Source organism: Gemmata sp. SH-PL17, assembly GCF_001610855.1.
Taxonomy (GTDB): Bacteria; Planctomycetota; Planctomycetia; order Gemmatales; family Gemmataceae; genus Gemmata; species Gemmata massiliana.
In genome coordinates this window covers 7,138,273-7,194,314 of the sequence record NZ_CP011271.1, presented here as the reverse complement: position 1 = coordinate 7,194,314, position 56,042 = coordinate 7,138,273, and the positions used below count along the sequence as shown (strand labels likewise).

Genomic DNA, 56,042 nt, shown 5'->3' with positions numbered 1-56,042 from the left:
CTTCGTGTCGTCCGGCTCGCCAATCCGCCGTTCAACCGGCCGATCGAAGAAATCCAAGCGCTCACGATCGCGCAAATAGACGGGATTTTCTTGGCGTGGGAACGGGGCGAAGGCGCGGAACCGAAACTCGAAGGTGCCATTCCGCAACCCCAGAGCAGCGGCCGAACCGCTCAACAGTGGTTTGAACGTGCCCTGGATCTGAACGGCGTTACTGAACCACACCTGCGAGAACGCGCGCGGGCGGAACGAGCCGCGGAAAGGGGTACCCGATGAACTTCGACGGTCGCGTGCTCGTTACCGCGCTCGGGCTGGTCGCGAAGTCGCTCGTGGACCTGAACGGCAACGTCGTGCTGCTCGCGCGCACGTTCGGCGGCGCGCCAGCAGGTGCCGCGGGCGCACAGGGAACGACGCAACCTACGACCGCTCCACAGCAGCAGCAGCATACGAAGCCCAATTCGATGTCCCCCGGCGCGCCGTCCGGCGGTGGCCCGAACAGCAACAGCGCGGCCTACAACTTCGGCAGCGCGCTTCGGACACTGCTGCAACAGGTTATGAAGGCGCGGTCTCAAGCGGGCGGTAAACGCAGCGGTGGCGGGCGGCGCGAAAAGTCGTTGCTCGGTCGCATGTTTAGCCGCAAGACGTTCAACCATTTCCGAAAGGCGGCACGGACCGCGTTCCGCGGGGGGCGGGGAAAAGGCAAAGGGTTCCTCGGTGCGATCGGTATCGGCAAGCGGGGCGGCGGGATCGCGCAGGGTGCGCGAGGCGCGGGTGCGATCCTCGGGTACATCGCCCGGCTGATCTCGATGCCGTTCGAGAAAATCATTGGCTTACTGAACCCGATGGCAGTGATGGCACAGGCCATCAACAGTTCCGCGTCCGGGTTCCAGGTATTTGGTTCCGCGGTCAAAGTTTTAGCCGCCACGTTCGCGCCGCTCTTGCTCCCGCTGTTCGCCAACTTCGCAGCGGGCGTGATCGAGATGAGCGACGACCTGTGGAACGAGTTGCTCCCGGTGCTCGAAGATTTTTACGATATCTGCCAAACGGTACTAATTCCCGCCGTGCAACTGATGGTCGATGCGTTTCTGTTCGCAGTTCAGGCGATTAAATCTGCGACCGAAATCGTCGCGGACCTCACGAGCGGGGACAGCGATCGCATTCTGAACCGACTCAACCCGTTCAGCAGCGAAGAGGAGGACGAAGAGGCGATGATGAAGCGGTTGGGGCAAGGTGATTTCTCCGGGGACCGCGGGTCGGGTGGCGGAGCCAATCCGTGGCGCGATCGCGCTCGCAACGATGTGTTCCGGGAGCTTCGCCAGTCGATGGGAGCGAAAGCGAGTTTTTCGCAGATCGCGCAAGCCGGGAAGAACGTGCAACTCGCGGCCCTGAACACTTCGCCGTTTGAGGCGCGAATTCTTGAGCGGATGGACAAGGCGATTGGCGCGATGGAGCGCGTCGAACGTAACACGCAACCGAAGCCAGTGAGCCGGGCGCGCCCGGCCGACGACGGAGGAACGTTCTAATGCCCCCACGCAGCCGTCCCCCACGCCCGTTCGTTTCCCCTGATATCGGTGTCGCGACCGTTCGTGGCGCCGACACGCTCGGCAGTATCGATTTCGGTGCGGACTGGTTTCCCTGTCGCGTCACCGGCACCGTCACGGGCGGATACAGCTTCGTCGAGACGATGGTGAACGCCAGTGGCGCCGTTGTCGACAAGCCCTACGGCCGCAAGAACTCCGCGACAGATCCCGCGGTCCCGATCGACGGCGCCACGCTCGCTGTGGGCGACAAGGTGCAGTGCCGGCGCGCGCCCGGTAGCGCGAACCAGCGTTGGGAGTTGGGGCCGAAAGCGGGTACTCCCGTACCGATCTGGAAAGACCCCGCGTACTGCTGCACCACGGCGGCGCTCCCAGCGAATACCTATGCCAACGGATCGGGAGGAGTCGGTGCCACGCTCACCGCGAACAGCAACGGGGCACTCCCCAACCAAGACAGTCAGGCACCGTTCTTGGGCATGCGGATCATCGTCGGTTACGAAGTGAGCAACCGAAACGGCCTGTACGTCGTTACGTCGCTCGGAAGCGCCTCGACGCGGTGGGTACTGACGCGCGCCGCCGATTGTGATTCCCCCGCGGAGGTCGACGGCGCCGTTTGCCAAGCTCTGTTCGGGCTGACTCACATCGGCATCTGGGAGTTGAAGAATCTCAACGCGGCGTACCCGACTACGGTCGGTTTCCACTCGCTCGGCTGGTTACCTGTGACCGGCCGGAACGTCGGTGTGCAGTGGGGCACAAGTGGCGCGATCACGCCCGACAGCACGTGGATCGCGACGCCCTACTCCGTCACACTCCCGCACCGCGGTTGGTGGTTGGTGACGTGCCACATCCGCACGGAATGCACCATCGCCACCGGCGCGACGTACCCGGGTATCGTCCGCGTCCGACTCTACAACACGTCGATCAACGCCCAGGTCGGCGGCATGATGCAAGGGGCGATGAGTCAGGTTCCGAACATGACGGGATACGCTGGCACCACGATCTGCCAACTCGTAGCAACCACGATCCCATGCACGGTACGGATCGAAGTGATGAGGGAGTACAACGCGAACTGGCTGTCCGCGCAGTGGACTACGAACGGTGACAACGGATCAACCCCAATCAACCAACAGGTCATGAATTGCGTGTGCGTCGGGCCGTTCTAGTTTTTCGCACAACGCCGTCGGCTAGGTTGTTTCGACAAAATATCTCACATACAATTTTCTGATTTCAATTAATTTAATCAGAGGAATCGACATGAAGCGTATCTTGGCGTTTGCCGCGCTGATTCTATGCGCGGGCGCGGCCGTCGCCGCGTTCCAGCCGACGCGCGAACCCGTGTCCCCGGACGGAACCGCTGCCGTCGTGGACCTGCCCGCGGCCCGGCACATCCGCAACGTGGGCGGGAGCGACGGCGCGGGGCTGTGCGTGTTCACTTCGGTGCAGCACGCCGCGGACTGGCAAAACGTGCGCGTGCTCGACGGGTTCCGCGAGTGGATGCGGCGCCGACCCGGTGGCGGGTGGCCGGAGAAGCTCGACGACATGCTCGCGAAGTTCGCACGGGAAAAGGGCGTTACGCTCCCGCCGTACATCCAGCACACGGGCGGGGACGACAGCTTCCTCGAACTCGCGCTGAAAACGGACCGCATGCCGTCCGTGACTTACGCGGGCAACGACGACTTCTATCGCGGCACGATCGCGCACATGGTGAACCTCGCGCACATGGACGCGAACCGGGCCGCGATCATCGACAACAACCGGCCCGGCGTGTGGGTGTGGATGTCCCGGAGCGAGTTCCTGTCGCGGTGGCGCGCGAACTCTGGTGGCTGGGCGGTTGTGTTCCTCGCGGAACCGCCCCCGCCGCACCCGGACGCGCGGAACTTCGTCGCCATCGCCGTAACCGACGGCCCCTGCATCTGCGGCGACAGTTGCACGTGCGGAAAGGGCGAGTGCCCGCGAACGTGCCCGGTTGTGTTCGGGCAGAACTGCGCGAACGGACGCTGCGGGATTCCGGTTGCGACTCCGACCAACGGTTGTGCGGGCGGACGTTGCGGAGTTCCGCCCGAACCGGTCGACGACGGCGCGGGCCGGTGGATCGCAGACGCAAGTGGCCGGGAATGGGGCTATTGGACCGGCGGCAAGCGCATCGCGGCGGCATTCGCAGATGGGCGCGTGGAATCGACGGACGAAAACGGGATCGCGACCGGGAAGCCGATCGCACCGCCCGCGGCGCTGCCCGCCGGTGTCGCGGTGAAGTCCGAAACCGCTCAACCAACGTTTGAAAGTGACAAGGTTCCGCTCGATGGTGTTGTGCCCGACAAGATCCACAACGCACCGGCCTACGCGATATCCGGGTTCCCGGTGTCGAAAGAAGACGCACACCGGGCGATGAAGGGTGACGGGTTGCGGGACGACAGCGACCGGTGGCACCTGACGGCGGTCGGCGACGCATCGTTCCTGTCGCGGTTCAAGGCCGACGTCGCCGCGCTCCCGGCCGCGACCCGCGCGAAACTGCTCGTGCAGAGCTACGGGTCGGACGAGTGGCCGGTATCGCAGTACAAGCTGAACACGGGCGTGACACTCCGGAAACCGTCACCGGTCCGGAGCGCGGGGGACGTCGGGGTGGTCAGTGCTGACGGGTACAACGCTACCGCGCTCACCGCGTTACTGGCCGCGAAGGGTGGACCGAACTACGTCGAACCGCCCGCGCCCCCGGCACCGCCCACCCCAGACGCGCCGAAGACGCCGGACACGAAACCGGCGCCCGATGCGCCGAAACAAGACAACGGCAACCTGTACCTGATCCTCGCGGTTTTCGCCGCGATCCTCATGTTCCGAAAGAAGGGTTAAACGTGGACCAACTGTTACAACTGCTCGCGCCGCTCATCAGTGGCACCGGACCGTATGGGGCGGTCATCGCCGCGGGGATCGTGCTGTTCTTGAACTGGTACCGCACCGGGAAGCTGTTGCCGTCTTCGACACCGGCCGACCCGCAAACCCCGCTGCTGAACGCGCTGCTCGCGCTGCTGAAGCCGACCACGCCCGCACCGACCGCGCCCGTGACACCGACGCCCGCGCAGCCGCACCCGCTCGACACGCCGATTATCGACGCGATCCTCGCTCGCTTGCGCGGGGCTCCGGTAACACCGCTTCGCGGATAAACGCCCGGAAACGAGAAACGGCCGCGGGATTTCCCGCGGCCGTTTGCGTTGCTGCGGCGCCTCACTGCTGCGATTCGCGTCTCGTTTCGACCATGCCCCCGACGAATTCGAGCCCGTCCGCAGGTGTCTCCACGATTACGATCACGGGGGCGTCCTCGCGAATCTCAATCCGCACCCACTGCTTGTCGCCCCCGGACATAGCCGCCAGCGCAGATAGCACCTTCTGTAACCGGTCAGCCTCCAATGTGACACACGCGATCGGCTCCGCCTTCTGATTCCGCTGCCATATCGTGTCAAACGGCAGGGGTCGATCCAAGACGAGTTGCGTGGACGGTGCCAGTTCCTGTTCTAAATTTGTCGCGCAGGCCGTGATCGTAACGGGCAGCGTGCCCACCTCCGGGGCTTGTACCAGCGCGACGTTTTTCAAAACGGGCCGGTTCGTCCTTAGCTTCGCGAGCATCTTTTTCGCCGCCCGCAGCGAGTCCCGAAAGAACCCGGCCGGGATGACGCCCTTTACCGGCTCTCCGTTGCGGATCTCAACGCTTCGCAGGTCGGGGTAATCGTCGGTGGCCTGCGCCCGGACCGTTGCGCGCACCGCAATAATCGCGTCCGTGGCGTCGATCGTGGCGGACCCGTCCGGCCGCTGGTCCACGAGCACGCCGGGCACCGAGAACCGGCGCACGCCGTCGCCCGCAACCGCGGCAACCGCCTCGACACATGGGGGTAACAGCAACATGGGAAGAACCTCGGTTCGGTACGAGAAGCCCCGCGGCACGTTGCCGCGGGGCGGAGCAACCGTCACGCCACCAGCGACCACCCCGCGGCCGTGATCTTGCCCGCGTTACCCTTCACTACCGCGGCTACGACCCGTTGGCACACGCGGACCCGCGTCGCGTGTGCGGGGAACGCGGATTTCATCGTGAGCCGCACTTCACCGTTACGAAGCTCCCCCAGATAGGCTCGGCGGTTGCCGTCCACGAAGTAGACCGCGTACATCGTGCGGGCCGCGAACTGCACCGACTTCGGCATGTCGATACGGTCGATCTGGTACGTGTAGCTCTCTTGGAACTCGTCACCGAGTAACCGGCGAGCCGTCACGAAGGTTTCCGGCAGCTTCACGGTGAAGATCACTTTGCCCGCGGTCAGGGTTTCGGCGGTCATGACTCGCTCCGGTGGTGGGATGATTCAACACCGATATCATATCGCATCGCATTTTGTATCGCAATACAAAATGCGATGAAATTCGGAATCACGCTGCGGTGGCAACTTTCGCCGCGAGATCGAACATCCCGTCCGCGACTGCCAACAGTTCGTCGTGCCGGTCCAGTTTCGCCCGCCATTCCTGCGGGATACCTTCGTAACCCCACCACGCGCCCGCGAGTTGTCCCGCGACGGCCCCCGTGGTGTCCGCGTCCCCGCCCAGATTCACGGCCCGAAGGATCGCACTCCGGAAATCTCGCGCTTCGTGCATCGCCCACATCGCCGCTTCGAGCGTGTCGAGCACGTACCCGCCGGAGTCGATGCGGCCGTCGTCCCGATCGCCCCACGCTTCCCGTTCGAGCATCTCGCGTAGCTGCGGCGTCGCGCACCCGAAACCCCACGAGAACGGGGCGCCCGGCGTGAACAGGATCAGCCGCCGGATTGTTTCCGCGAGGTACACCGTCGCGTCGAGGCACCGCGGTTCCGCGTGCGTCATGCGGGCAGAGTCCACCGCGAGGTTGTACCGCGTTTCGCGATCCATGTTTAGCGCGTACAACGGCACCGGTGCGAGCCGCATGAGACAGCCGTTTGCGGCGGTGTGCGGCGCAGCCGATCCCGCGAACGGGTCACCCGTATTCGCGAACCTCGCGAGTGCCGCCGCGGTCGTGCCCCCAATATCGAAGCAACCGCGCCCGTCGGACGGCCCCCACTCGCGCCCCTGTCGCCAGTCGATCCACGCCGACATCACGTCGCGCGGATCGAACCCCCCGCGCCGCACGATCGACGCACCCATTGCGAATGCCATGCTGGTATCGTCGGTCCACTGCCCCGGCTTCAGTCGCCAGTACCCGCCGCCCACCATGTCGGTAACGGGATTCTCGCGGCAGTGTTCGCGACTCTTGAACTCGACCGTAGCTCCAACAGCATCCCCACACGCAAGGCCGATCAAGCAGCCGCGGAACCGGTCACGAATCGTTTCGTTCACGTTTAGTCACTCCAACAATGATTGAGGGAACCCCGGCTCGAAGTTGAGGCGGGGTGAGGCGTCAGGCCGCGATCATCCGGGCGAACGATTCCCACGTCATCCAATCCGGCTTCGGCTCGATCACATATTCCCAGCGACATGCCATGCGTTTCCAGGTGTCGATATCCTCCGGCGTCTGGCACTTGTCGAGTTCCGCCGCGAGGCGGTCGCGATCGTCGTCACTGCCGCTGAAGTAAAGGCCGCGGTCCAAGTTCGCCCGCACCAACCGCATCGTCGTTTCAAAGTGTTCGTCGCCCATTTCACACCTCCGTTGTTGTCATCGAGCAGGTTCGCGACTGAGATACTGTATCGCGTCGCGTTTCAAATGTCAATTCAAATTGCGATGTCACGTGCAATCGTGTAATCTAAGTGTCCGTTTGCCCGAGGATCATCGTGCGTGACTCCGGGCGATTTGGTGATGCGTCGCGACGCACATTACAATGCAACTGCTCGAACTACCACGTCAGTGGAGCGGAGTCATGCCCATGCACGACTGGACCCGGGTGGAAGCCGGAATCTTTCACGCATTCCACCACCGTTGGATCACAGCGATTAGTGACACACTGAACGCGGGCGTACTGCCAGCAGACTTGTACGCCTTGCCCGAACAGGTTGCGGCCGGGTTTGGCCCGGACGTGCTGACACTCCAAGAACAGAAGGGCGATACGAACAAATGGGGGGGGGCCGCGACGACATCGCGCGTGCTGCAACCACGTCCGGCGCAAAAGGTTACTGCCCAGACCGAAGGGGAATTTTATCGCCGAAAGAAAAGTGCGATTGTGGTTCGGCACGTGAGCGGGGACCGCGTAGTCGCGATGATCGAGATCGTTTCACCGGGCAATAAGGCGAGTAAGAACGCGGCGCGGGCGTTCGTGACAAAAACGTGTGAGCTGCTCGAACAGCGCGTTCACTTGCTGATTGTCGACCCGTTCCCACCCGGACCGCGTGACCCGGCGGGCATTCACGGCCTCGTCTGGGAAGAGATGACCGGCGACACGTATTCGCTCCCCGCGGACAAGCCCCTGACGCTCGTTGCTTATGAATCGGAACTCGTTACACGAGCCTACGTTGAAACGATCGCGGTCGGTGACGCGCTCCCAGATATGCCGCTTTTCCTGGAGCCGGATGGTTGCGTCATGGTGCCCCTCGAAGCGACTTACCGTGCCGCGTTTGAGGCGCAACCGCGTCGGTGGCGCGACGTACTTCAACCACCCGCGGGGTAGAGATTGCGGTTCTCAGTTGGGCGCCCGGTGCTGCGACCGAATTCGCTAAGACGAGAGCTTCTTCGGCACACATTCCCACCCAATCACGCGCCCGTTTTCATCGAGATACACGAGCAGATCGCAGTCTCCCGACCAAAGTAACACCTTGCGGAAACGCGGCGGAGAATCCTCGGTGATGGGGTCGGGTCCGGGTGCCCAAGCGTATGTTCGTATTCCGATCACATCCTCGACTTCCGTTTGAGTCATTCCGATCTGAATTCGCTCGGCCTTGTGCCGAATGCGGGGCTCGCGAGGAGGATCGGGGCGCCCAACCGATACGCAGAGAATCGCGAGCCCCGATAGGAGAAATCCCACGATCCTTCGGCGGATTCTCATGTTTTCAACTCCGCACGCGATGATGACGTGTGAACCGCGACAAACCTCTTTCACTCGCACGGTGTTTGTGGGTAGCATGGTACCACCCGCCGGTGACCATCTGGAACGATCATGCCCCGCACCACTCTCCCCGCGCTCCTGTTACTGGGCGCTTGCGCTTCTTCTGGCCGCGGAGCCGAGCCGCCTAAAGGGGCACCTCCGCCCGCGGTCGAGTTCGCGCGCGACGTGCAACCCATCCTCGCAAAACACTGCGTCTCGTGCCACGGGCCGGACAAACAGCGCGGCGGGTTGCGCCTCGATCGCAGCGCGGACGCCCTCAAGGGCGGCGATTCTGGCAAAGCGCTGGTGCCGGGCAAGCCCGCCGAGAGTTTGCTTCTGAAGAAATTGATGATCGAAGACGCCCAGGAGCGGATGCCGCCGAACCGCGACCCGCTCACCGCGGAACAGATTCGCGCCCTCACCGCCTGGGTCGAAGCCGGCGCGAAGTGGCCCGCGACCGAGAACGCGGCCGATACGCACTGGGCGTTCCAACCGGTGAAGCGCCCGGCCGTGCCCACCACGAAGGTTCAAGGGCGAAACGCGATCGACGCATTTGTTGCCGCAAAATTAAACGCGAGCGGGCTGGCGCGTTCGCCCGAAGCGGACCGGCGCACGCTCATTCGGCGGCTCAAGTTCGATTTGCTCGGTCTGCCCCCCACGCCTGAAGAGGTAGAGGCGTTCGTCGCGGACAAGGACGCGAACGCTTACGAAAAGCTCGTGGACAAGTACCTCGCGTCGCCGCACTACGGCGAGCGCTGGGCGCGGCACTGGCTCGACACGGTGCGCTTCGCAGAGAGCAACGGGTTCGAGACCAATCAGTTGCGCCCGAACGCCTGGCACTACCGCGACTACGTCATCAAAGCTCTCAACGACGACAAACCCTACGACCAGTTCGTGCGCGAGCAGTTGGCCGGCGACACGCTCGGCGCCGATGTCGCGACCGGGTTCATTGTAGGCGGCGCGTGGGACGAGGTGAAAAGCCCCGATCTCACGCTGACCCTGAACCAGCGCGCGGACGAACTGCACGACATGATCGGCACCACGGGCTCCGCGTTCCTGGGGCTCACGGTCGCGTGCGCCCGGTGCCATGCGCACAAGTTCGACCCGATCTCGCAACTCGACTACTACCGCATCAAGGCCGTGTTCGCGGGCGTGCAACACGGCGAGCGCCCGGTGCGGACCGGTGACACGGTCGCCCGCGCGAAGGAGGCCGATCGGCTCCGGGCGCAACTGACCGAACTCGAAGCGAAGGTCGCGGCGCTGGAACCGCTCGCGGACCCGGCCGCCACCGACGCGCGCCGCGTGTCAGTGAACGCACGCCTCAACACCGAGCGCTTCAAGCCCGTGCGGGCGAAGTTCGTCCGGTTCGTGACGTTCGAGACGAACAGCGTCGAGCCGTGTTTGGACGAACTGGAAGTGTTCTCGTTCGGCTCGAAGCCCGTGAACGTCGCACTCGCGTCGAACGGCGCGAAGGCCACCTCGTCGGGCGACTACCCCGGCTCTCCGAACATTCACAGCCTGCCGTTCATTAATGACGGGAAATACGGCAACGGGCGCAGTTGGATCTCAAATAAGTCCGGGCGCGGGTGGGTCGAACTGGAACTGGCGGAACCGACGGTCATCGACCGCGTCGCCTGGGCACGCGACCGCGAGGGCAAGTACACCGACCGGCTGCCAACGCGGTACCGCATCGATGTGTCTACGGACCATGAGGCGTGGGTCGTGGTGGCGTCGTCGGACGACCGGGTGCCATTCGCGGAGGGCGCGCCCGCGGTGCCGAACGGGTTGACGGGCGCCGAGCGCGCGGCGTGGATCAAACTCACCCAACAAATCGGGGGCCTCCGCAAGCAAATCGAAGAACTCGTGCGCGGGCAGATGGCCTACGCCGGTCGACTGGTGGCGCCCGAAGAAACGCACCGCTTGCACCGCGGGGACGCGACCCAGAAGAAGGAAGTCGTCGGCCCGGGGGCGCTCGGCGAACTCGGGCCGAAACTGACCATCCCCGAGAACGCGACCGACCCCGAGCGCCGGGCCGTGCTCGCGAAGTGGATCACCGACCCCGCGCACCCGCTCACGGCCCGCGTCATGGTGAACCGGTTGTGGCAGCACCACTTCGGCACGGGCATCGTGGACACCCCGAGCGACTTCGGTCGCAACGGCGGCAAGCCCACGCACCCGGAACTGCTCGACTGGCTCGCGAGCGAATTTGTTGCGCCTTCTGTGGGGGAAGAACCCCTCCCCAACCCCTCCCCCAAGGGGAGAGGGTCTGAAGGCAAAGAAGGTTCTGCTCCCCCTTCCTTCTTAGGGAAGGGGGTTGGGGGGTTAGGTCGAGACAACCCCTCCCCAACCCCTCCCCTAAGAGGAGAGGGGCTTAAGACGGAGCCCTGGGCGCTCAAACACATTCACCGGCTCATCGTGAGCAGTGCCACGTACCGTCAGGCGTCGCGCGCCAGCGATGCGGGCTTAGCAAAGGACGCCCAAACGCGACTGCTGTGGCGCTACCCGCCCCAGCGGATCGAGGCCGAGCCGTTGCGCGACGCGGTCCTGTTCGTGAGCGGGAAGCTCGATCTCAAGATGGGCGGACCCGGTTTCGACCTGTTCGAGCCGAACGGCAACTACGTGAAGGTGTACACGCCGAAGAAGCAATTCGGTCCGGCCGAGTTCCGGCGCATGGTCTACCAGCAGAAGCCGCGGATGCAGCTCGACGACACGTTCGGCGTGTTCGATTGCCCGGACGCGGGCCAGATCGCGCCGAAGCGGAACGTCTCCATCACGCCCCTTCAAGCCCTCAACTTGCTCAACAGCGAGTTCATGCTCCAACAGGCCGGCTACTTCGCAGAGCGCGTCACGAAGGACGCAAGGACCGATCCCAGCGCCCAGGTGAAGCGCGCGTTCCTGCTCGCGTTCCAGCGACCGCCGACCGAAAAAGAACTAGCCGCGGCAACGAAACTGGTGAAGGATCACGGCCTCACAGCGCTTTGCCGCGCGGTACTGAACGCGAACGAGTTCGTTTTCGTGGACTGAATTCAAGAGTAATCGCCACAAAAAGGCACAAAGGGCACAAAGGAAGAAGAGACAGAAGAATTGGATTTATCTCTGCTCTCTGGGTTTCTTTTTGTGCCCTTTGTGCTTTTTTGTGGCTAATTCGGATCTCTCCTATGCAGTCTCAGATTTCTTCTTGTGGCTCTTCGTTCCTCAACCGGCGCGGGTTCCTGCGCGACGCGAGCACGGGCCTTGGTGGGATCGCGCTGGCCGCGCTGTTGGCCGAGCAGGGGCTTCTTGCAGACGACAAGGCGCCGTTGCGACCGGACATCAAACCCGATTCGCCACTCAGCCCGCGGAGGCCGCACTTCGCGCCGAAGGCGAAGCGCGTACTCACGATCTTCTGCTCCGGCGCGGTCAGTCACGTTGACACCTTCGACTACAAGCCGGAACTGGTGAAGCGCGACGGTCAACCCCTACCGGGGGCCGAGAAGCTCGTGACGTTCCAGGGGGAACAGGGCAACCTGGTGCGTCCGCTGTGGGCGTTCAAGCCGCGCGGCCAGAGCGGGAAGATGGTGTCGGACCTGCTGCCGAACTTGGCAGGGCTGGCGGACGAAATGTGCTTCGTCCACTCGATGACCGCGAAGAGTAACACGCACGGACCGGCCGAGAACCAGATGAGTACCGGGTTCACGCTCGACGGGTTCCCGAGTGCCGGGGCGTGGGTCAGTTACGCGCTCGGTAGCGAGTGCAAGGATCTGCCCGCGTTCGTCGCGATCCCGGACCCGCGCGGCGTCCCACAAGTCGGGCCGAACAACTGGGGAAGCGCGTTCCTGCCGGGCGTGTTCCAGGGCACGCCGTTTACCGCGGACAAGCCGATCCCGAATCTCGCGCGCCCCGCGGCCGTGAACGCAAAGGCCGACGCGGACACGCGCGATTTCCTCCAGTTGCTCAACGCCGATCACGCGACCGCCCGCGCGGGCGACTCGCAACTGAGCGCGCGCATCGCGAGCTACGAGATGGCCGCGAAGATGCAGTTGCGCGCGGCGGAGGTCGCGGATCTCTCCAAGGAGCCGAAGTCGGTTCACGCCGAGTATGGCACCGGCGACAAGGACCGCTGGAAGAGCGGGTTCGCGCGCAACTGCCTGCTCGCCCGGCGCCTGCTCGAGCGCGACGTGCGGTTCGTGCAGCTCTTCAACGGCTCCTACGCGATGGGCGAGGGCGTCGGCAACTGGGACGGCCACAAGACGCTGAAGTCGCAGTACGAGGTCCACGCCGCGATCCTCGATCAACCGCTGGCCGCGCTCCTCGCGGATCTGAAGCGCACCGGGCTGCTCAAGGACACGCTCGTGGTGTGGGTGACGGAGTTCGGGCGCATGCCCACGTTCCAGAAGGGCGCGAGCGGGCGCGACCACAACCCGAAGGGGTTTACAGTGTGGCTCGCGGGCGCCGGGGTGAAGCGCGCGCACAGCTACGGCGCGACCGACGAGTTCGGGTACCAGGCGGCCGAGAAGACCGCCACGATCTACGACCTCCACGCGACGATCTTGCACGCCCTCGGGCTCAACCACGAGCGCCTCTCGTTCTACCACAACGGCATCGAGCGCCGGTTGACGGACGTTCACGGTGAAGTGCTCGACGGTATCCTTTCGTAAACACCGGCGCCCCGTTCACCCGGAATTCACAGCATTTCGCCCCCTGCGCACCTTGCGGGGCGGCCGGCGCGCGTCAATAATCCTGCACAATCCAATCTCCAATTTGATTTCCCACCCGCGAAGTGCGTCATGGCCAAACAAGCCGTTAAGAAGCCCGCCCCGAAGGTAGCGGCGAAAGCCAAAACGACTCCCAAATCAAAGGTCGCGGCGAAGACCAAAAGTGCCGCGCCCGCAAAACCCAAGGCCGCTGCGAAACCCAAAGCCAAACCGAAGGCCGACTGGATCGAGACACTGAAGACCGGGGCCGCGGGCGTGAAGAAGTGGAACGCACTCTCGCGCGACGCCAAAGGGAAGGTCAAACTGAGGGGCGCGGACCTCTCGAACGCGGATCTCACCAAGGTCGACTTTAACGGACTCAACCTTACGGGCGCGGATCTCTCGAACGCCAACCTGTCTAAAGCGTCCCTCTCGTACAGCAACCTCTCCGGCGCTACACTCACCGGCGCGACCCTTGAGGGCGCGCTGCTCAGTTGGGCGCGGGTGGACGACGGAACCAAGTGGCCCGCAGAGATCCGGATGGCGGACGCGCTGACATGGGCCGGGAAGGGACCGGACCCGCGCAAGGTCGCGACGGCCGAAGAGAAGGCGCTGCCGAAGCCGGCGGACTTCGGCGAGTTCCTGACGCGGCTCAAGAAGGTCACCGACCCGGCGAAGCTCGACAAGGCCACGGACATGCTCAAGGCCGAGAGGTTCCGGCTGTACGCGAAGGTCGCCCCGGACCACCTCGTTGGCGTGGTCAAGAGCCAGGGCAACGCGGACCTCGTCTACTCGTGCCGGCTCGCCTCGGACGGCAAGTACAGTTGCGGCACGCAGAACCTGAACATCTGCGGCGGGCTGCGCGGGTCGCCGTGCAAGCACCTGCTCGTGCTTATCGTCGGACTGTCGAAGGCCGGTGAACTCGACGCCGCGACCGCGCACGAGTGGACGCAGAACGCGCGCGGGCAGAAGCCCGAACTCGACAAGGAAGCGATGACCGCCACGTTCCTCCAGTACAAGGGGGCGGAAGCGGGCGAGATCGACTGGCGCCCGACCGAAACCGTGCCTGAAGACTTCTACGCGATGTGATCCCCGGTGCCCGGTGGCGGCGGTCCGGGCGAACGGCCGGTGTGAGCCGGCCGGTGAGAGCAACAGGGGCTGGTTATTTACGGTGAGGGTTGTGTTTGGTTCGGTGGCACAGGCCTCTGGCCTGTGGAGGCGCTCACACAGGCCAGAGGCCTGTGCCACCGAACTATAAACCAAACGCGCCGCATCGACACGGCCGGCGAGAAAAGAAGAGTTTTTGACAGGATTAACAGGATTCACAAGATCCAGAAAACGCACCTGGTTTTGATCCGGTTGATCCTGTTAATCCTGTCAAATATTGCTTCGCGAGATCTAATACTGCCTGAATCACCAACAGAATTCACACGACATGGCTACGAAGAAGAAACTCGCCCCGCCCCCGGAAATCGACTGGCCCGAAACGCTGCGGACCGGTCGGCCGGGCATCGTGCGGTGGAACGAGCGCTCCGAGACGGCGCGGCAAATGACGAAGCTCGGGCGCGGCGACTACACCGGGTGCGATCTCGCGGGCATCAATTTCGGTGGGCAATCGGTCCTGAAGTTTCAGGGCGCCGGGGTCGATTTCGCCGACGCGACACTCACACGCGGGTCGTTCATCGAGGCCGATCTGCGCGGGGCGAACTTCGCCGGCGCGGAGATGACCAAGTTCTGTGCCCGCAACGCGGACCTTACGGGTGCGAAGTTGCCCAACGTGTCGCTGAAGGGCGGGCGTTTGGTCGGGGCGAAGTTCGTGGGGGCCGACCTGAGCGGGGCCGATCTCACCGGGGCGGACATTACCGGGACGGATTTTACCGACGCGAATTTGACCGGGACCGTGTTCGCTGAGCTAGTCTTCGATCAGACGACCGTGTGGCCCGCGGGGTACGAACCGCCCGCCGGGGCGAAGTGGTCGCCCGACGCCCCGGACCCGCGGTTCAACGGTGTGGGCGACGAGGCAGTCGCGGTGAGCCTCGACGGGCTCCTCGCGCGCCTCAACAAGGTCATCGACGCGAACCGCATGACGCGGACCGTGGAGATGCTGAAGACCGGCACGAACCAACTGTTCTCCGAGATCGAACCGGCCGTTGTGCGCGGCGTGGTGCGCAGCCAGCGCGAGCCGGACTTGGTCTACTCGTGTTTGATCGAAGTGGACGGAACGTACTCGTGCGGCACGCCCGATCTGGCCGAGTGCATGGGGCTCCGCGGGGAACCGTGCAAGCACCTGCTCGTGCTGCTCATCGGGTTGACGAAGGCGGGGCAACTCGACGCGAGCGCGGCCGACCGGTTCATCGTCGCGGCCGGCGGAAAGAAGCACAAATGGGACGAACGCATTGCAGATCAGGTGAGCGACACACTTTTGAAATATAAAGGCGCTCAGGCGGGCGAAATTGACTGGCGCCCCACCGAAACCATCCCCGAAGACTTCTACGCGATGTGACTCATGGCCAAGAAGAAACCTGCCACGAAAACCGCGCCCGCGACAAAAAAGCCGACCGCGAAGAAATCGGTCGCGAAGAAACCCGCGCCCAAGGCCGACGTCAATTGGGTCGAGGTGCTTAAGAGCGGCGCGGCCGGTGTGAAAAAGTGGAACAAGCTCACCGTGGCCGAGCGGAAGGCCGTCAAACTCACGAGCGCCGATCTGTGTGGTGCGGACCTCGCGGAGATCAATTTCCGCGGGCTATCGGCTACGAAACTTAAGGCCGCGGGCGCGAAACTCGTTGGTGCGAACGGGGTCGGCGCATCGTTCTTGGCGGGTGATTTCCACGGAGCCGATTTAACAGACGCCAACCTGCGCGGGTTCAACGGGCGCGACGCCGATTTCAGCGCCGCCAAACTCGTTGGGACCGATTTGTGGGAGGGGCGGTTCCTCCGGGCGAAGTTCGTGAAGGCCGATCTGACGCGCGCCAATTTGCTCGAAACCGATCTCACCGGCGCGGACTTCACAGACGCGGTGCTGACCGACGCGAACCTGTCCGGCGCGTCCTTCGACCAGACGACCAAGTGGCCCGCCGGGTTCGTGATCCCGGGCGAGGCGCGGTGGCAGGGAAAGGGCACCGATCCGCGCCTGGTCGGGAAAGGGAAGAAGGCCGCGGCGCAGGACATCAACGGTCTCATGGCCCGCTTGCACACGAACATTGACGAGAAGCGCATGAAGCGCACGCTCGACATGCTCAAGAAGGAGCGGAACCAGATCTTCTCCGAGATCGAACCGACAATGGTGCGCGGGATCGTCCGGAGCCAGCGGGACATTGACACGGTTTATTCGTGCGTGCTCACGGACGACGGCACGTACTCGTGCGGCACGGTGGACATGGAACAGTGCATGGGGCTGTCCAACGAGCCGTGCAAGCACCTGCTCGTGCTGCTCATTGGCCTCGCACGGGCCGGGCAACTCGACCCCGCGACCGCGGACAAGTGGGTCGTCGCGGCGAACAAAAAGGGGCCGCGCTGGAACAAGACCGTCCAGAGTCACATCGCCGATTCGTTCCTGAAGTACAAGGGCGTGCAGGCCGGCGAGATCGATTGGCGCCCCACCGAAACCATCCCGGAAGACTTCTACGCAATGTGAGACGCACCAATGGCGAAGACCAAAGCGACCCAACCCAAGATCCCGGCCGCGCGCACCGAGTGGGACGACTTCCTCGACGGCGCGCGCGGCGTCTCGGACTCCGCCAAGCTCGCGAAAGCGCTGACGATGCTCCGCGGTGAAAAGTTCCAGCTCTACGCGGACGTGCAGCCCGAGTTCGTGTGCGGCGTGGTGCGCAGCCAGTCGTCGGGGAGCCGCGTGTACGCGTGCCGGCTCGCGAACGACGGCAAATACTCGTGCTGCACACAGAACCTGATCCAGTGCGTCGTGTCGCGCGGGTCGCCGTGCAAGCACTTGCTCGTGCTCGTCGTCGGGCTGGTGAAGGCGGGGCACTTGGCCCCGGCAACGGCGCTGGAATGGCTCCGCGGCGCGCGGAAGAAGGGGCTGACCGCGGACGGTTACAAGCCGGATAAGGACGTGGTGACCGCGACCTTCCTAAAGTACAAGGGCATGGAGGCGGGCGAGATCGACTGGCGCCCCACGGACACCATCCCCGAAGACTTCTACTCCGCGTAACCGAGAGTTCACATGGCGAAGCAGGGCACGAACACACGAACGGCGGGAGCACTCGCGGGGCAGACGGTCGCGTTCGTCGGGAAGTTCGCTCACGATATCAATCATTACAAGGACGTTTGGGTCAAGAACGCGGGCGGCACCGTCGGTCCGCCGACCGGCACGTTCGATTACCTCGTCTACGGCGAGGGGCGCGGCGGAAAGGTGCCCGGTGCCGTCGCGCGGATCGAGAAGCGGCGCCCGGGGCTCACGGTACTCGACCTGACCGAGTTCGCGAAGATCGTGCTGCCCACCGCGGCCGAGTTCGTGGCGCGCGTTAAGCGGCTCGAACCGACACCCGAATACTGGAACTCGTTCCAGGCGCTGTGCCGCACCGCGGGGCTGCCCGTCGACCTGAGCAAAATCGACCTCCGCGGTACGCACATGGAGGGGGCAAAGCTAGGCGGGGCACTTCTGAACGGCGTCGATTTCCGTTCCGTGAACTGCTCGCAAGCGGTCCTCTCCACGACGCACACAATTGAGGGCGCCAAGTTCGACGGCGCGAAACTCGTCCGGGCCACGCTCAACAAAGCGAAGAAATGCAGTTTCCGCGACGCGGACCTGAAACAAGCGTGGGCGGCGCAAGCGTCCTACGAGGCGTGCGACTTCCGCGACGCGATCATGTCGGAGATCCGGATCGGCCGTTCCCAATTTACCGACGGTGACTTCCGCGGCGCGGACCTGAGCGACGCCGAGAGCGAGGGCACTACGTTCGAGCGGTGCGACTTCTCGAAGGCGAACCTGACTCGGTTCCGGGGGCACGGAGCGCAACTCACGGACGCGAAGCTCGTGGGCGCCAACTTGAACCGGGCCGATTTGCGCGAAACATCACTCCGCGGCGCGGATTTGCGGAACGCCGACCTGCGCGACGCGGCGCTCGCGGGCGCGGACCTCACGGGCGTGAACGTGGCCGGTGCGGACTTCACGGGCGCCGGGTTGACCGGCGCGAACGTCCAGGGCGTGGATTTCTCGAAGGCCAAGAATTTCGCGCCGCCCGTCGCCCGCGCTGCCGGACCGAACCTGAAGGCACTCGTGAAGGCCGCGTCGAGTGCAAAGGACTTCGAGACGACCGTCGACGTCGATCTGGGCAAGAACGAGCACGCGAAGATGAGCCTGCGCGTGGGACAACTCGGAATTCGTGCGACCGCGAACCACTACCGCGGCGGTACGGAGATCCAAAGCACGATCGCCGCGCCGACGTTTCAGCAGGGGCTGTTGAACTTGGCGGACCGCTGGCCGAAGGCGACGCTCCGGCTCGACACGATACGCGCACACGGCAGCCGGAACGTGCGCGGGACCAAGCTCCGGACAATGGCAATCGCGGCGTGGGCCGAGGCGTTCGGCATGGACCTCTCGAACGGCATCCCCCTAACCGAGCAACAGAAGGCGCAAGAAGCGGAAGCCCGTCGGAAGCGCGACGAGCTGGTGGAGCAGATCCGCGACAAGGGGCCGAGCGTCTGGCACGCGATCGACTTCCGCGAGCGCCAGCGCTACAACCTGCGCGGGCTCGACCTGCGCGACGGGCGCCTGATGGGGCTCGACATGGCGCGCCGCGAAGACCTGCGCGACAGCCGGTTCGCGGGCGCGAACCTGTCCGGCTCGAAGTTGTGGGGCAGCGATCTGCACGGCGCGGACTTCACGAACGCGAACCTCGCGGGCGCAGAACTCCAGTTCAGCAAGTGCGAGAAGACGTCGTTCGTTAACGCGAACTTGCGGAACGCGAACCTGAACAACACGAGACTGTTCGGCACCGACTTCACGGGCGCGCACCTGGACGGCGCCCGGTTCGAGAACGCGCAATTCGACGAACGCACACTTTTCCCGGTCGGCTTCAAGACCCCCGAGAACCTGGTCTGGAAGGGCGAAGGCCCGCGCCCCGGCCCGCGCCGGCCACCGCAGGCTGTGTCCGGGAGCATGGACTTCGACACGTTCTTTAAAGGCTTGCCGAAGAAGGTCAAACCCGAGCGGGTCGAGAAGGCGACATCGATGCTCAAGTCGGAGAGCTACCAGCTCTACGCGGACCTGACGGATGCGAACCTCGTCGGGATCGTCAAAAGTCAGTCGAACAAGGATCTCGTGTACTCGTGCCGACTCGCGTCGGACGGGCAGTTCTATTGCGGCACACAGAACTTGAGGGCGTGCGGGGGGCTCCACGGCGCGCTGTGCAAGCACCTGCTCGTGCTGGTGATCGGACTGGCAAAATCCGATAAGCTCGATCCCGCGACCGCGGACAACTGGGTCAGCGCGAGCAAGGACCACCAGCCCGTCATTGATCGGGACGCGGTGAGCGAGACGTTCTTGAAGTTCAAGGGGGCGGAAGCAGGCGAGATCGACTGGCGCCCCACCGAGACCGTGCCCGAGGACTTCTACGCGATGTAACCTGGGACCACGGGCGTCCCGCCCGCACGAGACAAGGACAAACAGCCTACTTCCAGGACGTGTTTGCCCGTCCACTCGAAATCAGAAGCGGGTGGCACGCCCGCGGTCCCAGGATCGAACCGAGGCCAATTGTGGACGAGATCGCCGAACTCCGCGACGCGCTCGATCGGCTCCACGCCGCGATGGACGACCTCGTGGTGCGCGGGGTGCGCGCCGCCGGGCCGACCGACATCGCGAAGCTGACCGCGCTCCGCGACGAGTTCCGCACTGCCGGGGCCGAGCACCTCGCCGAGAAGTTGAGTACGCTGGTCGACGCCGTCCAAGCCGGCGAGCGCGCCGCAGCGCCCGCGCTCATGCGGGCGGTCACCACGTTCCGGCTGTTCGACCGGATGCTCACGCTCGAAGTCGCACGCGGGGCACTCAGCCCACCGGTTGCCGTGCCCCGGGACGACGAAGCCGAACCGGAAGGGGACGAGTGACCCATGTTGCCGCCCACCGCAGACCGCCCGAAGCTCCGCGCCACGCTCGACCAACTGTCGGCCGCGGTCGAAGACCTGCTCCTCGGCGGCCTCACCACCGCGTCCGACGCGACCCGCCAAACGCTCTCCGGCGCGATGCAAGAGGCCGCGCGCCTGCGCCTCCTGCGGCTCGGGGGCACGCTCCGCGTGGCGACGGAGGAACTCGGCCGGTTCACGCGCCAGGAAAAGAGCTTCTCGCGCCGCCGGCTCACGTTCTTCCTCAACCGCGCGTGGTTGCTCAGCCGCGGAATGGGGCACGCACTCGACACCAGCGACGAGAAAGAGTACGACCGCCTCACGTGGTCGCCCCCCGCGCAACCGCTGCCCGCGGTAAAGGTCGTGTGTTTGGGTGCGGTCAAGAAGGTCGCGGAGCACGCTTTCGTCGCGTTCGAGTTCCGGCTGCGTGCGATCGCGGACGCAGGGGCTGTGAAGGCCGGTCAGAAACTCAGTTGGTCCGCGGTGTTCCCGCTCAAAAAGGGGCAGGACATCCCGCCGGAAGGGTTTTTGCACCTGCCGCAGAAGCAGAAATTCGCGCCGTTCCTGTTCCTCGAACGCACGACGTTGAACATCGCGAACGCGACCGTTTCCGGCGACGAAACTAGCGGCTGGCGCCTGGCCCTGACCGACCAGAGCACGGTCACGGTGGGCAAGCCGTTCACCGGATGGGACCAGTTCCTCGCGTGGTCGCCGCAGAGCGCGCTCGATCGCTTGGCGAAGCACGTGCCCGGTCCGCTCGACCTCGATACCGAACTGCAAGAAGAGGTCGTGCTGCGCGACTACGAGGTCGGTAAGGCCGAGGACGGCGACGAGCCCGGGCAGACCGTTTACCCGATCACAATGGGCGCGCTCACGCTTCACGCACTCATTGGAGCGGGGGCCGAGGGCAAGGCGCTCAAGAAATCCATCGACGAGATTCGCAAGGTGCGCGGCGCGAACCCGCCGCTCTTCGGGCTGATGCACTACGAGCGCTGCCGACTCGTGTTCCAACCGCTCACGACCTTCCCCGGTAGCTCGGACTACATCACGATCTCGAAGGAGAACGTGAACAAGGCCGCGCTGCTCAAGGCAATGGACTTCCGATCGTAATCCGGCGAACCCCGCGAGGTGCGGGGTTCACTTACTTTCCGCACGCGAGTGCGGAGTTCACCAACTCAGCACGACACATGGCCAAGAAACCCGCTGCCCCCGCCGCGCCGTCCGCTGCCACCAGTAGTGGCTCGGTCAGCCCCGAAACCGTGCTCCGCGAACCCGCCGAGAAGCGGTACGCGGACCAGCTCGAAGCGCTGCGGCAGAACGACACCGAAGCGCCGCCGACCAATTGGAAGCTGTCGCCGCGCTCGGTGCTCACGTATGTCATTGGCGGGAAGACTCTCAAGGCGACGATCGGCGGAAAGAGCGTCGAAGTGCCGATCACGCGGAAGTTCTTCGGCGACGACGGCGTCGTGGAGCGCTCGATCGTCACGCTCGCGTCGGAACGGGCGCTGCTGCTCGTGGGCGAACCCGGGACCGGTAAGAGCTGGCTCTCGGAACACCTCGCGGCGGCCATTTGCGGCACGTCGCTGCTCACGATCCAAGGCACCGCGGGCACCACGGAAGAGCACATCAAGTATTCGTGGAACATCGCCCGCGTGATCGCGGAGGGGCCGACCGCGCAGAACATGATCGCCTCCCCAGCAATGATTGCGATGAAGGGCGGCGCCCTCCTGCGGTTCGAGGAACTGACGCGGTGCGTGCCCGACGTGCAGGACGCGCTCGTGTCCATTCTGTCGGACAAGGCGGTCGCGGTGCCCGAACTGCCCGGCGACGCGATGGTGTTCGCGAAACCCGGGTTCAACATCATCGCCACCGCGAACACGCGCGACCAGGGCGTGAACGAACTCTCGGCCGCGCTGAAGCGCCGGTTCAACTACGTCTACATCCCGATCGTGGGCGACCAGAAGACGGAAGTGAAGATCGTGCAACAGCGGTCGGCGGAACTGCTGGAGCGCTACAACCTGCCGGCCAAGCTCAGCCCGCCCGTTATCGAGCTGCTCGCGACGGTGTTCCGCGAGATCCGCAACGGCAAAACGAGCGACGGCGTGAGCATCAAGAAACCGAGCACCACGCTCTCCACCGCCGAGGCGATCGGCGTCGCGCTGGACGCGGCGCTGCACGCGCGGTTCTTCGGGGGCGGCGAGGTCGGCCCCGCGGACATCGCCCGCAATATGGTCGGTGCGGTGGTGAAGGAGGACCAGGAGGACAAGGTGGCGCTGAAGGAGTACGCGACCGTCGTCGCGAAGAAGCGCGGCGCGAAGGACAAGAGCTGGAAGGAGTTCCACGACGCCCTCGTGGAACAGTTGTGAGTATTAGGAAAGCAGATTTCACCGCAGAGGGCGCAGAGAGCGCGGAGAAAAGAACGGCTCTCAATCTGCGGTGAATCTGCTTTTCAAGGCTCTCTCTTGGTTTTCTCCGCGTTCTCTGCGCCCTCTGCGGTGAAATCTGCCTTCTCGAAGTTCTGGTGATTCATGTCTGCCCAACTGACCGACGCCGGTCTCGACGCCACCGAGATCGCGAAGCGCGTGGACGCCGTACTCACCGACCCGCTGTACTGGTTCCCGGTGCGGCACCACTCGCCGACCACCGCGCGCCACGTCCAGGCCGCGATCGCCGCGCGCAAGCCGAAGGTCGTGTTCATTGAGGGGCCGTTCGAGGCGAACGACCTCATCCCGCACGTCGTCGACGCGGCCACCGCGCCACCGGTCGCCATCTACTCGTCGTACCGCGACGACGACAACGTTCTCGGGCTGAACGGGTACGCGAGCGCGGCACCGGACATCCCGGCGCGGTTCGCGGTGTGGTACCCGCTCACACCGTACTCGCCCGAATACGTCGCGATGAAGACCGCCGCGACAATCAAGGCGGACGTCGTCTTCATTGACCTGCCGCACTACGCCCGCGTCGAGCGGCACGCGCCCACGCCCGAGGGCCGGCAGCCGCCGCGCGAGGCACCGGTTGTTGCGCCGAACGAGGACCGGCTCATCACGAGCAGCGGCTTCTACAAGCACCTCGCGGACGCGGCCGGCTTCAAGAGCTGGGACGAAGCCTGGGACACGCTGTTCGAGAACCCGGTCGCGGACGACTACGAAGCGTACCGCCGGGAGATGGCGACGTTCTGCTGCGCCGCCCGCGCGACCGCGGACCACGCGGCCGAGCACGCCGAGGACACCGTCGAGCGCGAGCGGCACTTCCTGAAGACGATCCGCGAAACGCTCGCGGCCCGGAAACTGAAGCCCGAAGACGCAATGGTGGTGTGCGGCGGGTTCCACCTGTTCCTCGACCGCGCGGACAAGGCCGCGCCGCCCGAGTGCCCGGCCGGAACGGTGTACACCACCGTCGTGCCGTACTCGTACTTCCGCATCTCCGAAATGTCGGGCTACGGCGCCGGCAACCGCGCGCCGCAGTTCTACCAGACGTGCTACGACCTGGTCGCGGCCGGGCGCGCGAGCGACATCGCAATGGAGCACGCGATCGCGGTGCTGCGCCACATGCGGAAGGGCGGCGACCCGCTCTCCACGGCTGATGCGATCTCGGTCACGCACCACGCCGGGATGCTCGCGCGCTTGCGGGGGCGCCCGCACCCGACGCTCGACGACATTTCCGACGCGCTCATCACGTGCTGCTGCAAGGGCAACCCGAACGAAGAAGGGACCAAACTCCGCGCCGCAATGGACGTGGCCGGGATCGGGACCAAAATCGGCAAGGTGACGTCGAAGCTCGGGCGCCTGCCGATCGTGAACGACTTCCACACGCAGATCTCCGACCTGGAACTCGGCGAGGTGCTGGGCAAAGAGAAGAAGATGTCGGTAAAGCTCGACAAGCGCGACGCGCTCGCCGCGCGCCGGTCCGCGTTCCTGCACCGCGTGTCGTACCTGAAGGTGCCGTTCGCCGGGATCGTGAATACGGGCGGCGACTTCTCCGGAACGCTGTTCCGCGAGGACTGGCACCTGAAGTGGGACCCGAAGACCGAGCCGGCGCTGATCGAGCAGAACCTGTACGGCGACACCGTCGAGGCCGCGGCCCTCAACCGCTTGCGTGAGGCGATGGCCCAGGCCGGCACGAACGCGGGCCAGACGTGCGCGCGGCTGCTCGAAGCGGTTGATATGGACATGCCCGATCTGGTGCAGGCGGCGGAAGACGCTTGCGGCGACGCCATTGATACGGACGCCTCGTTCCCTTCGCTCGCGACCGCACTCCGACATTTGGGCCGGCTCGAACAGTACGCGGTGTTCCGCGGGCTTCGGCGCAGCGTGCTCGAAGACCTGCTCACCCGGTGTTACGACCGCGCGTGTTTCGCGTTACCCGACGCCGCGAACGCCCCGGAAGAAGAACAGCAGGGCGTGGTGGACGGCCTCATCAGCGTCGCGGAGGTCGTGCTGCGCGACCCGGTCCGGTACGACCGCGTGCTATTCGCTCAGGCCGCACGAACGGCCGCGGCGAACTCGACCGTGCCGTTCCTCCGCGGCGCGTTCCTCGGGCTGCTCTGCGAAATTCGCGAACTCCCAGCTACCGCGCTCGCGGCCGAAGTCGCGAGCCTGGCACTCGCATCGGTGGAAGTCATGGTCACCGCGGGTGACCTGCTCGACGGGATGCTGGCTGTGTCGCAGACGTCGCTCATGCTCGGCGCGGAGCGCCTCGTCGCGGCGGTCGATGATCTCCTGAAGGCGGCGGAATGGGATCCGTTCCTGGTCATGCTCCCGCGACTCCGCGCCGCGATCGAGCGGCTCTCGAACCCGCAGAAGGATTCGCTCGCGGCCACCGTCGCCCGGCACTACGGGCTGGCAGGATCGGAAGATTTGCGGGCGATGAGTGGCAGCCTCGGTGCGACCGCGCTCGTGGCGCGCCTCGATGCCGCAGTCGCTGCCACATTGAAAGACTGGCCGCTGTAATTGAAAACGTGTTTCACCGCAGAGAGCGCAGAGAACGCGGAGAAAGACGGAACGGAAAGTAAATCCTTCCTGTCTTTGCTTTTCTCCGCGCTCTCACGTGCCCTCTGCGGTGAATCCTCTGAATTCGATCGCATCCGATTCATCCGAGGCTTCTCGTGTCCGATCCTCACACCCTGGCGCGCTGGCGGCTCGTGCTCGGCCGGACCGCCGAACAGCACGGCATCAACTGCGGCGGTAACGGCGAGGCCGAGCGCATCGAGGAACTCGTGGGGTTCCTCTTTGAACCCGGCGCGGGCGACGGGTCCGGCAGCCACGGGCGCGGGGGGCGCGGAGGTGGGCGCCGGTCGTCCGGTCGCGCGGGTGGCAGCGGTGGACCGCAACTCACCGTGCCCGATTGGGTGGACCAGGTCAACGAACTGTTCCCCAACCAGTCCAAAGAGGTGATGCAGAAGGAACTCGTCAAGCGCCGCGGGATCTCGGAACTGATGGAGAAGCCCGAGCTGCTCGAAAAGATCGAGCCGAACATGGAGCTGGTGAAAACGCTCCTCACGCACCGCGACCTGCTGAACGAGAAGACACGCATCCTGGCTCGCAAGATCATTGAGCAGGTGGTCGAAGAGTTAAGGCGCAAGATGCAGGTGCAGGTGGAGCAAGCCATTACGGGTGCGATTCGGAAGGACCGTCACTCGCCGCGGAAGGTGTACCGGAACCTGGATCTGAAGACCACGCTCCGGCGCAACCTGAAGAACTACGACCCGGACACGGGCAAGTTGCTCGTGGACCGCGTGTTCTTCTACGCGGCCGAGCGCAAGAAGAAGCCCTGGCACGTGATCGTCGTGGTGGACCAGTCCGGGTCCATGCTCGAAAGCGCGATCTTCTCCGCGGTGATGGCGTCCATCTTCGCTGAACTCCCGGCGGTGAAGACCTCGCTCGTGCTGTTCGATACCGAGGTGGTCGACCTCTCCGATCAGGTCGGGCAACCGGTGGACGTGCTGCTCTCGATTCAGCTCGGCGGCGGAACGGACATCACGAAGGGGCTGATGTACGCGAACGAACTCGTGCGCCAGCCGGGGCGCACGATCGTGGTGCTCATTACGGACTTCTACGAGGGGCGCGACGAAAAAGATCTCGTGGACCAAACGCGCCTCATGGCCGATAGCGGGGTCCGCATGATCGGCCTGGGCGCGCTGGGGTACGATGCGCGCCCCTCGTACAACAAGCCGACCGCACAGAAGCTCACGAAAGTGGGGATGGACGTGCTCGTTTGCACGCCGGAGAAGCTCGCCGAGTGTATGGCCCAAATCATTCGGGGCTGAGAGACGGGAACAAAGTGAACGGGCCGAGGGTGATGTCCCTCGGCCCGTTCTGTTCTCGCGGCGTCTACTTCTCGACCTGGGACGCGGAACGCTCACGGCATCGCCGCGGCCGCGAACAACTTCGCGACGGCGGAACCGCGACCGGCGAGGTTGATCCAGTCCGCCGTCGCGAAGTTGTTCGCGGCCGCGAAAGCGGTGCTGGAACAGCGTTCCCCGAGATGGGTGGGTAGGTGTGTGCTCGGACGACGCAACATCGTCCTGTCGCAGAGCGACGAGCTAAACCAACCACGAGAATGAACCGAAGATACCTCCTGCCGAGAGTGTTCGCAATCACCGTTCTCAAGGAGTCGAGGTGTGCCGCAGGCGAAGAAATCGCGCTGGGTGGTCTACATCCTGCGGTGCGCGGACGGTACGCTGTACACCGGCATCACCACCGATTTGGAGCGCCGGCTCGGTCAGCATAATGCGGGGACCGCGTCCAAATACACGCGAGCGCGCCGGCCGGTCGCGGTGGCGTACCGCACAACGGTGAAAACGCACGGCGACGCGCTCCGCCGGGAACTCGCGATCAAGAAGCTGACGCGAACGGCGAAAGACGCGCTCATCGCGAAACAGGTGAAGCGCCGAAAACGTGCGTGACAACAACTCGAAGGACACCGATGAACCGTTCCCTCTCCCGGATCGCGGTTGGTGCGTTGTGCTCGTTCCTGCTGTGTGGCGCTCTCCGCGCCGAAACCCCGGTTCCCGCGGAGTCGGCTGACGCGGCGCGGAAGCGGCACGAGCGCGTCGCGGAGCGCCGAAAGAGACCGGGCGCTTCAGTTCCTCCGGTATCTTCGCGCGACGCGCTTGCGATGCTGGCCTCTTGGTTTTGCGCTTCGCCCGGAGTGCGGCTCCGAGTTTCGGGGTAGTGCACCCCGAAACCGACCGCTCGATAGATCCGGGACGTGAGCGTAAAGTGTTGGAAATTGCAACATTTCGTCGAGTAGGTCGGGTGGGAATCGAACCCACGATTCTGCGCTTATCAGACGCAGGCCTTACCACTTGGCGACCGACCTATAATTCTCATCTCGTCTCGATCCGTTGAGCACCGCTCGGGTCCGATCCATGTCGGAGCGTACCGAATCGCGAACGTTCACCGCGCGCTGGGTGTTCCCCGTTAGTGGAACTCCCTTGCCCAACGGGACCGTCACCGTTCGCGGCGAGCGCATCGAAGCCGTGCTTCCCCACGGCGCACGTACACCGGATGAAGACCTCGGCAATGCGGCGATCATTCCCGGTCTGGTGAACCCGCACACGCACCTCGACTTGAGCGGCGCACGCGGACTAATTCCTCCCACCGACGCGGATCACTTCACGGACTGGCTCCGCGGGGTGATCGATTACCGCCGCACGCGGACCCCGGAGCAAACACAATCCGACATCCGCGCCGGCCTCACCGAATGCCTGCGCCACGGCACCACGCTCATCGGCGACATCGCCTCCGAAGGCGCGAGCTGGGACGCACTCGCGGGCGCGCCAACGCGGGCCGTAGTGTTTCGCGAGTTCATCGGGCTGGGCCTGGAACGCGCGGCCGCGGCGGTCACCGCTGCCGAAGCCGCTACCAAGTCGCTCGCTCAAACTCCGAACTGCCGCATGGGGTTCAGTCCTCACGCGCCGTACAGCGTTCGGCAAACGTTGTTGGAGCAGGTGACCGAACTGGCGCGCTTCCATCACCTTCCCGTTGCGGTACACCTCTCCGAATCGCCGGGTGAAATCGAATTACTTCAACGCCACTCCGGTCCCTTCCGGACGTTCCTCCAGGATCTCGGCATTTGGCACGCCGATGCATTGAGCGAATCACCGGACGCTTGGATCACGCGCCAATTTCGTTGCGCCCCCGATCTCTACATTCACGCGAACTACCTGGCTTCGACGCTCCGTATTCCGGAGAACGGGTCCGTCGTCTATTGCCCCCGCACGCACGCGGCGTTCGGGCACGCGCCGCACCCGTTCCGGGAGTTCCTCGCACGGGACGTTCGCGTGTGCCTGGGAACGGACAGCCTCGCATCGAACCCCGACCTCGACGTCCTGAGCGAAGCGCGGTTCGTGCGCACGCGGTACCCCGACTTCCCGGGCGATCAGTTGTTGCGAATGGTCACGCTCTCGGGCGCGGAAGCACTCGGCTGGGCGGACGAAACCGGCAGCCTCGAAGCCGACAAGAGCGCGGACCTCGTGGTCGTACCGCTCCCGAACACGGATATCAGCGACCCGCACGAACTCGTGCTCGCGGACCACGCAGGCGATCGGCGCACGATGTTCCGCGGCGCGTGGCGAACCTGACCAGTGCCCCGTGAAGGAATCGAACCTTCACAACCGGGTTTCGTAGACCCAGCGCCGCAAATCCGTCGGACGGGGCGGTGTATTCGTTCCAAGTTTCAGAGTTTCAAGTTCCAGAGCTGAAGACAAAATCAGTCGCCTTTGCGTTTTCAACTTGGAACTTTTGGAACTCTGGAACTTGGAACTCCACATACAGAGGGTCGGGTGGGAATCGAACCCACTACACGCGGGTTAACAGCCCGCCGCTATTCCGTATCAGCTTCCGACCCATAACGCGCAGTACACCGTGCTGGAGTCGAACCAGCTAACCGGGCTTCGGAGGCCCAGTGCCGCAGCCCTCGGACGGTGCGCAGTCAGGACGGCAGGAATCGAACCTACTTGAACGAGTTCCCAAGACTCGCGGCCAACCAATGGCCCACGTCCTGAAACCGACAGTCGGGAAGACAGGAGTCGAACCTGCGATTTCGTGCTTCCGACGCACGCGGCCACTCCACCTGGCCCACTTCCCGAAATTGCCCGCGCGAGTCCCAGAGGCGGTGAAAGTTACGACCGGATTCGCACCGGCAACTTCCCGCTCCGAAAGCGAGTGCTCTTCTAATTGAGCTACGTATGTACGCCCCTGATATCGGGCGCGGGCAGAGCGTTCGGCGGGATTTGAACCCGCGCGTCCTGGTTGGGAACCAGGCAGGCTACCGCTGACCTCACGAACGCATTTTCTCGAATTCGGAGCGCGGAGTTCGGAACGTGGAACGAAAGATCAACACCCTGCGGTTTGTTCGTCTTCGTTCGTTTTTACTCCGCGTTCCGCGCTCCGCGCTCCGAATTCGTTAGTCCCGGCGGCTGGAGTCGAACCAGCTCCTCCGCGTTTTCAGCGCGGCGCTTCAACCGTGTTAGCTTCACCGAGAGTCACCAGTACCTCGCCAGGGGATCGAACCCTGCATCAGCCGGTTAAAAGCCGGCGGCTTCACCATTGAAGCGTGCGAGGCATTTCGAGCGCGGAGTTCGGAGCGCGGAACGAAAGATCAATACTCCGCAGTTCGTTCGTTTTCGTTCGTTTTCACTCCGCGTTCCGCGCTCCGAACTCCGCGCTTCTCAAGTTCCGCGCTCCGAACTCCGCGCTTCTCAAGCTCCGCAGTCAGGTTCCGGGGGCTGGAATCGAACCAGCGCCATTCACCTTCAAAGGGTGACATCAGTACCAGCACTGAATCCCCCGGAATCGATCGCACAGTTGCCGGGGCTGGAATCGAACCAGCGTCGTCCACCTTCAGAGGGTGGCATCAGTACCAGCACTGAATCCCCGGCAATACGGGGCCGTTCGTGAGCGCAACGGCCCATCGCTATCAGCAGCGGTGGTAGGAATCGAACCTACAAATTACGCCTTAACAGGGCGCCGCCTTACCATTCGGCTCCACACCGCTGTACGTGCAAAAACACCATCGGCCGGGCACCCCTGAGTGGAGATGCCCGGCCGATGGGTGTTGAACCCCGTTCGGTATGGCATCATCCGGTTCGGATGGTAATCTGGGTGCGGAACTGATTCGGGAATTGATTGGGTCGATTAAACGGCCCGAACCCGAACCCGCGTTGTTGCGGTCGTTGGGGGTTACGCGGCTGTTTAATAAACCCGGTCATGGCTCGTTCCTGGTTCGATGTTAGCTAGTCACACCTATAGACGCGGCGCACACCCGATGGTTCGCGGTGTGCGCCGATTTTTTGCGATTCGATCGCTTACGGCTCACTTACCACGGGCGGCGGCGGTCCTCGACCACTTCGATCCGCGCCCGGTGCCCGCGGCTCTCCAGGAACCGTTCGACGCGCTCGGCCTCGCGCCGCGTTTCGTACCGCCCGTACCGCTCCCAGTACCCGAAGTGCCCGCCGCGCTTCACGAACACCACGTAGTCGTGGTCGTGCCGCTGGTGCGGCGGGACGAACCCGCCGTTCGAGGGGCCGACCGGACCGCGGAACGGCTCGCCGGCCGTCGCCGTTTGGGTACCGAACCCGATCGCCGTTGCCGCCACCGCGCCAAGAACCAATTTGCGGATCATTTTTATCTCCATCCCGAAGTCATCGGGAGCTTGTGTTTTCCGGCGGTTTTCGTTATCCGCCAGTTCCTCTCAAGTAACGAGGCGTAATAGCCGACTTGCGCCCTACGGTTGCATTGTTGAGAAATGCCCGACCGCGTATTGTGAAGGAAATGGGATGTACGGCGAAGGAAACGCGGAATTAACGGCCGTTCACCGGGATCAGGATGATGTGGGCCGGTTTTTGCTCCCGGCCGTCGGAAGGAAGCCGCGGATGGCGCGACCACCGCTATACCCTTTGCGGTTTGAGCCGATTTTCACCACGAATTTGTGGGGCGGGCGCCGGCTGCCCGCGTTCCTGAATCGCACCGTTACACACACCGATCCCATCGGCGAAGCGTGGATTCTGAGCGACGTGGACGGCAGCCCCAGCCGCGTTGTCGACGGTCCGCTCGCCGGTTCCACACTCCGAGAAGTGTTTTCCGCCGATCCGTGTCGCATCGTCGGCGGGGCTAAGGCCCCGCAGGGGCGGTTCCCGCTCCTGTTGAAGTTCCTTGATGCCAGACAAGAACTCTCGGTGCAAGTCCACCCGAACGACTCGCAGGCCGCGCTCCTCGGGCCGGGCAAGTTCGGCAAAACCGAAGCGTGGGTTGTTCTCGAACGCGACCCGGTAACGAGTCGGCTCTTTGCCGGGTTTGCCGAGGGCGTTCGTGCGAACGACTTCCGCGCCGCACTCGCCACAAAGACCGCCCCGCGCACGCTCCACAGTTTCACGCCGAACACTGGCGACTGCGTGTTCCTCGAAGCAGGTACCGTTCACGCGATCGGCTCGAATCTGCTCCTGTTTGAAGTGCAGCAGACGAGCGACATCACCTATCGCCTGTACGACTGGGACCGCGTCGACGCGAAGACCGGTCAACCGCGTCAACTCCACATCAACGAAGCCCTGGCGTGCGCGGATTTTGGGCGCGGCCCGTGCTATCCCGTTGGCCCGTCAGTTGTTGTGAGCAATGGCGTGCGTCGCGAGGGCCTAGTGACGTGTGCGCACTTCACCCTGGAGCGGCTCACCAGTGCGGTTCCGTTCCGCGTGGGGGCGAAGAACCAGTGCCGCGCGGTCGTGTGCGTGAATGGGCACGGCGAACTCGAATCGGCCGGCGTCCGGTACCCGATCCGCACGGGCGACGTGTACTTGCTCCCTGCGGAAGTCGGCACGGCTATCGTGGTACCAGCGACCGAAGTGACCCTCCTCGAATGCGGTCTGCCTGTTTGAAGGCGATCGAAGAGCCGCGGATGACGCAGATCACGCGGATTAAAACCAAGGATTGATTTTAAGAGATCTATTTGGCTTTAATTCGCGTGATCTGCGTCATCCGCGGCTCTGCTTCTTGGGGCATCTGCGGTTCTTCGATTCCTCCGCGCATTTTTCTGAGCACCTCGCGCCGCGGGCGGACATGATAGGGTAGACGCTCGTTCGGAGTGCTCCCAATGTCGGCCCGCCTTCGACTCCCCAGCCTGCTCCCCGCGCTCGACGATCGCGCACTACTGAGCCGCTTCACCGAGCAACACGACCAACCCGCGTTCGAGCAGTTGGTGAAGCGGCACGGCCAGCTCGTGTTCGGTGTGTGTCGGCGGACGGTTCGTGACACGCACCTCGCCGAAGATGCGTTCCAAGCGGTTTTTCTCGTTCTCGCTCGTAACCCCCGGGGCGCTGCGGAAGCGATTTCGGTGGGCGGGTGGTTGTTCGGTGTCGCCCGGCGCATTGGTCTCGCGGCCCGTCGGCAGGAACAGCGCCGGGAGAAGCGCGAGCAGAAGGCGACCACCGAGGAGCGGATCGAAGAGGCGCCGCGAGCCGACTTCAATGACGTCCTCCGGGTTTTGGACGAAGAACTCGCCGCGATACCAGACGAATCGCGTGCCGCGCTGGTCGCGTGCTTCCTCGAAGAGCGCACGCACGACGAAGCCGCACGCGAACTCGGCTGGAGCCTCAGCACGCTCCGGCGCCGACTCGATCGCGGGAAGGAATTACTGCGCTCGCGCTTGGCTCGACGCGGTGTCACGCTCGCGGTCGGTTTGCTCACCGGTGCCCTCGCGTCGCCGGCACGCGCGGCAACACTCACTCCCGTGCCTTCGCCCACGAGTGTCGCACTCGCGACCGAAGCGCTGAAACGCGGTATTGGTACGAAACTGTGGGCCACGACGGTGGGCGCGGTTCTCGCGGTCAGTGGGATCGCGTTTGGTGTGGCTTACGAACCGAACAATCCGCTGGTTCCGCCGTCCGATCCGGTTGCAGAACGCTCAGAAGCGCCGAAAACGCAGCTCGACGCGGCACCCGCTCCGCACGCGGTCGCCAAGCCGTGGGTGACCGTGTCGGGGCGCATCGTGTTCCCCAAGGAACGGGTGATTCCGGACCCGCGTTTGGTTCCGACTAATGGAATTCAGGACGCCGAGGTGTGGAAGTCGTTCGCACCGTTGCGGTACGAGGACACGATCATTAACGACAAGAACCGCGGGATCGCGAACGTGGTGGTGTGGTTGCGCCCGGACTCGGACGACCGGAAGGCGAGTTTCTCGCGGGAGAAGATCCGCCCGCTTCTCGTTGATCCGGAGGCTCAGGAGCACCACGTGGTCGCGGTGGCCGGGCAGTTCCTCCCGCGAACGCTGGCCGTGCGAGCCGGGGACCGCGTGACCTTTACCAACCGGCTGAAGGTGCCCACCAACATCCGCTACACTGCGGCGATTTCCGATATGGCCAGCACGATGCGCGAATTCAACGTCCTGGTCACCAACGACACGAGCCGAACTTCGGAACCGGTGCCCACACTGCAAATGCCGGACTCGTTCCGGTCCACCGTTCACCCGTGGATGACCGGTTTCGTGTGGGCGTTCGATCACCCGTACTTCGCAGTTACCGACGCGAGCGGCCGGTTCACGATCGAGAACGCCCCCGCCGGCAAGTGGCGGTTGGTCGCGTGGCACGAAGTGCCCGGCTTCCTGGGCGGCGCGCCCGGCCGGTTCGGTGAGAAAATAACAATCTCCGAGAGCCGCGCGGGGACACTCGAACTCGATCCGCGCGAGTTCGAGAGCCGAGTCTGGTCCGCCAAAAAGTAACGTTTCCCGTTTCTATTACTCCGAGGTGCCCTGATGCGACTCTTATTGTCGTGCGTGTGCTGCTGCGCGCTCGTATCCGTTGCAAGTGCGCAACAACAGTGGGTGACGGTCAAAGGACAGGTAGTGTTCCCAGCCAATAAGCCGATCCCGAAACCGGCCGCACTGAAAGTGGATGTAGACAAGAAGGAATGCCTCGCAAAGGGGGCGGTCCTCGACGAGTCGATTCTGGTGAACCCCAAGAACCGTGGGATCAAGAACGTGGTTGTGTACTTGCGCCCCAATAATCCCAATTTGAAGGCCGATTTCGCCGCGAATCAGATTCACCCGGCCGACGCAAAGCGCAAGCCCGAAGAGGTCGTTATCGATCAGCCGTGCTGCGCGTTCGTGAAGCGCGTGACCGTTGCTCGGGTCGGCGACACGATCGTGGTGAAGAACCCGGCCCCCATCGCGCACAACTTCTTCTGGGACACCGCCAACAACGGCACCCATAACCCGACGATCGCCAAGCAGACGGACTGGACGATGCCGAACCCACTGGTGAAGGAGACGACACCGATTCAGTACAAGTGCACGATTCACCCGTGGATGGCGGGTTATGTGCGCATTTTCGATCACCCGTATTACGCGATCACCGACGAGGACGGGAAGTTCGAGATCAAGAACGCGCCGGTCGGTAACTTCCAGATCGTGTACTGGCACGAAAACGGGGTCCGTGGCGGCGCAAAAGGACGAGCCGGCGAAGCCATCCAAATTGCCGGGGCGGGGGCGACGATGGAGATGAAGCCCACCGACTTCGACGTGTCCCCGAAGTAGTCCCACTCACGCGCGCGTCGCCGACACGCATTTGGCGATGCGCGCCGCGGCGTCGTCGATTTCTTCACTAGTTTGCGCGGGTGAAAAGCTGAATCGCAGTGCAGATTTCAGCACCTCGTCCGATACTCCCATCGCGCGCAGAACGGGGCTTGGGAGCAAACTGCCGCTCGAACACGCGGACCCGGTCGCACATGCGACGCCCGCGAGGTCGAGCGACATCAGCAGTAAGTCCGACCGGCACCCGGGGAACGAAACGTTCAGGGTCGTCGGCACCACATCGGGCGCGCCAATCTCCGGGCCGTTGAGCACTGCAGGTGGACACGTGCGTTCCAGTGTGGTCCACAACCGCGCGCGGTGCGATTCCAGCTTCGCGCGATTGGCGGCCATGTTTCGCGTCGCAAGTTCTAACGCGACCGCCATCCCCACCGCGAGCGCGACCGGCTCCGTGCCCGGGCGCCGGCCCTGTTGCTGGTGCCCGCCGTAGGTGAGGGGCGTCAGCGACGTGCCGCGTTTCGCGAGCAGCACGCCGACGCCCTTTGGTCCACCGAATTTGTGCGCACTGGCCGTAAGCGTGGTCGCTCCGAGTTCGCGGAAGTTCACTGGCATTTTGCCGACTGCCTGCACCGCGTCGCAGTGCAATCGCGCGCCCTTCGGCAGCACTAGCGCGATCTCGCGCACCGGTTGAATCGCGCCCGTTTCGTGATTCGCGAGCATCACGCAGACAAGTGCCCCCGCTTGTGCTGTGATCGCGCCCGACTCAATGACTCCCCGCGTATTCGCGGGCAGCCACTCGACGCTGACCCCGAGCGACTCCAGGTGACGCAGCGGCTCAACGACGCACGGGTGTTCGAGGCGGGACGAAACGCAACCTACCCCCCCATCCCCCCTCGCTCCTGGTGAGGGAGAACCCCCTGCGGGTTCCCCCTGCAACCCCCTCCTGTCAGGGAAGGGGGAGCTGGCGCGCATTTTCTCTGTGCTAGGGGCTGCGTCTACCGACAATTCTTTCTCCCCCTTCCCTTTAGGGAGGGGGGATGGGGGGGGAGGTTCTGGCTGTAACCCCTCCCCAACCCCTCCCCCAAGGGGAGAGGGGCTTAAAACCATCGATGGTTCGGTTCCCCCTTCCTTCTTAGGGAAGGGGGTTAGGGGGTTAGGTTGCCTTTGCTTCCCCATCAGCCCGAAGATCGCGAGGTTGTTCGCTTCGGTCGCGCCGCTGGTGAACGTCACCTCGTCCGGGTGCGCGCCCAACAGACCCGCGATCTTCTCGCGCGCGTCTTCGAGTGCCTGGCGCGCTTTGCGCCCGGTCGCGTGCGCGGACGACGGGTTCCCGAACGTCTCCGTCATCAGCGGGCGCATCGCGTCCCACACTTCGGGCAGGAGCGGCGTGGTCGCGTTGTGGTCGAGGTAAATCGCGCTCATCCCCTAATTGTAAGTCGATTCCGGAGCCGCGGATCAACGCAGATTGACGCGGCTCAGAAAACCGAAGAGAGTTGGCGCACTCGCTTTGTTTTGATCTGCGCTTATCCGTGTTAATCCGTGGCGAACTCTTTCGGGGTGTTTCATGACCGCGAACGAAGTGATGGCACAACTCAAGAAACTCGGGAGCGAACAAACCAAGAAGACGCTCATGAAGCACGGGGCGAAGGAGCCGTTCTTCGGGGTGAAGGTCGCCGACCTGAAGGTGCTGCAAAAGAAGATCAAAACGGACCACGCACTCGCGCTCGAACTCTACGACACCGGCAACTCCGATGCGATGTACCTCGCGGGCCTCGTCGCCGACCCCGAAGCCGTGACCAAGGCGCAACTCCAGAAGTGGGTGAAGGGGGCGTACTGGTACATGCTCAGTGGGTTCACGGTGCCGTGGGTGGCGTCCGAGTCGCCGTTCGGCCGCGAACTCGCGCTCGATTGGATCGACAGCGACGCCGAGCAGATCGCGAACGCCGGGTGGTCGACCTACGGGTGCGTTCTCTCCATCAAGCCGGACGCGGAACTCGATCTGCCCGAGATCGAGAAGTTACTGAAACGCATCACGGCGGAAATCGGCAGCGCGACGAACCGCGTGCGGTACGCGATGAATGCGTTCGTGATTTCGGTCGGGGGGTACGTCGCGCCGCTCACGGCGAAGGCGAAAGCGGCCGCGAAAGTGATAGGAGCGGTCGAGGTGGATATGGGTGATACGTCGTGCAAGGTGCCGGACGCGACCGCTTACATCGCGAAGATCGAACAGATGGGCCGCGTTGGGAAGAAACGCAAGCACGCGGCTTGCTGAACGAGGACGCGGTATGGTGTGACCGATTGCCACACCACACCGCGTGCTCGGGTGCTCAATCCTTCACCGGGTTCTTTTCGAGGATCTCGGTTTTGGTCACCATTTTCTGATCGAGTTCGGCCTCGATCTCCATGTTTTGCACTTCGATCGTCATCGAGCCCTTGAGCTTCATCGTGGCGTCGGAGGACTTCAGACGCCCGCCCTTCGTGTCGAACAGGATGGTGCCCTTCACCTCGTCGCTCTTCAAATCGGCCTTGGTGATCTTGAACGGTAGGGCGCCTCCGCCCCCGGCCGCCTTGAACGTCACGTCGGCGGTCGTCTTGATCGTCGCGATATCGTTTTTGACGCCGTCGAGCGTGAACTGGGTCTTGTTGGTGAGGTCGCCCAGGCCGGGGAGCGGAACCTTGTCGGTGCGGCTCCACTTGTGGCCCGTGCTCACCTTGTCCGACGGCGCGGGGACGATCACCTGGCTGAACGTGAGCCGCACCGCGTTCTCGGGCATCATGGTCTCGAACACCTTGCGCATCATCTCGTCGCCGTCGCTGAGCTTGTCGAGGAACTTGTCGTAGCCGTCCAGCTTCGTGATCTCGAAGTTCTTGTCGAACGTCGCGGTGAGGGTCGCGCCCTTGAACCGGTCCGTGAGCGCGTTCGCGCCGGCGCCTGCCGCGGCCAGCGGGCCGTTCATTTTGATTTGCACCTGCGTGTAGGTCATCTGGATCTCCAGCGCCCCCGTTTTCGCCGACTTCACATCGAACCGGGCCACCGTCGTGGTGGTCATTTTCTGGTCGACGGTTTGGCCCATCACCTTGATGGTCTGGTTGAGTTCCTGGGACGTGGAGGCGTAGAACTTGTCCCCGTCTTTGAGGGACCACTTGAGGTTGACGGGGTCCGCGGCGGCGAGGGGGGCCGCGAGGACGACGAGGGCCGCGAGAGCGGACGCGGTGCGCATTGGCCAGGCTCCGGTGGGGCGGACGACGGTACCCTCCCACTGTAACCCCAACCCGGGGGCGGCGACAAGCGCCCGGTGCGCGAACTGGCTCCTTGCTCCGCGCCGTGCCCGCGGCTACAACTCAAACTCCGAACATTCTCCGGAGCGATTCATGCCAGTTACCAAGGACACCATCGGCGTCGGGTTCATCGGCGCCGGCGACATTTCCGTTCTGCACGCCGCGGCCGTGAAGAAGTGCCCCGGTGCGAAACTCGTCGGCCTGTGGAACCGCAACCAGCAGCGCGCGACCCAGCGCGCGACCGAGTTCGGGTGCAAGAACTACGCGACCCCCGAGGAGCTCGTCGCCGACCCCGAGATCGACGCGGTGTTCGTGCTCACGAACCTGGAAACTCACCTCGAATACACCGCACTCGCACTGGGGATGGGCAAACACGTTCTCGTGGAGAAGCCGGTAGGGATGAGCGTCGCGGAGATCGAGCGCATGAAGGCGCTCGCGGACGCCAAAGACCTGATCTGCATGCCGGGCCACAATTACGTCTATGAGAGCGGGATGGTCCGCACGCGCGAACTCGTTGACGGCGGCGACCTCGGCAAGGTCGTGTCCGCATATGTGATGTACAACATCCACCACCCGGAGGATGTGGCGTCGCGGTACCCGGGCGTGGTCCGCCAGATCCTCACGCACCACTCGTACATCCTGCTCTACCTCGTGGGCAAGCCGGTCGAACTGTGCGCGATGAAGGCGACGCTGCACTACAAGGAGTACAAGGAAGAAGACATCGCGATGGTGCAAATGCGGCTGCAAAACGGGGCGCTGGCGCACTTCTGTGCGAGCTTCGCGGCCGACGACCACGCGGCCGACCCGTGGACCGTGATGGTCAAGGTGATCGGCACCGCCGGGAGCACGCGGTACAGCTACCGCGACCACGTCGAGATCAAGCCCGGCCTCGTCCACAGTCAGACGTACACCGCGTACCAGGGGTCCATCACGAACGAGGTGCGCCACTTCCTGATCGACTGCCTCCGCATGGGCCAGAAGCCGCTCAGCACGCTGGACGACGCGATCACCGCGCAGAAACTGATCGAGGCGGCGGAGAAATCCATCGCGGAAAAGAGCGTTGTCACACTTTAAAACGGTTTCACCGCAGAGGGCGCGGAGAGCGCAGAGGGAAAGGCACGGAGAATTAAAAGCGTTCTTCTCCTCTCTTTCTCTGCGCCCTCCGCGCCCTCTGCGGTGAATCCCGCATTTATTGGAGCCCTCATGGAATACCGTCCCCTCGGTAAGACCGGCCTGAACGTTTCGGTTCTGGGTCAGGGCGGGGCCGCGTTCGGTCAGCAGTACGGGGCCGTTTCGGACCGCGAGGTTATGGACTGCGTTCACGCGGCCATCGACGCGGGCGTGAACCTGATCGACACCGCGGCCTACTACGGTAAGGGAACGTCCGAAGAGTTCCTCGGCCGGGCGCTCGAGGGCGGGCGGCGCGAGAAGGTCGTCGTTTGCACGAAGGCGTGTCGGCTCGACCGGGCCGTGTTCGACTTCACGCCCGAGGGCACGCGCAAGTGTGTCGAGGGGTCGCTGAAGCGCCTCCGCACCGATCACGTCGAGATCCTGCTCGCGCACGACATCGAGTTCGCGACCGATTACGAGTACGTGTTCAACGAGACCTACGCGGTGCTCCAGCAGTTGAAAAAAGAGGGCAAGGCGCGGTTCATCGGCATGTCGTGTTACCCGCTGCCCCTGTTGAAGCAGGCGATCGAACGGTGCGACCTGGACGTCGTTATCAGTTACGCGCACGGCAATTTGTTCAACACGCAGTTGCTTTCGGACTTCATGCCGGTTGCCGAGGCGCGCGGGGTGGGCGTGATGAACGCGAGTCCGCTCGCGATGGGGCTGCTCACGAACCAGGGACCGCAGTCGTGGTTCCCCGGACCGCCCGAGGTCATTGAGACGTGTCGGAAGGCGGCCGAGTTGTGCCGGAGTCGCGGGGCCGACATCAGTTTCCTCGGGATGCAGTTCGCGCTCGCGCTGAAGCAGATTCCCTGCACGCTCAGCGGAGCCGCGCGCAAGAGCGAACTGGAAGTGAACCTGAAAGCGCTAACCGCGCCCGTCGACGAAGCCCTTCTCACGGACGTCATGAAGGTGCTCGACCCCATCCGCAACCGCACCTGGAAGTGCGGGAACTGGCCGGGGTGAACTGGCCCGCGTTCCCGGTGAACCCCGCCCGCAAGGGCGGCGGGTGCTCTCGCTACGGGCAGTGTGCCCGGCTTCCCGCCCTCCGAAGGGCATGTGCCATCTCGTTTTGATGACTTTCTGTAGCCGGCCTCTGCGAGGCCGGGGTGTCCCGTGCTTGTGGCTCACCGGCCTCGCAGAGGCCGGCTACAGAAGACCAGCTACCCGCACGATCGGGCGCGAGTCGGTAGGTTGATGGCGTCACCAGTCCGCACCGAGCCGTTGGCCATCGGACCGGGTGATCGCGTTGCGGAGTGTCTGTTCGGACACGGTCTTCTTGACCATCCGCACGGAACCGTCGGCCATCAGCACTTGGGTAACGGGTCGATTGTTCGCCCACAACTGCGGTAGGGGGGCGTTCGGGTTGTACAGCAGTTCGCGCGGCTGCGCCCACGGAACTTCCTCGACCGCGTGGACGGCCATGATCGTATTCGAGATGCCGTCGGTGACGTCCGTGATTCGGACCGGCTTCCCGTCTTCGTTGAACATGGCTCCGCCACCGTAGAAGACGCGGTACGGCGTTTTCGTCGATCCCGGCTCGGCGCTCAGCGGGGAGGAGTACGTCCCGATCACCATGTTCGCGGGGCGCTGGTTCTGGGGGCTGTTCCACGCCTGTGATAGGTCGAACTGTCGGTAAACGCTGTCCTGTTCGATGTAGGGCAGTACCCCCACGCGCCAGCTCAGGTCGCGGTTGACCTGCCCGCGGTTGTCCGTGGCGTAAGGGGCCGACATCGTTCCGTTCGCGGACTCTTGGTTGAGGAGCGCGAGGCCGATCTGTTTCATATTGTTCGAGTTCTTTTGTCGGGCGGCGGCCTCGCGCACCTTCTGCACCGCCGGCAGCATCAGCCCGACCCCGATACTGCCGCCCACGAGCACACCGAGCAGGCCGACCACCAGGCCGGCGACCGCCAGCCCGCGCCCGACCGGTTTACTCATCGCGATCGCCGAACAGATGATGCCGGGAACCGCTGCGAGCCCGCACGTGCAGAACCCCAGCACGCTCAAGATCAGCCCCGCGATCGCGAGGCCGTTCGATTGTGGGGCGCTCCGGCGCGGGCGGTCGTCATCGTCGTCACCGCGGGGGCGCCGGCGCGGGCGGTCGTCATCGTAATCGTCGACGTCTTCGGCACGCGGTCGGCGCCTGGGGCGCTCGTCGTGATCGTCTTCATCGTCACCGGGGCGCCGGCGCCGGGGGCGATCGGCCTCGTCGTCGTGGCGGTCGTTGTCCCACGGGCGCTTGCGGGGCAGATCGTCGTCATCGGTGGGCATGGAAACCTCGTAATAGTGTGGGCCGGGCCGACGAATAGGATGATAGGGGCGCACGTTCGCGGATACCAGAACGCGACCCATTGGGCGAACATTCCTTCTGCCGAGGAGCCGCGATGAGCCCGGAGGTGCCTGCTCCCGGGGCGATTCCCCCGGGGCCGTCCGTAACCCCGACGTCGGGCGCGACCCTTCGCGCCCGCTTCATGTTCGCGCTCGCGTTCGTTCATTTGCTGCTCGTGGCCGGGCTGGTTCACCGCGCGACGAGCAAGAGCGTGACGCAGTGGGAACTGGACGTAATGTACGTCGGGCTGGTCGCGCTGTGGCCGGTGTTCGCCGCCGAAGCCGCCTGGGGCGTAGTCCGGCGCGACCAGTCGACGCCCCGCCGGACGGCGCTGATGCGGGCGCTTCTGGTAGTGCTGATGCCGGCGTGGCGCATGGCCCTGATCGATCCCCGAACCGGTCTGATCTGGGTTCCGCGCATCGGGTGGCAGCACCCGGGGAAGGAATTATTCAAGCGCCTCGAACTGGCGTTCGGCGGGCCGATGCTCCTGTTCGCGTTCCTGATTCTGCCCATCCTGCTGATGGAGTACCTGCGTGCGGATCAGGTCAAGGAACTGCCCGCTCTGGCCCTCGCGCTGGACATCGGCATCGCGGTGGTGTGGGTCGCGTTCGCGGTGGAGTTCGTGTTCAAGGTGTCCGCGCACCCGAAACCGTTCGCGTTCGCGCAGGAGCGCTGGCTCGATGTCGCCATCGTCGTGCTGCCGATGCTGGAGTTCGTGCTCACGAAATGGGTGGATGCGGCTCCGCTCGCGCGACTGCTGCGGGCCGGGCGAGCCCTCTCGCCGGAGCAGATCGCCCGCATGCAGCGGCTCTACCGGCTCCAGGGGCTTGCGACAAAGGCGTGGCACTCGTTCCTGCTCCTAGAGGGGATCAGTCGGCTGCTCGGCAACACGCCAGAGAAGCAACTCGCGAAACTGGAAGCACAGATCGCGGACCTCGAAGAACAGTTACGCGAGGTCCGCGCCGATGCCGACGAAGTGCGGCGGCAGATCGCGGAGAAAGGCACTCAGGGGGAAGTGCATTCTGTTGACCGGTCCGCTCCGGTGCCGTAGCCTCGTGCTGTTTCGTCGCACCCCGGAGCTTATTCCATGCGCTCTCCTCGCGCTCTGCTGCTTTTTGCTGCACTCACATTTCTGACCGCACTCGCTCCCGCACAGCAACCCGCCCCCGATGCGGAAAAGCTCAAAGCAATTCCCGCCGCGATGCAGAAGTTCGTTGACGACGGCGACCTGTCGGGGGCCGTTACGGTCGTCGGACGCAAGGACGGCGTGGTCGCGTTCGATGCGATCGGTCAGCGCGACACCGCGGCGCGGGCGCCGATGACGAAGGACACGCTGTTCCGCATCGCGTCGATGACGAAGCCGATCACCGCGATCGGCATCATGATCCTCGCCGACGAGGGCAAGCTGTCGCCGGACGATGACGTGGCGAAGTACCTTCCGGAGTTCACCGGGCAGTTGCTCAACGCTCCGTTACCCAAGGGCGCGGCCGGCGACGCGGCGGTCGCGCTCAAGAAGCCGAAGCGCGCGGTGAAGCTCCGCGACCTGCTCACACACACGAGTGGCGCTGCGAGCTACCCGAAGGGCGTCGACGACGTGTACTCGAAGCGGAACCGCACGCTCGCGGAGACCGCCCTCGCGACCGCACTACAGCCACTCATGTTCGAGCCGGGGACGCAGTGGAGCTACTCGAACTCGGGCATCGACGCGCTCGGGCGCGTGATCGAGGTCGTGAGCGGCGAGAGCTACGAAGCGTTCTTGCAGAAGCGCGTCTTTGACCCGCTGGGGATGAAGGACACGACGTTCTACCCGACGAAAGAGCAGAGCGGGCGGCTCGCGCTGATCTACTTCAAGGACAAGAACAACAAGCTGGTTTCGAGCGGCAACGCGCTCATCGGCCTCCCCGCGAACCCCAAGCACCCGATCCCGGCCGGCGGGCTGGTTTCGTGCGGCGCCGATCTCGCTAACCTGTACCGCATGATGCTCAACAAGGGCGAGTTCAACGGCAAACGTATCCTGAGCGAGAAGGCCGTCGACGAGATGACGAAGGTGCAAACCGGGGACATCAAGACCGGGTTCGTCGAGGGGATGGGGTTCGGGTACGGTTGGGCGGTGGTGCGCGAGCCGAAGGGTGTGACCGCGATGCTGTCCGCGGGCACCTACGGTCACGGCGGCGCGTTCGGGACGCAGGCGTGGATCGACCCGAAGCAGGATCTGTTCGTGGTGCTACTCATTCAGCGCACCGGGTTGCCGAACGCGGACGCCTCGCCGATGCGCGAGAAGTTGCAGGAACTCGCGGTCGGAGCGCTCAAGAAGTAACGCAGTAATTAAGAGCAGCCGCGGATGAACGCAGATCAACGCGGATTAAAACAAAAGGCAGATTGGTTACAGAAAGTCTGATGTGGTATTGATTGGTGCCTCGGACCGGTGGGCGATCCGGTCCGAGGCCCGAACTGTTTACTCAAGCCGCACGCTGTGCGGTCACTTCGCCAGGAACCCGCCGATGTTCACGTTCTTGTCGAGTTCCATTTTGAACTCGTAATCGATGAACAGGGACTTTTCGCCGTTCTGTTTCGGGTCGATGGTCACGTCCCAGCGGAGTATCCCGCGGCCCTTCTCGTCGCGGACATAGAGCGGGTCGGTGCTCAGTTCCGGCTTCGGGTTCGTGAGGTTGACCGCGATCGTTTGGGTCGTTTCCGCGTGCGGCGTGCGGTCCCAAACCTGAACCGGTACCGGCGTCGTCTTGTAGCTCGACAGCATGATGCGGTACTTGAATGTGAGCACCTGATTCCCGCCCTGGGTGGTGCGGGTCTTGTCCACCAGCAGGCGTGACACCTGGAGCTGCGGATCGACGCCGAACCCGACCGTGAACGGCTTGCCCGCCGCGACCAGCGGGAGCCGCGTTTGGCCCACGAAGTCGCCGTTGAGGTACATCGTCGCGTCACCGGGTAGCAGGACGTATTCGCTGTTGTTGGTGAGATCGGCGAGCCGGTACACGTTGGCCGTCAGAACCGGCACGGCCTTGTGGTAGAACTTCGGCGGCAGGTCGATCTTGGCGATCTCGATCACCTGTTCGTCGCTGCGGCTCGGGATCGTGAGGCGCGTGGCGAGCTTGTACGTAACGCTCGGCCCTTCGCCCGCGGCGCCCGGGGGTGCGGCAGCAGCGGCGATCAGCTCTTCCTTCCCGGAGAACAGGTCGCGGAACTGTTCCAGCGCCGCGGCGTTGTTCGCGAGGTCGCCGGCCGCTTGCTCTTTCTTCTCACGGTAGTTCTGGGCCACTTGTGCGCGCAGGTCTTTTGAGAGTTTGTCGAGATCCTTCGCGTACTCGGTAGCACTGGGCATCCCACCGCCCGGCCCGCCGGGACCGGCCCCACCGAAGCCCCCTCCGCTGCCGGGGAACCCGGGGGCCGAGGGCTTCGCGGGTACCGGGACGCCCGTGGCCGGATCGACCGGTGCGACCGCTACCGCCCCGATCGGGCTGATGTTCACCGACAGCGCTTTCAGTTCCGGCGGCGCCGCGTTCAGGAGCGGTTGAGCGGTGGACAGCGTGATGAGCGCGTTCACCCAGTCCTCACCTGTGCGCTGATCGATCGCCGCTTGGTACTCGGCCACGACCGGGTCTTTGTCCTTGCCCGTCGCGCGGAACTTGTACTGCGGGCGCCACGACGCGCTGCCCACGAGGTAGTTCAGCTTCACCGCGCCGGCGCCGAGCTTCTTGTCTAACAGAATGACCGCGTCGCGCTCGGTGCGGATCGATCCATTGGACCGTTCGGCGAGTTGCCGCTGGGCGAAGGCGATCTTCGCTTGCACCTCTTCGAGTTGTTGCTTGACCCCGAGTTGCTCTTTGACGCGCTTCGCGCGGTCTTCTTGTACGAACTTCGCCAGCGCGATGATCTTCTCCGGGTCGAGTTGGCCCTTGTCGGTCAGGTTGTCGAGCGACTTCGCGGTGAACCCTTCGAGCTTGTCGAGGAGCTTCAGGTTGTCGGCCATTGCCTTGAGGTCGGACTCGAAGGTCTGGGCCTTCGTCTGGAGCACTTTGATTTCCGCTTCGATCTTGCGCACTTCTTCGCGGGTGTCTTCGGCGATCGCCCGCGTGCGGTAGCGGACGCTGAGCACGCGGATGTTGTCGTTGCCCTCCGCGTAGAGCGAACTTTGCATCGTCTGCGGTGGCATCGGCGAGACGACGACTTCCGTGAGCCCGGCGGCTTCGGGAACTGCGACTTCGCGCGTGATGAGGGCCGTGTTCGCGTACACCGTGACGGCCGTTACTTTGCTCGGCGCGGGCTTCACGGGGTCGCCCTTCTCGTCGGCAGATTTTCCGGCCGATGAGAAGGCTAAAAGCCCGAGTGCCAAGAGCGAGAACCGGAGGACCATGAGCGAAAACTCCAGAGAGGTTGTTTGGCGAGCCTGGGACCGCGGGCGTCCCGCCCGCCGCACGGTTGTTGCCGTCGTGAGGCGCTATTCAAAACAATGGGCGGGACGCTCGCGGTATCGGACCGCGGGAGCGAGTTATTTGGGGAGATCGGCGAGTTTCGGTTCAAATTGGCCGAGGAAATACAGTGCGCCTTCGGGGATCGAGGCGCCTTTGCTTGTCATCTGGGAGAGTTTCGCGGTGACCGTCACTTCCTTGCCGTTGAGCGGCGGGAGCGTCCTGTTGAGCTTCTTCCACTCGCCCTCGCTCGCGTACACCCAGATGCGCGTCTCTTCGATCTCGGCACCGGCCTTACGCTTGACCGAAACGTAGGCGGTAGTCCCGTCCAGAACCAGCACCCCACGAACTTGGGCCGCGATCTCGCCCTGCGGCACGGGCGTGGCGGCGGTCATTTGGGCGTACCAACCGGTTTTGGCGATGTGAATCACGACACGACTCTCGACGCGGTTGCTTTGCGCTCGCGTGCCGGTGAGCGTGTACTTGGTTTGGTCCTTCTCGCCCGGTTCGGTAACGAGGTGAGCTTCGTAAGTGCTGGTACCGATCGCGAACGTGAGCACCTTCCCGTTCCAGGTGCCGGTGAAATCGGTACCGAGCATCGAGCCGGTCACTTCACCGTTCTTGATCCCCTTAATAACGAGGTCGCCTTTGGTACCGTCCGCGTTCGCGGCCCACGTTCCGGCCGGCAGGTCCGCTGCATGGGTCGCTGTTACGAGTGCGAGTGGCAGCGCCAGGGCCAGTGCGAAGCGGATCATGGTGGAACCTCGGAACGAGACGGGGAGTCGCGGTGGGCAAATTCGGCGGGTTCAATTGTCGCGTGATGGTTCCACCCGCTCCGTGACCGTCGCGGTTCGCCACGCATTGGGCAAACGGCGACGGTCACGGAGCGGGAGACTGTGGCCTATTTCTTCTCCGGGGCGACCCCGAAGCCCTTGGCTTTGGCTTGGTCGCGGATGACAGACTTGAATGCCTCGTCGAGTGCTTTCTCGGCGTCGGACTTCGGCTTCTTGGCGAGTTCCTCGTCGATCTTCTTCTGCCGTTGGGCGGAGAGGTCCGCGATCTTCTTCTGGAGGTCGGTCCGCTCCGCGGCCTTTTTCTTGAGGTAGTCGAGCCGCTCCTCGGGCTTGATCTTCTTCAACTCGTCGCAGAGGTCTTCTTCCTTGATCTTCGTGATGTCGAAGTCTTTCTCCTTCATGCGGTCGACCAAGTCCCAGGTCGCGTTGCGGTACAGCCCGCCGGCCTTGGTCATGCTGCGGTCGATGGCCGCGGCTGGGGCGCCACCTGCCCCACCGGGAGCAGCCGCGGCGTTCTTGTCTTGAGCGACTTGGTTCTCGGCCTTCGCCTTGCCCTCTTTACCGTAGGCGACGTAGGTCTTGTTCAGTTCCTCGCCGAGCTTGATGATTTGCCCGTCGAACTCGGTCTTCACGACGACCTGTTGGGCGGCCTTATTTTGATCGATGTTGACGTGCCGCCCGCCGCACGATTCGGCGAACCCGGCCCACCCGGGGATCTCCTGGTCGTGGCCGTACTTGCAGTAGATCGTGTTGACGACGATGCCCGACTGCTTCGCGAGTGCCGCGACGTCGGCGAGCGCGACTTGCTTGTCCTGGTCGGCGGGCTCGTTACCGCACACGAAGACGATCTTGAGCGCGCCCCTATCCGCGCTCCACTTCTGTTCGTCGATGGCTGTCTTCGCGGCGCGGGCTACGTATTCGTCTCCCCCGCCGGTCGTCAGGGCGTTGAGCGCCTTGTACACTTCGTCGAGGTCTTCTGTCAGATCGACTTCCTTGTGAACCCATCCCTTTTTCGCTTCGTACTTGGTCGCGCCGTAGGCGTAGAGCCCGACCCGCAGTTGCGGCGTGGGCTTGATCCGCGCCAGTTCGTTCACCACGTTCCAGAGCTGGATCTTCGCGGAGTCGATCAGCCCGTTCATGCTGCCCGAGACGTCGAGACAGATGACGATGTCGATGGGTTTGCCCTCGGCGGGTTTGGCCGCTTCCGCGGGCTTGGGTGCGTCGGCCGCGGGGAGCGGGACGCTGGTGCCGAGCGCGAGTACAGCGACGGCCGCGAGCGCGGCGACGCGGAAGGAGCGTGACATGCGCGGAACCTCCGGAGCGAACGTGAATACGGGCGCGGGCACGAAGGCCCTTCGTCATATCCGACGAGATTGTAAGCGAATCCGTTTGCCGGGGGTGTAACGCTTCGGTAACTGCCCTTTGGGGTGAAGGGGTGAAGGGGTGAAGGGGTGAAGGGGTGAAGGGGTGAGTTTGTAGCTAGGGTAGCTCGCCAGGGGTTGCGCGTTGCTCCACCCCTGGCTACTCTCTGCCGCCCCTGCCGGGGCTAAAGAGGGTGTTGGTTTTAAGCCCCGAATGGGGCGTAGGTGTGTAGCCAGGGGTGGAGCAACGCGCAACCCCTGGCGAGCTACCGCGCAACCCCTGGCGAGCTACTGTCGCTGAGCGCCTCGGACGTTCGCCTTGGACGCGAGGGCGGGCTACCGCACCGCCCATTGTCGAGTTGCGCCTGTCGGATTCGCGACACAATCACTTCTTCAGCACTTTGATTTCGACCTTGCGGAACTCGACGGGGTGGCTCTCGGATTGCAGCGAGATGTAGCCCTCTTCGAGCAGCAATTTGTCGTCCTTGATGAGTTTCTTCGCGTCGGCGTCTTTCGGGTCGAGTTGCGGCTTCTCGTACTGCATCACCAACTCGCCTTCAACGAAGTGCTTCACGGTGCCGGAACCGTGTACCTCGATCTCGGCCGTCACCCACATGTCGCCGTCGTAGGTCTTTGACTTCGAGTTCGTGCAGTGCGGCGTGAACAGTTTGCCGTCGAGCACGATGTTCGTGCCGGGGGAGCACATGTTGTTCGTCGTGCGCTTGCCCTTGCCCAGGCCGCCGAGGAACTGGGCCTCGATCGACACCGGGAACTCTTGGTCCTTCCGCATGGTCTTCGGGTCTTGGCAGTGGAACATCACGCCGCTGTTGCGGGTCGCCCAACCGGGGCCGCCCTTGCACTGGTCGCCGACGAACCGGTACTCCACTTTCAGCCGGTAGTGGGAGAACTTGTCCTTGTAGAACAGGTGCCCGAACTGGCCGTCGAACTCCTTGTACTTGTCGTACCGCACCTTGATGATACCGTCCTCCACGCGGAACGTGTCCCCATAGTTGTCGCCGTACTCGTGCCCGGTGATTTTGGGCGTCCAGCCGTCGAGGTTCTTGCCGTTGAACAGCGACACCCACTCGTCTTTCTTGGGTTCGTCGGCCGCCGAACTCGGCAGCGACAGGGGCGCGGCGCAAAGCGCCGTGATCGCGAAAATAGCAGCGCGAGAGGTCAGAGCACGCATAGGAATTGGCTCGTGCGGGCGGAGGATTGAGGGCCACTGACAGTGTACGGCGCGGGTTCGTAGGAAATGCCTATCTGCCCTCCCCAAACCCGAAGGGACCGTGTCATGTCCGCCAAACGCATCGCGACCGTGGCTCCCGTTTCCGAAGAGGCCGCGACCGACAAAGTCGCCGCGGTCTTCGCCGACATCAAAGCGACGAAGAACATCACCTTCGTGCCGAACTTGTGGCGCGTGCTCGCCACCAACCCGGACCACCTCGAACTCGTGTGGACGCGGTTGAAGGCGATCATGCACCCGGAAGCCTGCGGGCGCGCGTCCAAACTCGATCCGCTGGTGCGCGAAATCATCGCACTGGCCGTCAGCGCGACCAACGGTTGCGCGTACTGCGTGAATTCACACACTGCGGCAGTACGGAAGCTCGGGTTGGATGTTGAGGCGCTCGGTGAAGTGATGGCCGTTGTGGGGCTGTTCAACACCACGAATTCGCTCGCCGATGCGTACCAGATCGAACCGGACATTTTGCCGCCGCTGGAGTAATCGTCAACTATGTTTGGGGCATGAACCGACTTCGCTTCCTCTTCCTCGGGTTGGTCGTGCTCTGCGGGTGTTCCGACCGCGCGCCGCTCAACGATTCGCAGTGCGTCCTCGGCGAATGGGTGGTGGTGGATTTCCGCTCGCCCAAAGGGACCGAGGACCGCGGCCAGCGCCGCAAGTGCGCGAACATTTCGGAAGAGACGTGGTCGGAACAGTTCCTGGGGGACCGGTTCGAGGACTTCGAGTACACGATCGACCCGAGCAAGTCCCCGAAGGAACTCGACTTGATCCAAACCGACCCGAGCGGTAATCGCCTCACGGTTCGAGCGATTTACGAACTCATCGACAACGAACGATTGCGGGTGTGCGTCGGCTCACCGCCGGTCGTGGAGAAGGACGGGAAGCCCGAGTTTATGGAGAGCGTGCGCCCGACCGCGTTCGAGGCGAAGGACGGTCCCCTCATCAGTTATCGTCGGAAGACGAAGCGCACAGAGTGGTTCTGGAGCCCCCGGGGTTGAACCCGGGCGCGCCGGTGGACGTATTGACCGGCGGAGCGAGTATTGAACTCGGAGCACAGCCGGTCGGAACCGAATTGGTAGGGCTACTCCCACTCGATCGTCGCGGGCGAACTGGTTCGTCACGCCTCGGTGCCCAGCACCAGTTTCTGCCCCAACGCGACCGCGTACAGTCCGAGCGTCTTCCACGTCGGGTTCGTCACTTGTCCGGTTTCCAAGCGGGACAGCGTTTCGGTCGCAAGACCGGCTTTCTCAGACACCTGGGCGAGTGTCAATCCGGCGGCCTCGCGCGCCTTTTTCAGTTCCGCGATGCACGCACGAAGCTCGAAGTAAAACGGGGTCGCGTCCGCCAGTTCTTCTGGTGTGAGTAACTCGGGAACGCCGGGCTTGTGTGCGAGTTTTGCGCGCGTTTCGGCGGCCCGCTCTCGGAGCCGTGCGAGTTCCGTTTTGCTTACACTCGATTGATCTTTGTCGGTCGGCACATCGCGCTCCGTTACGGCGGTGCCACCTCGTAGGCCGTTACCGGGTAGATGGTGAGCGGGTCGTCGTACACTTCGTCCCAAATGACGATGATGTGCTTGCCCGTGGGCGTCTACCCGAACTTGCACGGCCTACCGGTGGAGCGATTGGTTTGTGTGGGAAGGTACGGATCGAGTAGAACCGCATCGACTTCGTCAGGCGTCAACCCGTTCACGGCAATGTGTTCGACGTTACCGCCTGGATCGTCGTCCCAGATCACGGTCGGGTTCATCAACCTGCTCCCACCGTTAGTTAACCCAGCGTACCTCCAATTGACTTAAAAATCAATCGCCGCCCAATGATGCGGGCGGCTGCATGATTCTCGGGCCAGGGAGCAATCGGCCGGCACGTGCGGTGAGTAGGCCTACTCCCACTCGATCGTCGCGGGCGGTTTGCTGCTGATGTCGTACACCACGCGGTTGATACCCTTCACGCGGTTGATGATCGCCGTCGCGACGCGAGCGAGCAGGTCTTCGGGGAGTCGCGACCAATCGGCGGTCATGAAGTCGTCGGTCTGCACGCACCGCAAACAGATCGTGTTCTCGTAAGTGCGGCCGTCTCCCATCACACCCACGGACTGCACCGGTAGCAGCACCGCGAACGCCTGAGATGTTTTGCGGTACCAGCCCGCTTTTCGCAGTTCTTCGAGGAAGATCGTGTCCGCCTTGCGGAGCGTGGCGAGCTTCGGCTCGCTCACCTCGCCGAGGCACCGGACCGCAAGCCCCGGACCCGGGAACGGGTGACGCCACACTACGTCTTCGGGCAGCCCGAGTTCGATACCCAGTCGCCGCACTTCGTCCTTGAACAGGTCGCGGAGCGGTTCGATTAACTCGAATCCGAGTTCCGCAGGTAGTCCACCGACGTTGTGGTGCAGCTTGATCGTCGCGGCCGGGCCGTCTACGCTCCCGCCGCTCTCGATCACGTCCGGGTACAGCGTACCTTGCGCGAGGAAGTGGGCATCCGGGATGCTCTTCGCTTCCTGCTTAAACACATCAATGAATACTTTCCCGATGATCTTGCGCTTCTCTTGCGGGTCGGTCACGCCGGCAAGAGCGGAGAGGAAACGCTCACCGGCATCGACTGCGTGCAGGTCGGCTTTGAACCAATCGCGGAACGTGTGCTTCACCAGTTCTGTTTCGCCCTCGCGCATTAGCCCGTTGTCGACGTAAATGCACGCCACTTGCGAGCCGATCGCCTTCACCAGGAGCGCGGCACACACGCTCGAATCGACCCCGCCCGACAGCCCGCAGATGACCCGCTTGTTGCCGACCTTGGCCCGGATGTCGGCGATCGTGTTGTCGATGAACGCCTGCATCTTCCACTGGCCGGAGCACCCGCACACGTCGCGGAGGAAGTTGGCGAGGATCTGCCCGCCGTGGGGCGTGTGCGCCACTTCCGGGTGGAACTGCAACCCGAAGATGGGGCGCGACTTGTGCTTCACCGCGGCCAGCGGGCACGTGTCCGTAGACGCGAGCGGCTCGAAATCGCCGTTGATGTTCTGCACCTGGTCGCCGTGGCTCATCCACACGGTCGATTCGGCCGGGTACCCCTGGAAGATCGTGTTCCGCTCGTTCACGGTGAGCGTCGCGCGCCCGTATTCGCGGGTGTGGGCGGTTCCGCCGACCTTGCCGCCGAGGAAGTGACACGCGAGCTGCATCCCGTAGCAGATCGCGAGGACGGGAATCCCCATGCTGAAGATTTCCGGAGAACAGTGCGGCGCCCCGGGCTCGTACACGCTCGCCGGCCCGCCCGAGAGGATGATCCCCTTCGGGTTCAGTTCCCGCACGCGCTCGGGCGAGAGGTCGTGGCGCACCACCTGGCAGAACACGTTCTGCTCGCGCACCCGCCGGGCGATGAGTTGCCCGAACTGTGAACCGAAGTCGAAGATCAGAACGAGTTCATTTGTCATGAGTTCGCAACCCAATCAGCCGCGGATGAACACCGATAAACGCGGACTAAACCAGAAGATTTTTTTGACAGGATTAACGGAATGAACAGGATTAAGACAAATCACTTCGTCGATACTCCGAAGTCGTCTTGTCTTAATCCGTGCTATCCGCGTTGATCCGTGGCGAGTTCTTTACTCCCTCTTTCCCAATTCCTGAGCACGCTTTGTCGCGGCTTCTACCGCATCGATCGCGGCGGCGCGGAACGCAGCACGTTCCAGAGCGTGAATACCCGCGATGGTCGTACCGCCGGGGCTCGCGACCGCGTCCTTGAGGGCACCGGGGTGCAGGCCCGTTTCGAGTACCATGCGCGCCGCGCCGAGCACCGTTTGCGCTGCGAGTGATTGCGCTATTGGTCGCGGGAGCCCGCACCGGACGCCGCCGTCGGCCAGTGCTTCGATGAAGAGGTAGACGAACGCCGGGCCGCTGCCACTCAAGCCGGTGACCGCGTCCAGTAGATGCTCGGGCACCCGGTACGCTGTGCCCACTGCCGCGAAGAGGCGCTCGACGAGGGCCGCGTCGTCGGGCGTCGCGGTCGTGCCGGGGCTGAAACCGGTCGCGCTCGCGCTCACGAGGCACGGCGTGTTCGGCATCACGCGCACGAGCTTCGTGTCTGCTCCCAGGCTGTCGCCGAGCGTTTTCAGTGTGACGCCAGCGGCGATGGAAACGATCAAGTGGGCCGCGCTGCTGGCCGGCTTGATCTCATCGAGAACCGCTGACATGACTTGCGGCTTGACCGCGAGCACGAGAACGTCGCACGCGGCGACCACGTCGCGGTTCGCTTCAACGGTTTTAATGCCCGTGGCGGCCTGGAACTTGGCGCGGGCGTCCGGGTACGGGTCCGCGGCGCGGCTGCGCGAGGCGTCGAGCAGGCCGGCCTTCGCCCACGCGGACGCGAGTGCGGTGGCCATTTGTCCGGCACCGAGAAAGCCGACCGCTAGCGGAAACGTGCGCTCTGCGGGCATCCGATTAGAACCTCTGCTCTCGCGAAAGCGAAAAATCTATCATAGCGACTTTGCGGCACTCGCGGAAATGCTGGCGTCGGATCGGGCGACCGGGTACTGTTTTCGGAACCGCCTGGACCGATTCTCGGGTTCCCGCCACTCACTCGCTTCAAGAAGAGCGCTGCCAATGTCCGTTGATTCTTCCGTTCCGCCCCCGCCGCGAACCGGATGGGCCAGTCTCAAAGACCTGACCCGTTACCAGTGGTTCGTGTTCGTCGTTTGCTGCCTGGCCTGGGATTTAGACTGCATGGACCAGCAGCTCTTCGTGCTGGCCCGCGATCCGGCCCTCGCGACCGTGATGCAGAAACCCGCGAGCGATCCGCAGGTCGGCAGTTACGGCACCTACGCGACGTCCGTGTTCCTGATCGGGTGGGCGATCGGCGGGATCGGGTTCGGCGTTCTGGGCGACCGGCTTGGGCGGGTGAAAACGCTGACGATGACCATCGGTTTGTACGCACTGTTTACCGGTTTGAGCGCCCTCTCGACCGGACCCTGGGACTTCATGGCGTACCGGCTGCTCACCGGATTGGGGGTTGGTGGGGCGTTCGCGTCGGCGGTCGTGCTTCTGGCCGAAACGGTTCCCAATAACGCCCGGCCGTATATCCTGGGGCTGTTTCAGGCGTCGAGTGTACTCGGGAACTGTTCCGCCGCGCTCATCAACATGTACCTCGGCTCACTTCAAAAGGGCGGAGCATTCCCGGCGGACGGATGGCTGCTCCCGTGGCGGGTGATGTTCCTGATCGGGATTCTCCCCGGCATCCTGCTGGTGATCGTGCAGTTTTCGCTCCGCGAACCGGAGAAGTGGAAGGCCATGCGGGAAGCGGAGGCCCTCGGAACCCGGCCGTCACCGTGGCAGGCGTTTTTCGGCACGTTGCTCGGCATTTTCTCCACAAGCCCGTGGAACAAGCGTGTGGTTTGCGGCTTGCTGTTGACCGGTGCCGGCGTCATTGGATTGTGGGGGATCGCATTCTTCTCGCCGCGTTTGGTGCAACTCGCCCTCGAATCCACACTGGCCGGTGAAGGGTTGAGCGGGGACCAGTTGAAGGGCGAAATCGGGTGGTGGCGCGGGGTCGCGTCGCTGGTACAGAACGGTGGGGCGTTCTTCGGGATCTTCGCGTTTAGTTGGGTGACCGGGGTGTTCGGGCGGAAGCCCACATTCGCGCTGTTCTTCGTTCTCGCGATGCTCTCGACGGCGGGGACGTTCTGGTTCCTGAAGACCCGTGCCGACGTGTTCTGGATGATCCCGATTATGGGGTTCTGTCAACTCGCACTGTTCGGCGGGTACGCGATCTACCTGCCCGAACTGTTCCCCACCAAGTTCCGCAGCACGGGCACGTCGTTCTGCTACAACGCGGGTCGGCTCGTGGCGGCGCTCGGGCCGGCGGCGCTCGGCCAACTCACAACTGTCGTGTTCGTGAGCCACGGCGCGGATGCGTTCCGCTACGCGGGCGTCACGATGTGTAGTATTTTCCTCGTAGGGCTGTTCGTGCTGCCGTTCCTCCCGGAGACGAAGGGGAAACCGTTGCCGGAATAACACACGGGGCTTCCGCCCTGTGCTACGTCAGACGGCCCCTCCGGGGCGAAGACCAAAATCCTCAACGCCTTTCAAGCCGCGGAGCGGCGTTTGTAGCACTGGGCGGAAGCCCTGTGCATCAGTGGCTACCGACATCTGTATGGGGGACGAAATGAACGCGCCTGATTGGTTGGCCGCTCGAAGTGGGACGCTGAAGCCGGGCGTGCGCCCGGAAACGACGTTCGTAATACTTGAAGCGCAACCGCTTTACAAACTCGAAGTGCGGCCCGCGGTGGGGAAGTTCGCGTGCTCGGTGAGCAGCACCCTGAACGGCAAGCGCCTCGACGATCCCGCGGTCACGTACCCCACCGCGGACGCGGCACTCACGGGCGGGCTCGATCAGCTCCGCGCGAAGCTCGGCTGGTAAAGCGACCGGGCCGCGGAAGATCCGCGGCCCGGTTCGTTCTCGGATGTTTACTTCTCGACCTGGGTTGTGGAAGGCTCGCGGCACCGCCGGCCAGGGGCTGGCCAAGCATGCTGCGGAACCGCGACTCGCGAGGTTGGCCCAGACCGCAGCATGCTTGGCCAGCCCCTGGCCGATAGCGGTGCTGGAACAGCCTTCCCCGAGACGGGTGCGAAGC

49 protein-coding genes and 12 tRNA genes (1 of these 61 running past the window's edge) are annotated in these 56,042 nt (G+C 64.0%); 32 read left to right on the top strand and 29 right to left on the bottom strand.

Features of this window, described 5'->3' with window-relative positions:
- The 5 genes from VT84_RS29735 to VT84_RS29715 all read left to right on the top strand — a co-directional run.
- Nucleotides 1-79, top strand: the 3' end of a protein-coding gene (locus VT84_RS29735; RefSeq protein WP_082842061.1) for a hypothetical protein. Its footprint begins 440 nt before the window's first position; the window shows 79 of its 519 coding nt (coding positions 441-519); the start codon falls outside the window, past its left edge; its stop codon occupies nt 77-79.
- Nucleotides 80-269: 190 nt separating this feature from the next.
- A complete protein-coding gene (locus VT84_RS29730) occupies nt 270-1,520 on the top strand; it encodes a hypothetical protein (RefSeq protein ID WP_082842060.1) in 1,251 nt (416 codons plus the stop codon).
- Complete coding sequence (locus tag VT84_RS29725; RefSeq protein WP_082842059.1) at nt 1,520-2,698, top strand: hypothetical protein; 1,179 nt, start codon at nt 1,520-1,522, stop codon at nt 2,696-2,698. Before VT84_RS29730 ends, VT84_RS29725 begins: the two co-directional genes overlap by 1 nt.
- Before the next feature lie 91 nt (nt 2,699-2,789).
- Nucleotides 2,790-4,382 carry a hypothetical protein gene (locus VT84_RS29720; protein ID WP_082842058.1) on the top strand — a complete coding sequence of 531 codons (1,593 nt, stop codon included), beginning with the start codon at nt 2,790-2,792 and terminating at the stop codon, nt 4,380-4,382.
- A 2-nt stretch (nt 4,383-4,384) separates the two neighbouring features.
- Entirely contained in the window at nt 4,385-4,693 is a 309-nt protein-coding gene (locus VT84_RS29715) for a hypothetical protein (protein ID WP_082842057.1), read from the top strand.
- A 61-nt stretch (nt 4,694-4,754) separates the two neighbouring features.
- Here VT84_RS29715 and VT84_RS29710 read toward each other — a convergent pair whose 3' ends face one another.
- The 4 genes from VT84_RS29710 to VT84_RS29695 form a co-directional block, all read right to left on the bottom strand.
- Nucleotides 4,755-5,429, bottom strand: a complete 675-nt coding sequence (locus VT84_RS29710) for a hypothetical protein (RefSeq protein WP_082842056.1) — start codon at nt 5,427-5,429, stop codon at nt 4,755-4,757.
- Between the two features lie 62 nt (nt 5,430-5,491).
- Nucleotides 5,492-5,854 carry a hypothetical protein gene (locus VT84_RS29705; RefSeq protein ID WP_082842055.1) on the bottom strand — a complete coding sequence of 121 codons (363 nt, stop codon included), beginning with the start codon at nt 5,852-5,854 and terminating at the stop codon, nt 5,492-5,494.
- A gap of 88 nt (nt 5,855-5,942) precedes the next feature.
- Nucleotides 5,943-6,878, bottom strand: a complete 936-nt coding sequence (locus tag VT84_RS29700; RefSeq protein ID WP_082842054.1) for an ADP-ribosylglycohydrolase family protein — start codon at nt 6,876-6,878, stop codon at nt 5,943-5,945.
- A 61-nt stretch (nt 6,879-6,939) separates the two neighbouring features.
- The gene (locus tag VT84_RS29695; RefSeq protein WP_082842053.1) at nt 6,940-7,176 is read right to left on the bottom strand and encodes a hypothetical protein; all 237 of its coding nucleotides are present in this window, start codon (nt 7,174-7,176) and stop codon (nt 6,940-6,942) included.
- Nucleotides 7,177-7,396: 220 nt separating this feature from the next.
- Here VT84_RS29695 and VT84_RS29690 point away from each other — a divergent pair, with 220 nt between their 5' ends.
- From VT84_RS29690 to VT84_RS29625, 13 genes are all read left to right on the top strand, one after another.
- Nucleotides 7,397-8,140: a DUF4058 family protein gene (locus VT84_RS29690; RefSeq protein ID WP_082842052.1), complete on the top strand. Its 744-nt coding sequence runs from the start codon at nt 7,397-7,399 to the stop codon at nt 8,138-8,140.
- A 486-nt stretch (nt 8,141-8,626) separates the two neighbouring features.
- Nucleotides 8,627-11,578: a DUF1553 domain-containing protein gene (locus tag VT84_RS29680; protein ID WP_082842050.1), complete on the top strand. Its 2,952-nt coding sequence runs from the start codon at nt 8,627-8,629 to the stop codon at nt 11,576-11,578.
- A gap of 134 nt (nt 11,579-11,712) precedes the next feature.
- Complete coding sequence (locus VT84_RS29675; RefSeq protein WP_082842049.1) at nt 11,713-13,191, top strand: DUF1501 domain-containing protein; 1,479 nt, start codon at nt 11,713-11,715, stop codon at nt 13,189-13,191.
- A gap of 129 nt (nt 13,192-13,320) precedes the next feature.
- Entirely contained in the window at nt 13,321-14,316 is a 996-nt protein-coding gene (locus VT84_RS29670) for a pentapeptide repeat-containing protein (RefSeq protein WP_082842048.1), read from the top strand.
- Between the two features lie 346 nt (nt 14,317-14,662).
- Nucleotides 14,663-15,730, top strand: coding sequence for a pentapeptide repeat-containing protein (locus tag VT84_RS29665; protein ID WP_082842047.1), 1,068 nt, complete (start codon nt 14,663-14,665; stop codon nt 15,728-15,730).
- 3 nt (nt 15,731-15,733) lie between these two features.
- Complete coding sequence (locus VT84_RS29660) at nt 15,734-16,861, top strand: pentapeptide repeat-containing protein (protein WP_082842046.1); 1,128 nt, start codon at nt 15,734-15,736, stop codon at nt 16,859-16,861.
- 9 nt (nt 16,862-16,870) lie between these two features.
- Nucleotides 16,871-17,395 (top strand): hypothetical protein, encoded by a 525-nt coding sequence (locus VT84_RS29655; protein WP_082842045.1) that lies wholly within the window; start codon nt 16,871-16,873, stop codon nt 17,393-17,395.
- A 12-nt stretch (nt 17,396-17,407) separates the two neighbouring features.
- Nucleotides 17,408-19,810: a pentapeptide repeat-containing protein gene (locus VT84_RS29650; protein ID WP_082842044.1), complete on the top strand. Its 2,403-nt coding sequence runs from the start codon at nt 17,408-17,410 to the stop codon at nt 19,808-19,810.
- A 131-nt stretch (nt 19,811-19,941) separates the two neighbouring features.
- A complete protein-coding gene (locus VT84_RS29645) occupies nt 19,942-20,289 on the top strand; it encodes a hypothetical protein (RefSeq protein ID WP_082842043.1) in 348 nt (115 codons plus the stop codon).
- A gap of 3 nt (nt 20,290-20,292) precedes the next feature.
- Nucleotides 20,293-21,414, top strand: a complete 1,122-nt coding sequence (locus VT84_RS29640) for a hypothetical protein (RefSeq protein ID WP_082842042.1) — start codon at nt 20,293-20,295, stop codon at nt 21,412-21,414.
- Between the two features lie 77 nt (nt 21,415-21,491).
- Nucleotides 21,492-22,670, top strand: a complete 1,179-nt coding sequence (locus VT84_RS29635) for an ATP-binding protein (protein WP_082842041.1) — start codon at nt 21,492-21,494, stop codon at nt 22,668-22,670.
- 162 nt (nt 22,671-22,832) lie between these two features.
- Nucleotides 22,833-25,253 (top strand): DUF5682 family protein, encoded by a 2,421-nt coding sequence (locus tag VT84_RS29630; RefSeq protein WP_082842040.1) that lies wholly within the window; start codon nt 22,833-22,835, stop codon nt 25,251-25,253.
- A gap of 155 nt (nt 25,254-25,408) precedes the next feature.
- Entirely contained in the window at nt 25,409-26,569 is a 1,161-nt protein-coding gene (locus tag VT84_RS29625; protein WP_052556639.1) for a VWA domain-containing protein, read from the top strand.
- A 92-nt stretch (nt 26,570-26,661) separates the two neighbouring features.
- Here VT84_RS29625 and VT84_RS39045 read toward each other — a convergent pair whose 3' ends face one another.
- Complete coding sequence (locus VT84_RS39045; RefSeq protein ID WP_157469967.1) at nt 26,662-26,823, bottom strand: hypothetical protein; 162 nt, start codon at nt 26,821-26,823, stop codon at nt 26,662-26,664.
- Between the two features lie 100 nt (nt 26,824-26,923).
- On the opposite strand from VT84_RS39045, the gene VT84_RS29620 reads away from it, so the two are divergent.
- Entirely contained in the window at nt 26,924-27,208 is a 285-nt protein-coding gene (locus VT84_RS29620) for a GIY-YIG nuclease family protein (protein ID WP_052556637.1), read from the top strand.
- Between the two features lie 344 nt (nt 27,209-27,552).
- Here VT84_RS29620 and VT84_RS29615 read toward each other — a convergent pair.
- A tRNA-Ile gene (locus VT84_RS29615) sits at nt 27,553-27,624 on the bottom strand.
- 49 nt (nt 27,625-27,673) lie between these two features.
- On the opposite strand from VT84_RS29615, the gene VT84_RS29610 reads away from it, so the two are divergent.
- A complete protein-coding gene (locus VT84_RS29610) occupies nt 27,674-28,888 on the top strand; it encodes an amidohydrolase family protein (RefSeq protein WP_082842039.1) in 1,215 nt (404 codons plus the stop codon).
- A 4-nt stretch (nt 28,889-28,892) separates the two neighbouring features.
- Here the strand turns inward: VT84_RS29610 and VT84_RS39040 are convergent.
- The 12 genes from VT84_RS39040 to VT84_RS29575 form a co-directional block, all read right to left on the bottom strand.
- Nucleotides 28,893-28,964 (bottom strand) — tRNA-Arg (locus VT84_RS39040).
- A gap of 117 nt (nt 28,965-29,081) precedes the next feature.
- Nucleotides 29,082-29,154: transfer RNA gene (locus VT84_RS29605), tRNA-Asn, on the bottom strand.
- Between the two features lie 84 nt (nt 29,155-29,238).
- Nucleotides 29,239-29,310 (bottom strand) — tRNA-Pro (locus tag VT84_RS39035).
- Between the two features lie 10 nt (nt 29,311-29,320).
- Nucleotides 29,321-29,394, bottom strand: a tRNA-Pro gene (locus VT84_RS29600).
- A 34-nt stretch (nt 29,395-29,428) separates the two neighbouring features.
- Nucleotides 29,429-29,495 (bottom strand) — tRNA-Arg (locus VT84_RS29595).
- A gap of 29 nt (nt 29,496-29,524) precedes the next feature.
- Nucleotides 29,525-29,596, bottom strand: a tRNA-Gly gene (locus tag VT84_RS29590).
- A gap of 120 nt (nt 29,597-29,716) precedes the next feature.
- Nucleotides 29,717-29,789, bottom strand: a tRNA-Phe gene (locus tag VT84_RS29585).
- A 9-nt stretch (nt 29,790-29,798) separates the two neighbouring features.
- Nucleotides 29,799-29,871, bottom strand: a tRNA-Lys gene (locus tag VT84_RS39030).
- 154 nt (nt 29,872-30,025) lie between these two features.
- A tRNA-Gln gene (locus VT84_RS39025) sits at nt 30,026-30,100 on the bottom strand.
- Nucleotides 30,101-30,113: 13 nt separating this feature from the next.
- Nucleotides 30,114-30,188, bottom strand: a tRNA-Gln gene (locus tag VT84_RS39020).
- A 41-nt stretch (nt 30,189-30,229) separates the two neighbouring features.
- Nucleotides 30,230-30,303: transfer RNA gene (locus VT84_RS29580), tRNA-Asn, on the bottom strand.
- Nucleotides 30,304-30,624: 321 nt separating this feature from the next.
- Nucleotides 30,625-30,930, bottom strand: coding sequence for a hypothetical protein (locus VT84_RS29575; RefSeq protein ID WP_052556633.1), 306 nt, complete (start codon nt 30,928-30,930; stop codon nt 30,625-30,627).
- 250 nt (nt 30,931-31,180) lie between these two features.
- Between VT84_RS29575 and VT84_RS29570 the strand changes: the two genes are divergently transcribed.
- From VT84_RS29570 to VT84_RS29560, 3 genes are all read left to right on the top strand, one after another.
- Complete coding sequence (locus VT84_RS29570; RefSeq protein WP_082843447.1) at nt 31,181-32,176, top strand: type I phosphomannose isomerase catalytic subunit; 996 nt, start codon at nt 31,181-31,183, stop codon at nt 32,174-32,176.
- A gap of 215 nt (nt 32,177-32,391) precedes the next feature.
- Nucleotides 32,392-34,014, top strand: a complete 1,623-nt coding sequence (locus VT84_RS29565) for a sigma-70 family RNA polymerase sigma factor (protein ID WP_082842038.1) — start codon at nt 32,392-32,394, stop codon at nt 34,012-34,014.
- A gap of 33 nt (nt 34,015-34,047) precedes the next feature.
- Entirely contained in the window at nt 34,048-34,827 is a 780-nt protein-coding gene (locus tag VT84_RS29560) for a hypothetical protein (RefSeq protein WP_082842037.1), read from the top strand.
- A gap of 6 nt (nt 34,828-34,833) precedes the next feature.
- On the opposite strand, the gene VT84_RS29555 is transcribed toward VT84_RS29560, so the two are convergent.
- A complete protein-coding gene (locus VT84_RS29555; RefSeq protein WP_082842036.1) occupies nt 34,834-36,243 on the bottom strand; it encodes a cysteine desulfurase family protein in 1,410 nt (469 codons plus the stop codon).
- A gap of 142 nt (nt 36,244-36,385) precedes the next feature.
- Here VT84_RS29555 and VT84_RS29550 point away from each other — a divergent pair, with 142 nt between their 5' ends.
- On the top strand, nt 36,386-37,093 hold the full coding sequence (locus VT84_RS29550; protein WP_082842035.1) for a DNA alkylation repair protein: 708 nt from the start codon (nt 36,386-36,388) through the stop codon (nt 37,091-37,093).
- Nucleotides 37,094-37,148: 55 nt separating this feature from the next.
- On the opposite strand, the gene VT84_RS29545 is transcribed toward VT84_RS29550, so the two are convergent.
- On the bottom strand, nt 37,149-38,042 hold the full coding sequence (locus tag VT84_RS29545; protein ID WP_082842034.1) for a DUF6263 family protein: 894 nt from the start codon (nt 38,040-38,042) through the stop codon (nt 37,149-37,151).
- A 151-nt stretch (nt 38,043-38,193) separates the two neighbouring features.
- On the opposite strand from VT84_RS29545, the gene VT84_RS29540 reads away from it, so the two are divergent.
- Both VT84_RS29540 and VT84_RS29535 read left to right on the top strand, forming a co-directional pair.
- Entirely contained in the window at nt 38,194-39,174 is a 981-nt protein-coding gene (locus VT84_RS29540; protein ID WP_052556624.1) for a Gfo/Idh/MocA family protein, read from the top strand.
- 129 nt (nt 39,175-39,303) lie between these two features.
- Nucleotides 39,304-40,236 (top strand): aldo/keto reductase, encoded by a 933-nt coding sequence (locus tag VT84_RS29535; RefSeq protein ID WP_082842033.1) that lies wholly within the window; start codon nt 39,304-39,306, stop codon nt 40,234-40,236.
- 237 nt (nt 40,237-40,473) lie between these two features.
- On the opposite strand, the gene VT84_RS29530 is transcribed toward VT84_RS29535, so the two are convergent.
- Entirely contained in the window at nt 40,474-41,541 is a 1,068-nt protein-coding gene (locus VT84_RS29530) for a DUF1559 domain-containing protein (RefSeq protein ID WP_052556620.1), read from the bottom strand.
- A 113-nt stretch (nt 41,542-41,654) separates the two neighbouring features.
- Here VT84_RS29530 and VT84_RS29525 point away from each other — a divergent pair, with 113 nt between their 5' ends.
- Nucleotides 41,655-42,650, top strand: a complete 996-nt coding sequence (locus VT84_RS29525; protein ID WP_082842031.1) for a hypothetical protein — start codon at nt 41,655-41,657, stop codon at nt 42,648-42,650.
- A gap of 36 nt (nt 42,651-42,686) precedes the next feature.
- Nucleotides 42,687-43,916 (top strand): serine hydrolase domain-containing protein, encoded by a 1,230-nt coding sequence (locus VT84_RS29520; RefSeq protein WP_082842030.1) that lies wholly within the window; start codon nt 42,687-42,689, stop codon nt 43,914-43,916.
- A 162-nt stretch (nt 43,917-44,078) separates the two neighbouring features.
- On the opposite strand, the gene VT84_RS29515 is transcribed toward VT84_RS29520, so the two are convergent.
- The 4 genes from VT84_RS29515 to VT84_RS29500 form a co-directional block, all read right to left on the bottom strand.
- Nucleotides 44,079-45,971 (bottom strand): DUF4139 domain-containing protein, encoded by a 1,893-nt coding sequence (locus VT84_RS29515; RefSeq protein ID WP_082842029.1) that lies wholly within the window; start codon nt 45,969-45,971, stop codon nt 44,079-44,081.
- Nucleotides 45,972-46,106: 135 nt separating this feature from the next.
- Complete coding sequence (locus VT84_RS29510; protein ID WP_082842028.1) at nt 46,107-46,781, bottom strand: hypothetical protein; 675 nt, start codon at nt 46,779-46,781, stop codon at nt 46,107-46,109.
- 146 nt (nt 46,782-46,927) lie between these two features.
- The gene (locus tag VT84_RS29505; protein ID WP_082842027.1) at nt 46,928-48,124 is read right to left on the bottom strand and encodes a vWA domain-containing protein; all 1,197 of its coding nucleotides are present in this window, start codon (nt 48,122-48,124) and stop codon (nt 46,928-46,930) included.
- A 442-nt stretch (nt 48,125-48,566) separates the two neighbouring features.
- Nucleotides 48,567-49,370: a DUF1080 domain-containing protein gene (locus VT84_RS29500; protein ID WP_082842026.1), complete on the bottom strand. Its 804-nt coding sequence runs from the start codon at nt 49,368-49,370 to the stop codon at nt 48,567-48,569.
- Between the two features lie 120 nt (nt 49,371-49,490).
- On the opposite strand from VT84_RS29500, the gene VT84_RS29495 reads away from it, so the two are divergent.
- Complete coding sequence (locus VT84_RS29495) at nt 49,491-49,907, top strand: carboxymuconolactone decarboxylase family protein (protein ID WP_410000409.1); 417 nt, start codon at nt 49,491-49,493, stop codon at nt 49,905-49,907.
- A gap of 20 nt (nt 49,908-49,927) precedes the next feature.
- A complete protein-coding gene (locus VT84_RS29490; protein ID WP_052556605.1) occupies nt 49,928-50,422 on the top strand; it encodes a hypothetical protein in 495 nt (164 codons plus the stop codon).
- 119 nt (nt 50,423-50,541) lie between these two features.
- Here VT84_RS29490 and VT84_RS29485 read toward each other — a convergent pair whose 3' ends face one another.
- The 4 genes from VT84_RS29485 to proC form a co-directional block, all read right to left on the bottom strand.
- Nucleotides 50,542-50,901 (bottom strand): helix-turn-helix domain-containing protein, encoded by a 360-nt coding sequence (locus VT84_RS29485; RefSeq protein ID WP_162271887.1) that lies wholly within the window; start codon nt 50,899-50,901, stop codon nt 50,542-50,544.
- Nucleotides 50,902-51,011: 110 nt separating this feature from the next.
- Nucleotides 51,012-51,170, bottom strand: coding sequence for a hypothetical protein (locus VT84_RS39010; RefSeq protein ID WP_157469965.1), 159 nt, complete (start codon nt 51,168-51,170; stop codon nt 51,012-51,014).
- A 132-nt stretch (nt 51,171-51,302) separates the two neighbouring features.
- Nucleotides 51,303-52,847 carry a glutamine-hydrolyzing GMP synthase gene (guaA, locus tag VT84_RS29480; RefSeq protein WP_204249662.1) on the bottom strand — a complete coding sequence of 515 codons (1,545 nt, stop codon included), beginning with the start codon at nt 52,845-52,847 and terminating at the stop codon, nt 51,303-51,305.
- A 171-nt stretch (nt 52,848-53,018) separates the two neighbouring features.
- Nucleotides 53,019-53,849: a pyrroline-5-carboxylate reductase gene (proC, locus tag VT84_RS29475; RefSeq protein WP_082842023.1), complete on the bottom strand. Its 831-nt coding sequence runs from the start codon at nt 53,847-53,849 to the stop codon at nt 53,019-53,021.
- 166 nt (nt 53,850-54,015) lie between these two features.
- Between proC and VT84_RS29470 the strand changes: the two genes are divergently transcribed.
- Together VT84_RS29470 and VT84_RS29465 are read left to right on the top strand one after the other, a co-directional pair.
- Complete coding sequence (locus tag VT84_RS29470) at nt 54,016-55,422, top strand: MFS transporter (RefSeq protein WP_082842022.1); 1,407 nt, start codon at nt 54,016-54,018, stop codon at nt 55,420-55,422.
- A gap of 151 nt (nt 55,423-55,573) precedes the next feature.
- The gene (locus tag VT84_RS29465) at nt 55,574-55,828 is read left to right on the top strand and encodes a hypothetical protein (protein ID WP_157469964.1); all 255 of its coding nucleotides are present in this window, start codon (nt 55,574-55,576) and stop codon (nt 55,826-55,828) included.
- Nucleotides 55,829-56,042: the final 214 nt, after the last annotated feature.

What these genes read in the sequence shown, in the direction of transcription:
- VT84_RS29730 (WP_082842060.1), top strand. Translation starts at nt 270, where the DNA reads ATGAACTTCGACGGTCGCGTGCTCGTTACCGCGCTCGGGCTGGTCGCG.
- VT84_RS29725 (WP_082842059.1), top strand. Translation starts at nt 1,520, where the DNA reads ATGCCCCCACGCAGCCGTCCCCCACGCCCGTTCGTTTCCCCTGATATC.
- VT84_RS29720 (WP_082842058.1), top strand. Translation starts at nt 2,790, where the DNA reads ATGAAGCGTATCTTGGCGTTTGCCGCGCTGATTCTATGCGCGGGCGCG.
- VT84_RS29710 (WP_082842056.1), bottom strand. Translation starts at nt 5,429, where the DNA reads ATGTTGCTGTTACCCCCATGTGTCGAGGCGGTTGCCGCGGTTGCGGGC.
- VT84_RS29705 (WP_082842055.1), bottom strand. Translation starts at nt 5,854, where the DNA reads ATGACCGCCGAAACCCTGACCGCGGGCAAAGTGATCTTCACCGTGAAG.
- VT84_RS29695 (WP_082842053.1), bottom strand. Translation starts at nt 7,176, where the DNA reads ATGGGCGACGAACACTTTGAAACGACGATGCGGTTGGTGCGGGCGAAC.
- VT84_RS29690 (WP_082842052.1), top strand. Translation starts at nt 7,397, where the DNA reads ATGCCCATGCACGACTGGACCCGGGTGGAAGCCGGAATCTTTCACGCA.
- VT84_RS29680 (WP_082842050.1), top strand. Translation starts at nt 8,627, where the DNA reads ATGCCCCGCACCACTCTCCCCGCGCTCCTGTTACTGGGCGCTTGCGCT.
- VT84_RS29675 (WP_082842049.1), top strand. Translation starts at nt 11,713, where the DNA reads ATGCAGTCTCAGATTTCTTCTTGTGGCTCTTCGTTCCTCAACCGGCGC.
- VT84_RS29670 (WP_082842048.1), top strand. Translation starts at nt 13,321, where the DNA reads ATGGCCAAACAAGCCGTTAAGAAGCCCGCCCCGAAGGTAGCGGCGAAA.
- VT84_RS29665 (WP_082842047.1), top strand. Translation starts at nt 14,663, where the DNA reads ATGGCTACGAAGAAGAAACTCGCCCCGCCCCCGGAAATCGACTGGCCC.
- VT84_RS29660 (WP_082842046.1), top strand. Translation starts at nt 15,734, where the DNA reads ATGGCCAAGAAGAAACCTGCCACGAAAACCGCGCCCGCGACAAAAAAG.
- VT84_RS29655 (WP_082842045.1), top strand. Translation starts at nt 16,871, where the DNA reads ATGGCGAAGACCAAAGCGACCCAACCCAAGATCCCGGCCGCGCGCACC.
- VT84_RS29650 (WP_082842044.1), top strand. Translation starts at nt 17,408, where the DNA reads ATGGCGAAGCAGGGCACGAACACACGAACGGCGGGAGCACTCGCGGGG.
- VT84_RS29640 (WP_082842042.1), top strand. Translation starts at nt 20,293, where the DNA reads ATGTTGCCGCCCACCGCAGACCGCCCGAAGCTCCGCGCCACGCTCGAC.
- VT84_RS29635 (WP_082842041.1), top strand. Translation starts at nt 21,492, where the DNA reads ATGGCCAAGAAACCCGCTGCCCCCGCCGCGCCGTCCGCTGCCACCAGT.
- VT84_RS29630 (WP_082842040.1), top strand. Translation starts at nt 22,833, where the DNA reads ATGTCTGCCCAACTGACCGACGCCGGTCTCGACGCCACCGAGATCGCG.
- VT84_RS39045 (WP_157469967.1), bottom strand. Translation starts at nt 26,823, where the DNA reads ATGTTGCGTCGTCCGAGCACACACCTACCCACCCATCTCGGGGAACGC.
- VT84_RS29610 (WP_082842039.1), top strand. Translation starts at nt 27,674, where the DNA reads ATGTCGGAGCGTACCGAATCGCGAACGTTCACCGCGCGCTGGGTGTTC.
- VT84_RS29575 (WP_052556633.1), bottom strand. Translation starts at nt 30,930, where the DNA reads ATGATCCGCAAATTGGTTCTTGGCGCGGTGGCGGCAACGGCGATCGGG.
- VT84_RS29570 (WP_082843447.1), top strand. Translation starts at nt 31,181, where the DNA reads ATGGCGCGACCACCGCTATACCCTTTGCGGTTTGAGCCGATTTTCACC.
- VT84_RS29565 (WP_082842038.1), top strand. Translation starts at nt 32,392, where the DNA reads ATGTCGGCCCGCCTTCGACTCCCCAGCCTGCTCCCCGCGCTCGACGAT.
- VT84_RS29560 (WP_082842037.1), top strand. Translation starts at nt 34,048, where the DNA reads ATGCGACTCTTATTGTCGTGCGTGTGCTGCTGCGCGCTCGTATCCGTT.
- VT84_RS29555 (WP_082842036.1), bottom strand. Translation starts at nt 36,243, where the DNA reads ATGAGCGCGATTTACCTCGACCACAACGCGACCACGCCGCTCCTGCCC.
- VT84_RS29550 (WP_082842035.1), top strand. Translation starts at nt 36,386, where the DNA reads ATGACCGCGAACGAAGTGATGGCACAACTCAAGAAACTCGGGAGCGAA.
- VT84_RS29545 (WP_082842034.1), bottom strand. Translation starts at nt 38,042, where the DNA reads ATGCGCACCGCGTCCGCTCTCGCGGCCCTCGTCGTCCTCGCGGCCCCC.
- VT84_RS29540 (WP_052556624.1), top strand. Translation starts at nt 38,194, where the DNA reads ATGCCAGTTACCAAGGACACCATCGGCGTCGGGTTCATCGGCGCCGGC.
- VT84_RS29535 (WP_082842033.1), top strand. Translation starts at nt 39,304, where the DNA reads ATGGAATACCGTCCCCTCGGTAAGACCGGCCTGAACGTTTCGGTTCTG.
- VT84_RS29530 (WP_052556620.1), bottom strand. Translation starts at nt 41,541, where the DNA reads ATGCCCACCGATGACGACGATCTGCCCCGCAAGCGCCCGTGGGACAAC.
- VT84_RS29525 (WP_082842031.1), top strand. Translation starts at nt 41,655, where the DNA reads ATGAGCCCGGAGGTGCCTGCTCCCGGGGCGATTCCCCCGGGGCCGTCC.
- VT84_RS29520 (WP_082842030.1), top strand. Translation starts at nt 42,687, where the DNA reads ATGCGCTCTCCTCGCGCTCTGCTGCTTTTTGCTGCACTCACATTTCTG.
- VT84_RS29515 (WP_082842029.1), bottom strand. Translation starts at nt 45,971, where the DNA reads ATGGTCCTCCGGTTCTCGCTCTTGGCACTCGGGCTTTTAGCCTTCTCA.
- VT84_RS29510 (WP_082842028.1), bottom strand. Translation starts at nt 46,781, where the DNA reads ATGATCCGCTTCGCACTGGCCCTGGCGCTGCCACTCGCACTCGTAACA.
- VT84_RS29505 (WP_082842027.1), bottom strand. Translation starts at nt 48,124, where the DNA reads ATGTCACGCTCCTTCCGCGTCGCCGCGCTCGCGGCCGTCGCTGTACTC.
- VT84_RS29500 (WP_082842026.1), bottom strand. Translation starts at nt 49,370, where the DNA reads ATGCGTGCTCTGACCTCTCGCGCTGCTATTTTCGCGATCACGGCGCTT.
- VT84_RS29490 (WP_052556605.1), top strand. Translation starts at nt 49,928, where the DNA reads ATGAACCGACTTCGCTTCCTCTTCCTCGGGTTGGTCGTGCTCTGCGGG.
- VT84_RS39010 (WP_157469965.1), bottom strand. Translation starts at nt 51,170, where the DNA reads ATGAACCCGACCGTGATCTGGGACGACGATCCAGGCGGTAACGTCGAA.
- guaA (WP_204249662.1), bottom strand. Translation starts at nt 52,847, where the DNA reads ATGACAAATGAACTCGTTCTGATCTTCGACTTCGGTTCACAGTTCGGG.
- proC (WP_082842023.1), bottom strand. Translation starts at nt 53,849, where the DNA reads ATGCCCGCAGAGCGCACGTTTCCGCTAGCGGTCGGCTTTCTCGGTGCC.
- VT84_RS29470 (WP_082842022.1), top strand. Translation starts at nt 54,016, where the DNA reads ATGTCCGTTGATTCTTCCGTTCCGCCCCCGCCGCGAACCGGATGGGCC.
- VT84_RS29465 (WP_157469964.1), top strand. Translation starts at nt 55,574, where the DNA reads ATGAACGCGCCTGATTGGTTGGCCGCTCGAAGTGGGACGCTGAAGCCG.